The organism is Streptomyces sp. NPDC002577, assembly GCF_053594815.1.
In genome coordinates this window covers 1-55,576 of sequence record NZ_JBSFWK010000051.1, presented here as the reverse complement: position 1 = coordinate 55,576, position 55,576 = coordinate 1, and the positions used below count along the sequence as shown (strand labels likewise).

54 protein-coding genes and 3 pseudogenes (1 of these 57 cut by a window edge) are annotated in these 55,576 nt (G+C 69.3%); 26 read left to right on the top strand and 31 right to left on the bottom strand.

Annotation, left to right across the window (positions count from 1 at the left end; translation table 11 throughout):
- Positions 1-371, bottom strand: the 5' portion of a protein-coding gene (locus ACWD4J_RS37695; RefSeq protein ID WP_451400041.1) for a MarR family winged helix-turn-helix transcriptional regulator. The gene continues 79 nt to the left of window position 1, outside the view; only the first 371 of its 450 coding nucleotides appear in the window; its start codon is at positions 369-371; its stop codon lies off the left edge, out of view.
- A 239-nt stretch (positions 372-610) separates the two neighbouring features.
- On the opposite strand from ACWD4J_RS37695, the gene ACWD4J_RS37690 reads away from it, so the two are divergent.
- The 6 genes from ACWD4J_RS37690 to ACWD4J_RS37665 all read left to right on the top strand — a co-directional run bounded on the left by ACWD4J_RS37690 (position 611) and on the right by ACWD4J_RS37665 (position 6,337).
- Positions 611-1,606, top strand: coding sequence for an aminoglycoside phosphotransferase family protein (locus ACWD4J_RS37690; RefSeq protein WP_451400040.1), 996 nt, complete (start codon positions 611-613; stop codon positions 1,604-1,606).
- Between the two features lie 263 nt (positions 1,607-1,869).
- On the top strand, positions 1,870-2,808 hold the full coding sequence (locus ACWD4J_RS37685) for an NAD-dependent epimerase/dehydratase family protein (protein ID WP_451400056.1): 939 nt from the start codon (positions 1,870-1,872) through the stop codon (positions 2,806-2,808).
- Positions 2,805-3,728, top strand: coding sequence for an RNA polymerase sigma-70 factor (locus ACWD4J_RS37680; protein ID WP_451400039.1), 924 nt, complete (start codon positions 2,805-2,807; stop codon positions 3,726-3,728). The genes ACWD4J_RS37685 and ACWD4J_RS37680 overlap by 4 nt, the downstream gene beginning before the upstream one ends.
- Before the next feature lie 223 nt (positions 3,729-3,951).
- On the top strand, positions 3,952-4,470 hold the full coding sequence (locus ACWD4J_RS37675) for a hypothetical protein (RefSeq protein ID WP_451400038.1): 519 nt from the start codon (positions 3,952-3,954) through the stop codon (positions 4,468-4,470).
- A gap of 59 nt (positions 4,471-4,529) precedes the next feature.
- On the top strand, positions 4,530-5,693 hold the full coding sequence (locus ACWD4J_RS37670; protein ID WP_451400037.1) for a sensor histidine kinase: 1,164 nt from the start codon (positions 4,530-4,532) through the stop codon (positions 5,691-5,693).
- Between the two features lie 5 nt (positions 5,694-5,698).
- On the top strand, positions 5,699-6,337 hold the full coding sequence (locus ACWD4J_RS37665) for a response regulator (RefSeq protein WP_451400055.1): 639 nt from the start codon (positions 5,699-5,701) through the stop codon (positions 6,335-6,337).
- Between the two features lie 56 nt (positions 6,338-6,393).
- Here ACWD4J_RS37665 and ACWD4J_RS37660 read toward each other — a convergent pair whose 3' ends face one another.
- Positions 6,394-7,362 carry a LacI family DNA-binding transcriptional regulator gene (locus ACWD4J_RS37660; protein WP_451400036.1) on the bottom strand — a complete coding sequence of 323 codons (969 nt, stop codon included), beginning with the start codon at positions 7,360-7,362 and terminating at the stop codon, positions 6,394-6,396.
- A 975-nt stretch (positions 7,363-8,337) separates the two neighbouring features.
- Here ACWD4J_RS37660 and ACWD4J_RS37655 point away from each other — a divergent pair.
- The 7 genes and pseudogenes from ACWD4J_RS37655 to ACWD4J_RS37625 all read left to right on the top strand — a co-directional run bounded on the left by ACWD4J_RS37655 (position 8,338) and on the right by ACWD4J_RS37625 (position 14,686).
- On the top strand, positions 8,338-9,837 hold the full coding sequence (locus ACWD4J_RS37655) for a hypothetical protein (protein WP_451400035.1): 1,500 nt from the start codon (positions 8,338-8,340) through the stop codon (positions 9,835-9,837).
- Positions 9,838-9,942: 105 nt separating this feature from the next.
- Positions 9,943-10,281 (top strand): YciI family protein, encoded by a 339-nt coding sequence (locus ACWD4J_RS37650; RefSeq protein ID WP_451400034.1) that lies wholly within the window; start codon positions 9,943-9,945, stop codon positions 10,279-10,281.
- 170 nt (positions 10,282-10,451) lie between these two features.
- The gene (locus ACWD4J_RS37645; protein ID WP_451400033.1) at positions 10,452-10,772 is read left to right on the top strand and encodes a hypothetical protein; all 321 of its coding nucleotides are present in this window, start codon (positions 10,452-10,454) and stop codon (positions 10,770-10,772) included.
- Positions 10,773-11,628: 856 nt separating this feature from the next.
- Complete coding sequence (locus ACWD4J_RS37640) at positions 11,629-13,011, top strand: DUF2079 domain-containing protein (RefSeq protein ID WP_451400054.1); 1,383 nt, start codon at positions 11,629-11,631, stop codon at positions 13,009-13,011.
- Between the two features lie 270 nt (positions 13,012-13,281).
- Positions 13,282-13,461, top strand: a complete 180-nt coding sequence (locus tag ACWD4J_RS37635) for a ribbon-helix-helix domain-containing protein (protein ID WP_451400032.1) — start codon at positions 13,282-13,284, stop codon at positions 13,459-13,461.
- A 1-nt stretch (position 13,462) separates the two neighbouring features.
- Positions 13,463-13,808 (top strand): annotated as a pseudogene (locus ACWD4J_RS37630) (VOC family protein).
- A gap of 20 nt (positions 13,809-13,828) precedes the next feature.
- A complete protein-coding gene (locus ACWD4J_RS37625; protein ID WP_451400031.1) occupies positions 13,829-14,686 on the top strand; it encodes a class I SAM-dependent methyltransferase in 858 nt (285 codons plus the stop codon).
- A 123-nt stretch (positions 14,687-14,809) separates the two neighbouring features.
- Here the strand turns inward: ACWD4J_RS37625 and ACWD4J_RS37620 are convergent, their stop codons facing one another.
- A complete protein-coding gene (locus ACWD4J_RS37620) occupies positions 14,810-15,490 on the bottom strand; it encodes a hypothetical protein (RefSeq protein WP_451400030.1) in 681 nt (226 codons plus the stop codon).
- 27 nt (positions 15,491-15,517) lie between these two features.
- Entirely contained in the window at positions 15,518-16,780 is a 1,263-nt protein-coding gene (locus ACWD4J_RS37615; RefSeq protein WP_451400029.1) for an MFS transporter, read from the bottom strand.
- A gap of 70 nt (positions 16,781-16,850) precedes the next feature.
- Between ACWD4J_RS37615 and ACWD4J_RS37610 the strand changes: the two genes are divergently transcribed.
- The gene (locus ACWD4J_RS37610) at positions 16,851-17,303 is read left to right on the top strand and encodes a helix-turn-helix domain-containing protein (protein WP_451400028.1); all 453 of its coding nucleotides are present in this window, start codon (positions 16,851-16,853) and stop codon (positions 17,301-17,303) included.
- Positions 17,304-17,323: 20 nt separating this feature from the next.
- Here ACWD4J_RS37610 and ACWD4J_RS37605 read toward each other — a convergent pair whose 3' ends face one another.
- From ACWD4J_RS37605 to ACWD4J_RS37590, 4 genes are all read right to left on the bottom strand, one after another.
- Entirely contained in the window at positions 17,324-17,725 is a 402-nt protein-coding gene (locus ACWD4J_RS37605; protein ID WP_451400027.1) for an SHOCT domain-containing protein, read from the bottom strand.
- Positions 17,726-17,806: 81 nt separating this feature from the next.
- The gene (locus ACWD4J_RS37600) at positions 17,807-18,004 is read right to left on the bottom strand and encodes a hypothetical protein (protein ID WP_451400026.1); all 198 of its coding nucleotides are present in this window, start codon (positions 18,002-18,004) and stop codon (positions 17,807-17,809) included.
- An 86-nt stretch (positions 18,005-18,090) separates the two neighbouring features.
- Complete coding sequence (locus tag ACWD4J_RS37595) at positions 18,091-20,790, bottom strand: LuxR C-terminal-related transcriptional regulator (RefSeq protein WP_451400025.1); 2,700 nt, start codon at positions 20,788-20,790, stop codon at positions 18,091-18,093.
- A gap of 226 nt (positions 20,791-21,016) precedes the next feature.
- Positions 21,017-22,327 (bottom strand): hypothetical protein, encoded by a 1,311-nt coding sequence (locus ACWD4J_RS37590; protein WP_451400024.1) that lies wholly within the window; start codon positions 22,325-22,327, stop codon positions 21,017-21,019.
- Between the two features lie 578 nt (positions 22,328-22,905).
- On the opposite strand from ACWD4J_RS37590, the gene ACWD4J_RS37585 reads away from it, so the two are divergent.
- Positions 22,906-24,246, top strand: coding sequence for a diacylglycerol/lipid kinase family protein (locus tag ACWD4J_RS37585; RefSeq protein WP_451400023.1), 1,341 nt, complete (start codon positions 22,906-22,908; stop codon positions 24,244-24,246).
- Positions 24,247-24,340: 94 nt separating this feature from the next.
- On the opposite strand, the gene ACWD4J_RS37580 is transcribed toward ACWD4J_RS37585, so the two are convergent.
- Positions 24,341-24,964 (bottom strand): HdeD family acid-resistance protein, encoded by a 624-nt coding sequence (locus ACWD4J_RS37580; protein WP_451400022.1) that lies wholly within the window; start codon positions 24,962-24,964, stop codon positions 24,341-24,343.
- Positions 24,965-25,257: 293 nt separating this feature from the next.
- On the opposite strand from ACWD4J_RS37580, the gene ACWD4J_RS37575 reads away from it, so the two are divergent.
- Together ACWD4J_RS37575 and ACWD4J_RS37570 are read left to right on the top strand one after the other, a co-directional pair.
- On the top strand, positions 25,258-26,850 hold the full coding sequence (locus ACWD4J_RS37575) for an MFS transporter (protein ID WP_451400021.1): 1,593 nt from the start codon (positions 25,258-25,260) through the stop codon (positions 26,848-26,850).
- 214 nt (positions 26,851-27,064) lie between these two features.
- Complete coding sequence (locus ACWD4J_RS37570) at positions 27,065-27,526, top strand: potassium channel family protein (RefSeq protein WP_451400020.1); 462 nt, start codon at positions 27,065-27,067, stop codon at positions 27,524-27,526.
- Between the two features lie 20 nt (positions 27,527-27,546).
- Here the strand turns inward: ACWD4J_RS37570 and ACWD4J_RS37565 are convergent, their stop codons facing one another.
- Entirely contained in the window at positions 27,547-28,056 is a 510-nt protein-coding gene (locus ACWD4J_RS37565) for a hypothetical protein (RefSeq protein WP_451400019.1), read from the bottom strand.
- A 167-nt stretch (positions 28,057-28,223) separates the two neighbouring features.
- Between ACWD4J_RS37565 and ACWD4J_RS37560 the strand changes: the two genes are divergently transcribed.
- The gene (locus ACWD4J_RS37560; RefSeq protein ID WP_451400018.1) at positions 28,224-29,114 is read left to right on the top strand and encodes a ribonuclease BN; all 891 of its coding nucleotides are present in this window, start codon (positions 28,224-28,226) and stop codon (positions 29,112-29,114) included.
- A 233-nt stretch (positions 29,115-29,347) separates the two neighbouring features.
- On the opposite strand, the gene ACWD4J_RS37555 is transcribed toward ACWD4J_RS37560, so the two are convergent.
- The gene (locus ACWD4J_RS37555; RefSeq protein ID WP_451400017.1) at positions 29,348-30,250 is read right to left on the bottom strand and encodes a LysR family transcriptional regulator; all 903 of its coding nucleotides are present in this window, start codon (positions 30,248-30,250) and stop codon (positions 29,348-29,350) included.
- 227 nt (positions 30,251-30,477) lie between these two features.
- Here ACWD4J_RS37555 and ACWD4J_RS37550 point away from each other — a divergent pair, with 227 nt between their 5' ends.
- Complete coding sequence (locus ACWD4J_RS37550; protein WP_451400016.1) at positions 30,478-31,233, top strand: sulfite exporter TauE/SafE family protein; 756 nt, start codon at positions 30,478-30,480, stop codon at positions 31,231-31,233.
- Positions 31,234-31,300: 67 nt separating this feature from the next.
- A complete protein-coding gene (locus tag ACWD4J_RS37545) occupies positions 31,301-32,071 on the top strand; it encodes a GNAT family N-acetyltransferase (RefSeq protein WP_451400015.1) in 771 nt (256 codons plus the stop codon).
- Between the two features lie 156 nt (positions 32,072-32,227).
- Here the strand turns inward: ACWD4J_RS37545 and ACWD4J_RS37540 are convergent, their stop codons facing one another.
- Positions 32,228-32,773, bottom strand: a complete 546-nt coding sequence (locus ACWD4J_RS37540; protein WP_451400014.1) for a LysE family translocator — start codon at positions 32,771-32,773, stop codon at positions 32,228-32,230.
- On the opposite strand from ACWD4J_RS37540, the gene ACWD4J_RS37535 reads away from it, so the two are divergent.
- Positions 32,757-33,278, top strand: a complete 522-nt coding sequence (locus ACWD4J_RS37535) for a LysR substrate-binding domain-containing protein (protein ID WP_451400013.1) — start codon at positions 32,757-32,759, stop codon at positions 33,276-33,278. The two genes, ACWD4J_RS37540 and ACWD4J_RS37535, sit on opposite strands and share 17 nt — an antisense overlap.
- Before the next feature lie 376 nt (positions 33,279-33,654).
- Positions 33,655-33,972 carry a hypothetical protein gene (locus tag ACWD4J_RS37530; RefSeq protein ID WP_451400012.1) on the top strand — a complete coding sequence of 106 codons (318 nt, stop codon included), beginning with the start codon at positions 33,655-33,657 and terminating at the stop codon, positions 33,970-33,972.
- 23 nt (positions 33,973-33,995) lie between these two features.
- On the opposite strand, the gene ACWD4J_RS37525 is transcribed toward ACWD4J_RS37530, so the two are convergent.
- The 5 genes from ACWD4J_RS37525 to ACWD4J_RS37505 all read right to left on the bottom strand — a co-directional run bounded on the left by ACWD4J_RS37525 (position 33,996) and on the right by ACWD4J_RS37505 (position 38,609).
- Positions 33,996-34,745 (bottom strand): SDR family NAD(P)-dependent oxidoreductase, encoded by a 750-nt coding sequence (locus ACWD4J_RS37525; RefSeq protein ID WP_451400011.1) that lies wholly within the window; start codon positions 34,743-34,745, stop codon positions 33,996-33,998.
- Positions 34,746-34,823: 78 nt separating this feature from the next.
- Positions 34,824-35,660, bottom strand: a complete 837-nt coding sequence (locus tag ACWD4J_RS37520) for an undecaprenyl-diphosphate phosphatase (protein WP_451400010.1) — start codon at positions 35,658-35,660, stop codon at positions 34,824-34,826.
- Between the two features lie 252 nt (positions 35,661-35,912).
- A complete protein-coding gene (locus ACWD4J_RS37515) occupies positions 35,913-36,512 on the bottom strand; it encodes a PepSY domain-containing protein (protein ID WP_451400009.1) in 600 nt (199 codons plus the stop codon).
- Positions 36,513-36,609: 97 nt separating this feature from the next.
- Complete coding sequence (locus ACWD4J_RS37510; RefSeq protein ID WP_451400008.1) at positions 36,610-37,917, bottom strand: ATP-binding protein; 1,308 nt, start codon at positions 37,915-37,917, stop codon at positions 36,610-36,612.
- Positions 37,914-38,609, bottom strand: coding sequence for a response regulator transcription factor (locus ACWD4J_RS37505; RefSeq protein ID WP_451400007.1), 696 nt, complete (start codon positions 38,607-38,609; stop codon positions 37,914-37,916). Before ACWD4J_RS37505 ends, ACWD4J_RS37510 begins: the two co-directional genes overlap by 4 nt.
- A gap of 102 nt (positions 38,610-38,711) precedes the next feature.
- Between ACWD4J_RS37505 and ACWD4J_RS37500 the strand changes: the two genes are divergently transcribed.
- Positions 38,712-39,203 carry a hypothetical protein gene (locus ACWD4J_RS37500; RefSeq protein ID WP_451400006.1) on the top strand — a complete coding sequence of 164 codons (492 nt, stop codon included), beginning with the start codon at positions 38,712-38,714 and terminating at the stop codon, positions 39,201-39,203.
- 215 nt (positions 39,204-39,418) lie between these two features.
- On the opposite strand, the gene ACWD4J_RS37495 is transcribed toward ACWD4J_RS37500, so the two are convergent.
- The 10 genes and pseudogenes from ACWD4J_RS37495 to ACWD4J_RS37450 form a co-directional block, all read right to left on the bottom strand.
- On the bottom strand, positions 39,419-39,880 hold the full coding sequence (locus ACWD4J_RS37495) for a DUF2199 domain-containing protein (RefSeq protein ID WP_451400053.1): 462 nt from the start codon (positions 39,878-39,880) through the stop codon (positions 39,419-39,421).
- A 134-nt stretch (positions 39,881-40,014) separates the two neighbouring features.
- Positions 40,015-40,620: a DUF6461 domain-containing protein gene (locus ACWD4J_RS37490; RefSeq protein WP_451400005.1), complete on the bottom strand. Its 606-nt coding sequence runs from the start codon at positions 40,618-40,620 to the stop codon at positions 40,015-40,017.
- A gap of 15 nt (positions 40,621-40,635) precedes the next feature.
- A pseudogene (locus tag ACWD4J_RS37485) lies at positions 40,636-41,118 on the bottom strand (MFS transporter); the annotation flags it as partial.
- Between the two features lie 496 nt (positions 41,119-41,614).
- On the bottom strand, positions 41,615-42,295 hold the full coding sequence (locus ACWD4J_RS37480) for a GntR family transcriptional regulator (protein WP_451400004.1): 681 nt from the start codon (positions 42,293-42,295) through the stop codon (positions 41,615-41,617).
- A 91-nt stretch (positions 42,296-42,386) separates the two neighbouring features.
- Positions 42,387-43,325, bottom strand: coding sequence for an NAD(P)-dependent oxidoreductase (locus ACWD4J_RS37475; RefSeq protein WP_451400003.1), 939 nt, complete (start codon positions 43,323-43,325; stop codon positions 42,387-42,389).
- Positions 43,326-43,574: 249 nt separating this feature from the next.
- A complete protein-coding gene (locus ACWD4J_RS37470; protein ID WP_451400002.1) occupies positions 43,575-44,999 on the bottom strand; it encodes a GntT/GntP/DsdX family permease in 1,425 nt (474 codons plus the stop codon).
- A gap of 79 nt (positions 45,000-45,078) precedes the next feature.
- Complete coding sequence (locus ACWD4J_RS37465; protein ID WP_451400001.1) at positions 45,079-45,612, bottom strand: ribose-5-phosphate isomerase; 534 nt, start codon at positions 45,610-45,612, stop codon at positions 45,079-45,081.
- Positions 45,613-45,682: 70 nt separating this feature from the next.
- Positions 45,683-47,413, bottom strand: coding sequence for a dihydroxyacetone kinase family protein (locus ACWD4J_RS37460; protein ID WP_451400000.1), 1,731 nt, complete (start codon positions 47,411-47,413; stop codon positions 45,683-45,685).
- Positions 47,414-47,571: 158 nt separating this feature from the next.
- On the bottom strand, positions 47,572-48,510 hold the full coding sequence (locus ACWD4J_RS37455) for a sugar phosphate isomerase/epimerase family protein (protein WP_451399999.1): 939 nt from the start codon (positions 48,508-48,510) through the stop codon (positions 47,572-47,574).
- Between the two features lie 251 nt (positions 48,511-48,761).
- The gene (locus ACWD4J_RS37450; RefSeq protein ID WP_451399998.1) at positions 48,762-49,376 is read right to left on the bottom strand and encodes a TetR/AcrR family transcriptional regulator; all 615 of its coding nucleotides are present in this window, start codon (positions 49,374-49,376) and stop codon (positions 48,762-48,764) included.
- A 71-nt stretch (positions 49,377-49,447) separates the two neighbouring features.
- Between ACWD4J_RS37450 and ACWD4J_RS37445 the strand changes: the two genes are divergently transcribed.
- The 3 genes from ACWD4J_RS37445 to ACWD4J_RS37435 all read left to right on the top strand — a co-directional run bounded on the left by ACWD4J_RS37445 (position 49,448) and on the right by ACWD4J_RS37435 (position 52,457).
- Positions 49,448-50,107 (top strand): peroxiredoxin-like family protein, encoded by a 660-nt coding sequence (locus tag ACWD4J_RS37445; RefSeq protein ID WP_451399997.1) that lies wholly within the window; start codon positions 49,448-49,450, stop codon positions 50,105-50,107.
- Positions 50,108-50,161: 54 nt separating this feature from the next.
- Positions 50,162-51,184 carry a CehA/McbA family metallohydrolase gene (locus ACWD4J_RS37440; RefSeq protein WP_451399996.1) on the top strand — a complete coding sequence of 341 codons (1,023 nt, stop codon included), beginning with the start codon at positions 50,162-50,164 and terminating at the stop codon, positions 51,182-51,184.
- A gap of 349 nt (positions 51,185-51,533) precedes the next feature.
- Complete coding sequence (locus ACWD4J_RS37435; RefSeq protein ID WP_451399995.1) at positions 51,534-52,457, top strand: LAETG motif-containing sortase-dependent surface protein; 924 nt, start codon at positions 51,534-51,536, stop codon at positions 52,455-52,457.
- Between the two features lie 276 nt (positions 52,458-52,733).
- Here ACWD4J_RS37435 and ACWD4J_RS37430 read toward each other — a convergent pair whose 3' ends face one another.
- The 4 genes and pseudogenes from ACWD4J_RS37430 to ACWD4J_RS37415 all read right to left on the bottom strand — a co-directional run.
- Entirely contained in the window at positions 52,734-53,207 is a 474-nt protein-coding gene (locus ACWD4J_RS37430) for a carboxymuconolactone decarboxylase family protein (protein WP_451399994.1), read from the bottom strand.
- Between the two features lie 363 nt (positions 53,208-53,570).
- Positions 53,571-53,864, bottom strand: a complete 294-nt coding sequence (locus ACWD4J_RS37425) for a DUF1905 domain-containing protein (RefSeq protein ID WP_451399993.1) — start codon at positions 53,862-53,864, stop codon at positions 53,571-53,573.
- Positions 53,865-53,868: 4 nt separating this feature from the next.
- Entirely contained in the window at positions 53,869-54,291 is a 423-nt protein-coding gene (locus ACWD4J_RS37420) for a DinB family protein (protein ID WP_451399992.1), read from the bottom strand.
- A gap of 130 nt (positions 54,292-54,421) precedes the next feature.
- Positions 54,422-54,912, bottom strand: a pseudogene (locus ACWD4J_RS37415) (2-phosphosulfolactate phosphatase); the annotation flags it as partial.
- Positions 54,913-55,576 lie beyond the last annotated feature (664 nt).

The window sequence follows — 55,576 nt, the reverse complement described above, 5'->3', positions numbered from 1 at the left end:
AGCGCCCGCGCGAGCCAGGCCTCCCGGGCCTGCCGGTCTCCCGCACGCCGTTCCCGTCCCTGGTCGGTCACGGTGACCAACTGGCGGCGCCCGTCGTCGGGATCCGGGTGGCGCTCCACCAGACCGGCCTCCTCCAGTACGGCGACGATCTTCGCGATCGACTGCGGACGCACCCGCTCCACCACGGCCAGGTCGCTTGCCGACATCGGACCGTCCTTCGTCAGCCGCATCAGCACCGAAGCCTGCGCCGAGGACAGGCCTCCCTCCCCTTCCAGGGAGAGCAGCCGCCTACGCAGCCGGCCATAAACCACCCACACGTCCCGTGCCGCCCGGAGCGCGCTCTCGGAAATCACGTCGCCGCTGTCGTCCACACACCGCACCATAAAACGACACCCCAAGGTGTGCAACCTAGGGTGTACACCTTGGGGTGTACACCATGTAGCGACGGCCGCTCGGTGTCTCGTTCAGAGGAGATGCGGTGAGTTGGTTGCAGTAATCTCAGCAGACACGTGGTCGGCGGAGGGCCCTCTCGACAGTCGGCGGTGTGTGGCCGGGGGGCAGCAAAGTCCTTCGCAGAACTGCCGCCGTCCGCTGCGGGCGGGGGGAGACCATGGTGGCGCGCGACCCCAGCAAAAGGCTCAGTACGGCGGCCCTGGGCATGCCGGAGGCGACGGGCAGCCGAAGGATGGCCTGGGCAGCCGTGCCTCGCACGGTGAGGGCTCGGATCGAGCAGCTGCTCGGCAGCCCGGTGGCCGACGCAACCAGTCAGCCGGGCGGTTTTTCCGAAGGCCTGGCCGCACGGGTGCGCCTGGCGAACGGCAAGCGTGCGTTCGTCAAGGCAGCGAACTCCCTGACGGCCCCGGCGGAGGCAGACTTCCACCGTCGCGAGAACGCGATCTCGCAGCGGCTTCCCAAGGAAGTACCGGCGCCGCGATTGCTCGATGCCCACGACGACGGAACCTGGGTCGTGCTGGCCTTCGAGGAGATTCCAGGACATCTGCCCGCTCAGCCGTGGCAGCCTGACGATCTCACCAGGGTCCTCGCCGCAGTCACCGATATGGCGGAGGTCCTGACGCCGTCGCCTGTGGACGAGATGATCCTGGCCAAGCCGCGTCTCGGAGGATGGCTGGCGCTCGCGGACGATGCCCCGGCCAGAACGAAGGTGGAAGAGCTGTCGCCGTGGGCGGCGCACCATTTCGACGAACTCGCCGCCCTGGAGGAGAACGCTTCGCTGGCCGGCGTCACCCTTCTGCACGGAGACCTGTACCCGTTCAACATCATGCTGACCGCTGACCGCGTCTTCGTCGTCGACTGGCCACACGCCTGGATCGGTCCTCGTCACTGTGATGCGGTCACGCTCCTGTCGAGCGTGTCGCTCAGCGGCGTAGATCCACAGCCGATCGCCGAGGACCACCCGCTGACCCGTGATCTGGAACCTGTCCAAGTCGACGAAGTGCTGGCATTGCACGCCGGTTTTCTCCTCCGAACCGCCACTGCGGCTGGGCCCACCACGGATCGCAACCTCGTGGGCATGATGACCGCATTGGGCCTGGCCTCGCTGCGCTGGCTGGGAAGGCGTACGAAGTGGCGCCCGCCCCTTGATTGACCTCGTGGGCCGCTATGGCCAAGTACTCACGGCCCCGCAGCAGATGTCGCAGGGTCAGGCCCTCGGCATCCCGAGCTGCCGTGTGGCCCGGCGCCCTGCCCTGCCCTCACGTCCGCACCCCCTGCAGCTCACCCCTGCCGGGCATCCTGTTCGAGCCCACAGCACCGCAGCGCCGCTTCCCCCGATGTCTTCGCTCCCCATGTCACATTCGGCGGGGCTGTCTCGTCTCGGTCTCGCAAACAGGCTTCGGGATCGGGAAGGTGATGGTCATGCGGGTGTTCGTGGCAGGCGGGACCGGGGTTCTGGGCCGGCGGCTGGTGCCGCAGCTCGTGGCCAGGGGCCACCAGGTGACGGCTACGACGACGAGCGCGGCCAAGCTGGGCCTGCTGGAGCGGCTGGGCGCAGGCGGGGTCGTGATGGACGGGCTGGATGCGGTGTCGGTCGGTGAGGCGGTGGCGGGGGCCCGGCCGGACGCGATCGTGCATCAGATGACCGCGATTTCCGTGGCGCACGCCGGCAAGCCCGATATGAAGCACATCGACCGGTGGTTCGCCACCACCATCCGGCTGCGCACCGAGGGTACGGACCACCTGCTGGCCGCCGCAGAGGCGACCGGCGTGTCCAACGTCGTCGCGCAGAGCTATGCCGGCTGGAACGGCATCCGCACGGGCGGCTGGGTGAAGACCGAGGAGGACCCGCTGGACCCGGAAGAGGGGACGATCGCGCACGTGGGGGCGCGAGCGATCCGCCACGTCGAGGACGCGGTCGTCAAGGCGGGTGGTGCGGCCCTGCGATACGGCGGACTCTACGGGCCGGGCGCCACCGACGACCAGGTCGAGCTCGTGCGCAAGCGGCAGTTCCCGCTCGTGGCGGCCGGCACCGGCTACAGCTCCTGGGTACATCTCGATGACGCGGCGAGCGCTACCGTCCTGGCCGTGGAGCAGAAGGCGAAGGGCGTGTTCAACATCGTCGACGACGAACCGGCCCCGGCCTGCGAGTGGCTGCCCTACCTGGCCGCGTGCGCGGGAGCGAAGCGGCCGATGCGGGTCCCCAAGTGGCTGGCCCGGCTGCTGGCCGGTGAGGTGGCGGTGACGATGATGACCGAGGGGCGTGGTTTCTCCAATGCCAAGGCCAAGCGGGAGCTGGGCTGGGAGCTGCGCTATCCGTCGTGGCGCCAGGGCTTCAAGGAGGGGCTTGCGTGACGCGCACCGAGGAGTTCGAGGAGCTGCGGCCGCTGCTGTTCTCGATCGCCTACCGGATCCTGGGCAGCGTGAGCGAGGCCGAGGACGCGGTGCAGGAGACCTGGTTGCGCTACGAGGCCTCACCCACGCAACCCGCCTCGGTCAAGGCGTTCCTGTCGGCGGTGGTGACGCGGATTTCGATCGACGTGCTGCGCTCGGCCCGCGTCCGGCGGGAGGAGTACGTCGGGCCGTGGTTCCCCGAGCCGTTGCTGACCGACCCGTATGAGGATCCGGCGCGGTCGGCGGAGCTGGCCGACTCGGTGTCGATGGCGGCCCTGTTGCTGCTGGAGCGGCTGAGCCCGCTCGAGCGGGCGGTCTTCGTGCTGCGGGAGGTGTTCGGGTTCGGCTTTCCCGAGGTGGCGTCGGCGGTGGGGCGCTCGGCGGCGGCGTGCCGCCAGCTCGCGGTGCGGGCGCGCCGCCACATGGATGCGGGGCGGCCCCGGTTCGAAGCCGACCGTAAGGAGCGTGAGGAGCTCGCGGAGCGGTTCTTCGATGCCTTCCGGGAAGGGGACCTCGACGGGCTGAGGGAGCTTCTCGCCGCCGATGTGCACATGGTCGGCGACGGCGGCGGGAAGGCCCCGCTGTTCGCCAGCCAGGTCATCGGTCCCGAGAGCGTGGTCCGGTTGCTCGCCACGCTCGTCTCGCAGTTCGGCCGGATCGGAGTGCAGTTGGAGCCGCGCCAGGTGAACGGCCAGCCGGGCGCGATCTTCCGCGACCGGGACGGCAAGGTCCTCAGCACCTTGGCGCTCGACGTACTCGACGGGCAGATCCAGACGATCCGCTCGGTGATCAACCCTGACAAACTCGGGCACGTGGGTCCGGTGGCGGACGCCTGGGCGCTCAGGTACAAGGCGAACCACGGCTTGCCGGGCACCGATTGACCGTAAGAGCAGCAGCCCCGACGCCCGTGCCCGCTGGCTCACCCTGGTCCTGGCCGGGCTCACAACGCACACCCGCGCCACGAACAGCTGAACCCTGCCCGTGGCACAACTCATTGGTGAGTATCACCGCGTGCGGCTCAGGGCGATGGGTGGAGTCCAGAGTCCACCCGAAGGCCACCCGTGGGTTGACGCGGCGGCGCGGTCGCGAAGCGATCATCGAGGCATGAGTTTCACGGACTGGCTGATCGATCTCGCTCTCATCGGGCTGGTAGTGGTGCAGCTGCGCGCCCGTCGGCTGACCACGCGGATGCTGCTGCTTCCTGTGGTGCTCGTCTGTTGGGCGGGGGTGCAGTACCTGCGCGACATTCCGACGGCGGGCAATGACCTGCTGCTGATCGTGCCGACGACACTGATAGGGCTGGCACTGGGCGCAGGCGCCGGGGTACTGACGAAGGTGTACCGCGACGCCGAAGACGACATCGTCATCCGCGCGACCATCGCCACGGCCGTGCTGTGGGTCCTCGGTGCCGGATTCCGCCTGGCCTTCCAGCTGTACACGACGCACGGCGGCGGAGAGGCGATCGGCCGTTTCTCGGCAAGCCACCACATCGGCTTGGACGCCTGGGCGCCCGCGATCATCCTGATGGCCTTCGCCGAAGTCCTCGCCCGTACCGCCATCGTGTGGTGGCGCGGACGGGCCGAGCGCCGCGCACTCGGCCGGCAGCCGGTGCCGTCCGCGTGAACGACGTACCGCAGCCGCAGCGGCGCCCGGCCCGGCCGGATACGCGGCATGCTGGCCTGGTGAGGACGGATCACCACACGCCGGCACGGGACCGGCTGCCTGCTGTCCGCAAGCAGCCGGCGCTGAGCACCGCGGTGGGTCTGCTCGGCCTGGCCGGGCTGCTCTACGGGGCCGTGCAGGCGACACGTCCCGGCCTGGACAGCCGGCATCTGGCCGCCCTGATACTCACCGTGGGTATCGGACTGGGCTGGTCGGGATGGCTGGCCGGGCAGCACACGGGGCGTCCGACGCTCAGCCTGGTGGCGGTGGCGCTGCTGGGCGCCAGCGGCGGTGCGATGGCCCCCCTGTCCGTGTTCGGGGCGGTGGTAGTAGGCGTGGCCTCGATGTGCGCCGCCACACTGGTCGATCCGGTGGCGGCTGCGGCACTGAGCCTGGTCGGCGTGGCCGCAGCGGCCATCTCAGCGGCGGTTGCCGGGCAGGGGTTCGGCGGGCTGTCGGCGGCAGGCATCGGCGCGCTACTGGGGCTGCTCCTTGGCGTTGCGCGCCGTCAGCGGCAGGCCCGGGAGACGGCCGATGCCGAGCTGGCTGTGGAACGGGAGCGAAGCCTGGTCGAGCACGAGCGAGCCGAACTGCTGGCCGAGCGTAACCGCATCGCCCGGGAGGTGCATGACGTGCTGGCGCACACGCTCTCGGCGCTCTCGGTTCAGATGACCGCTCTGGACAGCCTGATGGAGGACGGTGCCGAGGCCGAGGCGCGGGCCGTGATCGGCCGGTCCCGCCGTCTGGTCGTCGAGGGTCTGGAGGAGACACGGCGTGCGGTGCGGGCGTTGCGTGACGAGCCGGTGGCGCTCGATGAGCAACTCGCCGCCCTCGCAGACGGCGCGGGTGCCGTCTTCCGGCTGCAAGGCCCTGTACGGTCGCTGCCCCCGGCGGCCGGGATGGCTCTGCTGCGGGTCGCACAGGAGGCGCTGACCAACGCGCGCAAGCACGCGCCGGGTGCGCCGGTCAGCGTCGAGCTCGACTACGGCGACACTTGCACCCGGCTGGTGGTCGTCAACACGGAAGCGGGTGGGCCCGGGGCGGATGCGGACCACGAGCTGTCCGCGACCGGGAGCGGTTACGGTCTGCACGGCATGCGGGAGCGCGTGGAACTGCTCGGCGGCACGTTCGGCGCCGACCCCGTGGGCGAAGGCTGGCGGGTTGAGGCGGAGGTCCCGGCGTGACGGTACTGAAGGTACTGATCGTCGACGACCAGACCCTCATCCGCGATGGGCTCGCCACCATCTGCGAGCGGCTGCCCGACATCGAGGTCGTGGCCACCGCCGGTGACGGGGAGCAGGCCGTGGCCGAGGTTGTGGAGCATGCCCCCGACGTGGTGCTGATGGACCTGCGCATGCCCCGCATGGACGGCATCGAGGCCACCCGCATCATCACGGCCGAGCACCCTCATACGCATGTTGTCGTCCTGACGACCTACAGCGACGACGAGTCGATCAGCGCTGCGCTGGCGGCCGGCGCGCTCGGCTATCTCACCAAGGACGCCGGACGCGACGACATCGACCGTGCGCTGCGTGCCGCCGCCCGCGGGCAGGCGCTGCTCGACCCGGCGGTCCACGCGCGTCTGGTGGCTCTCGTGGCCCGGCAGCAGGCTGCCGGGCCACCGGATCAGTTGCCCGACGGGCTGACCGCCCGCGAGGCCGAAGTCCTGGGCTGCATGGCCCAGGGCCTGTCCAACCGGGAGATCGCCCGAGCCCTGGTCGTCAGTGAGGCCACCGTCAAGACCCACGTCAATCGCATCTTCGCCAAGACCGGCAGCCGCGACCGCGGCCAGGCCATCGCCTATGCCCACCGCCACGGACTCGGCTGAGCCGCGGTCCCGCAGCCGACCGGGGCCGCTCAGGGAACAGCACTTCGCGGCACACGTCAGGTCGGTTCGGCTGTGGTGCCGCGCACGATGAGGCGCGGGGTGAGGACGACCTCGCGGGGCTCGGTGCGGCCCTGGTCAAGGCGTTCGACGGCGGCGGTCACCGCGTGCCGGGCCTGTTCCCGGGCGCTCTGGCTGACGGTGGTCAGGTTGAAGCAGCTCAGCCGGGAGAGCGTGTCGTCGTCGTAGCCGGCCACGGACACCTCGCCCGGGACGGCGACACCGGCTCGGGCGAGGGCGGCCAGGACGCCGATGGCGCACTGGTCGTTGAACGAGACGACCGCGGTGGGAAGTTGGGGACCGCCGAGGAGGTGACGGACGGCGCGTTCGCCGGCCGCTTCGGTGTTGTCTCCGGCGAGAACCCGGACGTGGTCGCCCAGGCCGTGGCGACGCATGGCGGTGCGATAGCCGCGGCGCCGGTCGGTGGCGATGACGCCCTTGCCGCCGTCCACGTAGACGATCTCGCGATGGCCGAGCCCGACCAGGTGATCGACGATCTGGCCCACGCCGTCGTCGTCCGCGGTGCGTACGACGTCCAGTGCGGCGTCGGCGATCCGGCGGCCGACGGCGATGACGGGGGCCCTGCCGTCGAGGGCGGCGAGCGCGTCGCCGCGTGCGGTCGGGCCGAGCAGGATCAGCGCCTCGCTACGGAAGGCCAGCAGGGTCTCCACCGCAGTGTGTTCGTCGCGGGTGCGGGTGAGGGTGCTCAGGACGAGGTCGTAGCCGACCTCCTCGGCCGCGGCGTACAGGTGCTCGACCAGTTCGGCGTGGAAAGGGCTGTGGATGTCGACCATGACGCCGAGCAGCCGGCTGCGCCTGCTGGCCAGCGTGCTGGCGGTGCGGTCGACCTGGTAGCCCAGGTCTGCGGCCGCTTTCAGGACGCGCTGCCGGGTCCGTTCGCTCGGGCCGGGCACGCCGCGCAGCACCAGGGACACGGATGCCGTGGACAGGCCCACTCGTGCGGCCACGTCCTCCAACCTGGGGCGTTTGTGCGTGCCGCTCTTGTGACGCACGGAACCGCTGTCGCCCACATGTGCCTCCCCTCGGCAGTTCTCCTAGAGCTTCAAATTATCCTGTTGTTCCAACGAAGCGATCCCAAGAGCGCGGCAGCCACCTCTCGGCGCCGGTGAGTGCCCAGGGCGCCAGATCGTCTCGGTGGGGGGCGGGCCCGTCGGCGGAGGCTGCGGGCAGGAAATCGAGCGGTATTTCGGTGTGCCGTTCGATGACCGCCGAGACAGTGAGGATCTGCCGTAGGGGGTGCCCGAGCGCGTCCATGAGGGAGGCCAGCTCCTCGTCGGACAGCCATGACCGATTCGGATACAGCACTTCGATCCTGAAGCGCGCGAACTCTCGGCGTCGCTCGAAGGATTCGAGCGACGCCGAGAGCTCCGGCTCACCTCGTCTCTCGAACGACCGTGAGGCAATCGCCTCACCGTCCAGGACCGTCCAGGACCGAGCGGGACCGAGGAGAGCTCGGCAAGATCGAATCGGGCGGTGATGTCCGGTTCGACAACAGAACCTCATGTGAGATAGGCCACCGAATCAGGTCCGAGTCCGACCCGCCCCACCACGGCAGAACCGTTTTGGCCTGTGGGAATGCTTTCCTCATGGCGGCGGGGGAACACCGCACGCTGCACAAACGCTGCACCGAGGCCTCGTAGGCTCCCTTGCGTGGCGTCCATCGGGATCGATCAGCGTCTGACCGGAGCCCCCCTCCCACACCGCGATGTGGCGGATCGGTGGCTCCCGGACGGGGCGGACGTGGTGCGAAACCTGTGACGAGGAAGATGCGGATTCTGGATCTTCAGAACGGGCGGCCAGGCCCACTGCGTCCCCCAGGGACGGTGCGTGACTCGAACCCGTGCGCGCGCACCAAGTTGCCCAAGGGGAATGACACCGACGATGACGAGGTGTTCCTCGAACCCACCTTGCCTGGCGCCCCCATGACGAAGAAGTCACGCCGAACGCTCGTGCTCGCCCCCAGACCTCCGGCCGCCCGGGCCGCCGCCCTCGCCGCCGGGTTCGCCATCCTGGTCGCCGCTGTGCTCGGCACGGCCGCCGGGCCCGCGGTGGCCGACGGCGGAGCGCGGGTGACGCTGCGGCTGGAGGCTCCGAGCACTTTTGCGATGTACAACGCCGACGAGGGCGCCGAGGCGCAGAACGGCGCCTTCACCCTGCCCGTCTCCGTCGCGGGCGGTGACGGCGGACCGGCCCGTAATGTCACGGTGGTGGTGAACACCTCGGGGCTGAAGGGTGTCGCCCGCGCGCAGAAGGGCGCGGGCGGGAACTGCACCGGTGAAGGCCCGGTTTTCACCTGCGCATACGGCGATGTGCAGAACGGCGACGGGGAGTCCAACGCGCCCTTCACCCTGTACGGCGTGGACGGTGTCGAGCCCGGTGACAGCGGAACCGTGACGTACACCGTCACGGCCGACAACGCGAGCCCCGTCACCGGCAGTACGCGTATGACGGTGGGCGAGCCGACCCTGTACGCGCCCGAGGAGCAGGCGTCGGTGAAGGGGCTCACTCCGGGGAAGTCCGTGTCGCTGACCCCTGCTTTCGCCAACCGCAGCCGGTTCACCGTGAAGCACGGCGTCGGCCTCCGTATCGACGCCGGCGACGGTCTGCGGCTCACCTCGCGTCCCGGCAACTGCACCTTCGAGGACGAATTCACCACCGCCTGGTGTGTGTTCGACACGAAGGCGGCGCCGCACACCGCCTACCGTACCGCCGCCCCGATCCGCTACACCGCGCAGTCGGGGAAGCTGACCGGCACCCTGACCTACAACTGGTCGGCCGAACCGCCGCAACTGGACGAGACCTCCGTACGCGGCACCGATGCCCCGCTGGCCCTGACCGAGACCTCCGCCCGCGGCCTGACCGCGACCAGCGGCAGTGTCCGCGTCGATACCGACGTGCAGACCGACTACGAACCGGTGACGGCGACCATACGGGGCCAGGTCGGCGACACCGTCACGGTGCGGCTCGGCGTGCGCGACCACGGGCCCGGACGGCCGCTCGACGACGGGTCGATGGGCGGCTTCGAGGTCGTCCCACCAGAGGGAACCACCGTCACCTCCATCCCGTACACCTTCGAGGGGGACGGCGGTGACTGGGCCTGCGTGCAGCCGAAGAAATCCGGCGGCGCCTTCCGCTGCCAGATCGGGTACGACGAATTCTCCGAGGTGCACAACGAGGGCGGCACCACCGTCATCGGCTTCCGCATCCATATCGACCGGCAGGTCCCCGGCGCCCACGGCACCATCCGCACCTTCAACCCCTACGACCGCACACCCGGCAACGACACCGCCGTCATCCCGCTCGACGCCTCGCCGGCGGCGGCCCACCGCCCCACGGCCCCGTGGGGCGCGATCGGCGCGGGGGCCGCGGTGATCCTGGCCGCCCTGACGTTCGTCCTGGTGCGGCGCCGGCGGCGCGGCTGACCGTGCGTCGAGGGCAGAGTCGCGGACATCATGCGGTTCTGAAGGGAGGCGTTCGTCGTAGGGTGAGAGGCGGCCGAAGGAGGCCAACGGTCAAGGGAGCCATGTATGACGCGGTACCTGATCTCGTTTGATGACGGCGCGATGACCTTCCCCGAGGAGGAGTTGCCCGAGGTGGCCGAGGCCTCGCTCGAGGTGGTGCGCAAGGCTCGGGACGCCGCTGTGTGGGTCTTCGGCGGTGGACTGGAAAGGCAGCAGGCGAGCGTCGTGTCCACCGACGGGACCGTCACCAACGGCCCTTACCCGGAGACCAAGGCGGTGCTCGGCGGGTTTGCGATCATTGATGTGCCCTCACGTGAGGATGCGCTGGAGTGGGCTGCCAAGATCGCTGCCGCATGCCGCTGTGCGCAAGAGGTCCGGGAGATCATGCCCGACCCGACCGTCTGATCGAAGACGACCCCCCGCGGCTGGGCCTGGCTCGGAATTGGCTTGTGACCTGCAGGATCGGCATGCTGCAAGCTGCTGGGAAGTCTCGGTCGACTCCACGATCACTCGGGCGCACCAGCATGCCGCTGGCGCCCGACGGGACAGCGCGGTGGGGAGGTGCGTTGGCGGCCTTGAGTCTGGTCGCCGACGAGGGCGTGGTCGCGGCGGCGAGTCGTTTGGCAGAGGTCCTCAACGCAATGGACGTGTTCGTGCATCGCGACGCCCCGCAGGCCGAGGGATGGCGGGAACTGCAGGCCGAGTTGACCGCGGCGCAAATGGAGTTCGTGAACACCGCGCGCCGCGGCCTGGACCGCCGGCAACCCGCAATTCGAACGAGAATCGGTGGCCCACTGATTGAGCCGATCCCGCCCGCCGAACGACGTCCAGCCGGACGAGCAGCGTCCCTGATCCTGACGGTGCTGTCCGGTGCCGGGACGCCGCGGCGACCGTGATCATCGGTCGGCACCGCAGCCGCTGAGCGAGCCCGGCACGGCCGACGAGCAGCTGCCCCCTCACCACTCGTGACGTCCAGCGGGTGTTCGCCGCGCTGTTCCAACAGGCAGCCCCTGATCTGGGCGACGCCTGCAATCGAGGCCAGCGGCGCAAGGCCATGCGCTATCGACTTTCCTTGAGCCGTTCAGACCAGCTGACCTGCAATCCATCAATGCGAGGCATACAGTGGAAATCACTTATTTTACATAGACGACAGCGTTTTGGAGGTGAATATGCGAGGGCAGCTACCCGCAAAAAGCAGTGACCTCCGAACGGAATCACCAAATGGCTCTGACTCGCCAGTGGCTTGGCAAGGGTTTCTGCGCTTCCCACCTAAAGCCATTCAGTGATCACTCAAACCCTGAGCATACCGCCGCTCCACAATCACCCCGCCCGGGAGTAGAAATACTATTCGCGGTCCACGAGGCGGGTGCCGAGTGAACCCGGAACTTTACCAGATCGGCGGCGCATTTCTCGGCTTCGGAATTTTTGCAATAATCGCATTGATATGCGGGAAGCGGCGCGATCGGTGAAATGCGGCAGGCGCGGAGGGGAGTTCCTGAGCTGACCCCTGCTGCGTTCACTGCGCCTTGGGGCAGCGCCAGCCACCGGAACCCACCGTCGAATCGGTAGCTCCAGAATCCCGCTCCACTCTTCCCTGCCCCAAAAACCGAGACCCGATATCCGTCCGAGCCGAGGAAGCAGTGAGCGACTTTGACCACGGAAATCGAAGCAAATAAGTACCGCGGAAACTCCGCCAGCGCGACCATCGACGGGAACCCCACTCAAGCCATCCGGCGTGAGCCGGAGGCGACCATAACGAACGACACCAAATCGCCCACCCGCCCGCAGCTCGCTCCCTATTGGCTGGCGATAATATTCTTCACCGCCTATGCAGCCCTATCCATCTGCCGCTTCCGGCGTGTGGCGACGATGTCCTGGGACCTGGGAATCTTCGAGCAGGCTGTCCGTGCTTACGCTCACCTGCAAGCACCGATCGTCGACATCAAGGGTCCGGGCTTCAATATCCTTGGCGATCATTTCAGCCCAATCATCGCGTTCATCGCCCCGTTGTACCGCCTCTTCCCGACCTCCATCACCCTCCTCACCGTCCAGGCAGCGCTCTTCGCCGTCTCCGTAATACCCGTCACGCGGGCCGCCAGCCAGTTGCTGGGCCGAGGACGGGGACTGGTGCTCGGTACTGCGTACGGACTGTCCTGGGGTGTCCAGCGTGCGGTGGAATTCGACTTCCATGAGATCTGCTTTGCTGTACCGCTGATCGCCTTCGCCCTCGAAGCCGTTCTGCGTCAACGCTGGCGTGCGGCGGTCTTGTGGGCCGCGCCTCTTGTCCTCGTCAAGGACGATCTAGGCCTGACGGCCGCCGCCATTGGGGTGATCGTCATCTTGCGGGCCCGCCGCACCGAGCGCCGTGCCGTGCCCTTGGCGGTCTCGCTGATGGTCTTCGGCGTGGTTGCCTGCGCAATCATCGTCGCCTTCGTCATACCGATGTTCAACACTGCCGGCCACTACGACTATGCAACCAAGCTCGGTGGGGGTGGCGGCAATCCGTTGAGCGGTCTCTTCTCATCCCCGGTCCAGAAGTTCCGCACCCTGCTGTGGATCCTGCTGCCGACCAGCGGTCTGCTCGCACTGGGTTCACCGCTGATTATCGCGGCCCTTCCCACGATCGGCTGGCGCTTCCTCTCAAGCGACCCGCACTTCTGGGGGACCGACTGGCACTACAGCGCCGTCCTCATGCCCATCGCTTTCCTCGCCCTGGCCGACGCCCTCCCCCGCTGCCGCTGGCGTTCATACGCCGACCACCTACCGGCCGCGGTCCTCGCCACAGCCGTTGCACTGAGTACAGCGCTGCCACTGGCCGACCTCACCCACAAGGCGACCTACGAGCCCGGCCCTCGAGCCGCCGCAGCGGCCCGTGTCCTGGCAAGGGTCCCCGACGGCGCGGCGGTCGAGGCGAACGAGGGTGTCAGCACCCATCTCACCAACCGAACTCAGGTCTTCTGGGTCGGCAACACTCAGGGTACGACCCCGGAATACATAGCCCTCGATGAGCCAGACAAGTCGGAGCGCGCGGTACTCGACTACGTCAACCAGCTCCACCCACAGGCGAGGTACACGACCCTCGCAGGCGAAAACGGCTACTGGCTATTGAAATTGGACGCGCAGCGCACCGGGTGACGGAGGCCGCGTGGCCATTGACTGACGCCCGCCCACTCGGATGGCCGCGGCCGTCGGCGTGGTCCGACAGCGCGGTGTGCCGGGTTCCCGGCAGCGCCTCCACCGGCTCGTCCAGGGCGCCCTGGTTGCCGCCCGCCGGCACATCAAGCGGATCCAGTCGTCTTTGACTGTGGCTCAAAGCGCCGCTCGCAGCCGACGCGACCTGGCCTGACCTGATCTGACCTGGTTCAGCTTTGCCTGGCTAGCTTACTAGGATGCTAGCCTGAGCTGGTGGGTGATGAGGAAGTCAAGCAGTTCAACGTGTACCTGCCGATCGGGCTGATCAAGCAGGTCAAGTTCCGCGCCATCGAGTCGGGCATGTCTTTGTCGGCGCTGGTCGCTGACGCGCTGCGCGCCTACCTCGACGACAACCATGGGCAAGAGCAGCAGTCGACCGAGAAGGAGACCTGAGATGGCGACTGAAGGAATCGAGGCCGTTTTCCTGGAGACCCACAACTGGGGTAAAGCGGCGCAGTTCTTCCAGGCGCTTGGCTTCGATCTGGAGTTCGCGACCGACCACAACTCCGGCCGGCTTCGCAACGGCGACGGTCCGTACGTCTTCATCGCGGAGATCCCCCGAAGACCGAAAGCCGCAGATGCAGATCGTGCTGAAGGTGCCGAACGCAGATGCGTTCCGTCCCGATCCCGCCGTCGAGGTGGTCACGCCGTTCGAGGACACGCATTACGGGACCAAGGAGATGACGGTCCGCGACCCCGACGGGCGTCTGTGGAGCCTCCAAGCTCCGGCCAAGAACTGACCACGACGAGAGGGAACACCATGACAGACGAGCAGACCGAGGCGCCGGACAGCACCGCGGTGCGGGTCGCCCTCTGGCGGGCGATGCACGTCCAGGTCGACCCGCCGCCCCACGTGGTCGAGGACGAGATCGGCCTGCAGCTGGCAGCTCCCGATGAAAACTGGCGCCACCGCCCCGACATGGACCCGCACGCCACCAGCGGGTTCCGGGCAGCCATTGTGGCCCGCGCTCGTTTCATCGAGGATCTGGTCGCCGAGCAGGCCGACCGCGGCGTCGCCCAATACGTCCTCCTGGGAGCCGGGCTCGACACCTTCGCCCAGCGCAAGCCGGACATCGCCTCCCGCCTGCGGCTCTTCGAGGTCGACCAGCCCGGACCCCAGGCCTGGAAGCGCCACCGCCTGGTCGAACTCGGCTATGGCATCCCTGACTGGCTGCACCTGGTTCCGGTCGACTTCGAGGCGAGCAAGTCCTGGGTGGAGCAGCTGGCCGCCGCCGGTTTCGACTCCGGCCAACCCGCGGTCATCGTCTCCACCGGCGTCGCCATGTACCTCACCAAAGACGCCACCGCGGCCACCCTGCGCCAGATCGCCGGGCTCGCACCCGGCTCGACGCTGGCCATGTCCTTCCTTCTGCCGACGGAACTTGTCGACGACTCCGATCGCCCCGGCCTCCGGGCGAGCGAGGAAGGCGCGCGCGCATCCGGAACGCCGTTCATGAGCTTCTACACCCCACAGGAAATGCTGACACTGGCCCGCGAAGCCGGCTTCAAAGACGTCCGACACGTGTCGGGCGGTTTGCTCGCCGAGCGCTACTTCGCCGATCGCACGGACGGCCTTCGCCCGTCAAGCGGAGAGGACCTGCTGCTGGCCAGCACCTGAACCGCCTCGTCAACGCCGGCATTCCAGGGGCAGGGGGGTCGGTTGGGCGTGGACGCCCCCCTCACGCAGCAGCCTGATCAGGCCCCACCCGGGCGATCCTTCGCAGCCCCAACGACCGGAGATCTATGACCGGGGTGCGCCGTACCAGCGCCAGGTGGTCAGACGAGGCCGCTCGGGCAGTTCGGCACGTCCTGTAGCCCACAACAACGTGGGCCAGGGGTCCGTGGTCCGCGGGGCGTCCGGGAACAGCCGGGCCAGCACCCGCGAGCAGAGATCGGCGGGCGGGGTCCAGGCGAGCCCGAGTCCCTCGGCCAGATCGTGGGTGTGCACCAGGGTCTCCACAATCCCCATCGCGGCAAAGCCTTCGGGGTCCGATACGCCGTAGGAATGGTGGGCGCGGACCTGCGACGGCGTCGTGCGCACCATGGCGACCAGCAGCGCACCGCACGCCTCCAGCACCTGCAACAGCCCCTGGGGTCCCGCTGCACGGTCGGCGTGGACAGCGTTCGCAGGGCCGCCGGGCCTGCGACTCTCCCATACAAAAGGCACCTCGCTGTCCAAGGGCGGTGTTCTGGGGCCCAGTTGAACGGCGTACGCAAACAGATCGTCGCTGAGGTGCTCGACGGTCTCCCAACAGTCCCACTCCAGCGAACCAGCCATGCCATCCCAAGCCGCAGGGGGCGCCTGGCGAAGAGCAGCCACAGCGAGCTGCACGGCAAGGTCGAGATCGTCCGCAGTGACGGGTGACCTGGGCGAGGACGGGGACGAGGACGAGGACGGTCCAGCATTGGCTGATCGAGACATGGCAGGACCGTACCGCTCCTGCCGGCGTCACTGGCCCCGCTCACGGGTTGCCGTGGAGCTCGTTGAGCGCAAGGCCCGGGCAATCCGGAGCTTCGGCACCGAGGGTGGCAGCGTAATCCAGGTGACCGGTGCTGCAAGGAGCGCGAGAGCGCTGATGGAGTTGAGTGCGGGGCTCAGTCCAAGGAGCGCGACCAGGGCCGGCGCGCTGAGAGCTCCGATGACGGTGGCGAGGGAGTCCATGGCGAAGAACAGCGCGCCGATGCGGCCGAGCATGCTGGGCGGGGCGGTGCGCTGGATGTGGGTCTCCACGGAGATGAGCAGGATGCTGCCGGGCAGACCGATCACCATGGCGGAGACGACGGCTACGGCGAGGTCCGGTGAGTTGAACAGAGCGAAGTACGCTACGCCGTTCGCGAGTTGGGTTCCGGCCAGCAGGCGCCGGATGGCGAACCTGTCGAGAAGCCGGCGGGCGGCGGCCGAGCCGAAGACGAAGCCTGCACCCAGGCCCGAGATCAGATAGCCGACGCTGTATCCGGGCGCGTGCAGGTGGTTGGTGACGAACGGGACGAGGAGCGCCGTCAGGGCTGCGTTCGCGGTGAGGAACACGCCGTTGCCGGCCAGAGGGCCGCGCAGCAACGGGGTCCGGGCGACATGCGCGAGACCGACACGGAGATCGGCCAGCGAGCTCCGCTCGCACGTGACAGGTGGGGGCGCAGGGATGCTGCGGCCCACTCTGGCAATCAGAGCGGCGGACATCAGGTAGCTGGTGATGTCGATGAGCACGACCCACGTGATGCCGGGGCCTGCCAACAGCACGGCGCCGAGGGGAGGGGCAACCAGGCGCAGCACGCTGCCGGACAGCGCGGTGAAGGCGTTTGCCGTGGCAAGGTCCGGCCCGGTGCCGAGGACGGCGGGGGTCAGCGCGCGGGCTGCCGGCCGAAAGACGGTGGTCGCCAGGTTCATGCCGAGTACGGCCAGGTAGAGCAGCCATACGCGGCCTGGCCTGTCGGCCAGCAGAATCAGGGCCACCGCTGCGGCGCTGGCGAGGTCGGCCAGCCACATGGCGTGGGCTGGTCTGCGCCGGTCGAGGAGTGCGCCGGCCCAGGGGCCGATCAGCAGCGACGGCGCGGCCTCCAACGCCAGGGTGAGGCCCGTTGCGGCAGGCGAACCGGTGAGCTGGAAAACGTAGAAGGGGAGGGCGACGACGAGCAGCCAGGAGCCGAGTCCGGAGATCGTGCTGCTGGTCCATAAGAGGCGAAAGTTGCCGTTCTTGAGGGCTGACGAGTCCATGCGAAGCAATTATTCTCAGGAGACACTCATCGGCAATAGTGTTCTGACAGAACAGTTACGAGGGTTGGGGATGGACAGGATCGAGCTTGGCCGGGTACTGCGGGCGCGACGCCAGGAGGCTGGACGCACGATTGCCTCAGTAGCGATCGATGCCGGCCTGTCGGTTCCGTACATCGCGAACCTGGAGAACGGCCGGGGCAACCCGACCATGGCCGCGCTGCAGCAACTGGCGGCCGCACTCGGCACCCGACTGGAACTCGACCTGACCAGCGACAGTCACAGCACAAAAGAGCCCGAAGTACCCGACACAGTTCAGACGCTCATGACGTCACCGCGCACGCATGCCGTGGCCCAGCGGCTGGCCAAAGAGACCAGGACGCACACGTCACTGGTGATGAAGCGGCTGCAGACCGCAGTCCTCGCGCTGAGCGCAGTGACAGGAGACGACCTCACCGCACGGGACATGGACCGGCTCTTGGACCTGCTCCTGCTGTCCCGGCCAAGCTTCAAGAACGAGGAGTGACACCGCGAACACACCAGCGGTCAGCGCAGGATGAGTTCCTTGACCTGCCGGAATTCTTCGTCGGAGATGTCTCCGCGGGCGTGGATCTCGGAGAGTTTGGCGAGCTGCTCCACCTCGCTCGCGGGGCCGGTACCCGCGGACCGGCGGATGTGAGCGTCGAAGGACTGCTTCCGGGCGCGGGCGTGCTGGTGCTCTCGTCTGCCCATGTCCTTGCCGCGGGCGATGACGTAGACGAGGACGCCGATGAAGGGCAGGACGACCACGCAGGCGAGCCAGCCGGCCTTGGCCCAGCCGTTCAGACCGTCGTCGCGGAAGATGTCCATGATGATCCTGATGACGAGGAAGATCCACAGCACCCACAGAAGGAGCCACATGGCCGTCCAGAAGAAGCCGAGGACCGGGTAGTCGTAGGCAAGGTTCATCGTTGTTCTCCTCTCCCCCACTGACACCGGCTCTCCCCCAGTGACACCGACCTGACATGCGAAGCATGTTCGGGATCGCGACTACTCATGGACGCGCCGCATTTCCTCGACGCGCAGACCGAGGTCCTGGAACCGCAGCAGCAACCCGTACAGATGCGCTTCGTCGGCGACGGTGCCGGAGAACAGGGTCTGCCGTGGGAGCGGCACCGAGTCCAGCTCCGGGAAGGCCTCGGCGAGGGGGGCGGAGACTCGGCCGGTGACACGGAACTCGTAACGCATGCGTGCACCGCTCCTTCCTGCTGGCATTCGGCTGGATTCGGATGGCATGCAGCTGCCATCGAGCGGTTCCGACGCGGTTTCCCGCATCATGCGTCACCGGCCGGAGGTGTGCCATCACCCTCACCAGGTGAGCGCGGACAGGTGTCCAGCGGTCGCAGGATGCGCAGCTGCCTTCCGCGTTCGACCGCGTCGCGGCGGCGCGAGACACAGAGCTTGTGATAAATGCTCCGCAGGTGTGTCTTGACCGTGTTGACGGACAGATGAAGTTCGGCGGCGATCTCTTCGGTGGACATCATCTGTGCGACGAGCGTGAGGACCTCGCGCTCACGTTTGCTCAGCGGTTCGACGAGGGCCGGCGGGGCGACCGAGGCGCCCTTGGGCCGGACGACCTGCTGGACGCGGCCGTCGTAGAGTTCCCGAGGCCATGGTCCGGTCTCGGTGAAGAGCTGTCGCAGTCCTTCCCGGGCGGCTTCGCTCAGGGCCTGCCGGAAGTGCTTGCGAGCGGTGGTGGCGTCATGGTGAAGCAGCGCGGCGTGGGCGTGCACCAATCGGGCTCTGACACGGTCGGCGAGGCCGGCTTGCGGCGCTTCGCTGACGGTGCGTGCGAGCTCCTGGGCCGCATCGGTGTGCCCGGCGGCGATGTGGGCGAGCGCGAGGGCCGCCGTTCGTGACGGTCCGGCGGGCTCGGCGGGACTCTCCAGAGCGTTGATCGCCGCGTCGGCATCGCCCCTCGCCATGGCCAGGGCGGAGCGGGCCATGGCAAGGCGTTCGGTGGTCCAGGGCGTGCGGTCGGTCCCATGGCTGTCCAGGACGACGGCGGCTGCTTCCATCCGTCCTTGTTCGAGTTCGACCTTGGAGCGCAGCAGGGCTCTTTCGGTGGTCAGGACCGGATCTCTGTGGACGTCGCTGCACCCTTCAGCGACGGCGAGATGGTGGCGCGCGGTGTGTGGATCACCGTGTTCGCAGGCGACCGCGGCCAGTGCGAGGTGGCCGGCTCCGGAGCGGTGAAGCGGTGGGACGCCGTGCCGGTCGGCGACCTCTGCGGAGAGCGCGGCATGTTCCGCTGCCGCAACCAGCGATCCGTGGATCGCTTCGGTCAGCGCGAGTTTACCCATGGCAGTGTGTCGCACCAGGCAGGTGGCCCTGGTGGAGCAGGCGTCGACGGTGTCGGAGTAGGCCGCGCGGGCGTCCGCCAGACGGCCTGACCGCAGAAGGGCGTCGGCCAGGCCATGCCGCCGCAGAGCTTCGATCTCAGGACGTGCTTCGATGCGGAATCCAGGCATCTGCGCCATCAGTTCCGCGACCTGCCGTGCCGTGCGCTGTGCGCCTGCGCAGCCGCCCGGCGTGGACGGCCCGCACAGCAACCGGAGCAGGGCGTGGGTCAGAAGCACGGCGGTTGCGGTCGTTCCGTCGACTGTCGCCTTCCCGCGTTGCAGGTGGGGTCCCAGTGCTGCGAGGCGTTTGCGGCACCCCGAGGCGTCGCCTCTGGCCAGCCGGCAGGCCGCGGCCACGAGGGCGGGTTCGGGGCCCAGTACGTCGTCGGGCATGCGGGACAAGAGGCCGGTGAGCCGGTCGACGTCGGGTCCGGCGAGCAGCCTGCCGACCATCAGCTGCTCGATCACCTCGGCGGACGCGAACTGCCAGTCACCGGCGGCGGTGGCGTGTCCCACGGCCTCCACGGTCTGGCCCGCACGGGCCAGCCAGTGCGCGGCGCTTCGGTGCAACCGTGGCTCGAGACCTGGATGCCGCCTGCGCAGATGGGTGTGCAGGACGTCGGCGAACAGCGGATGGAAGCGGCACCAAGGCGCCTCGGTGAGCGGTTCGAGGAAGGCGTCGTCCCGGATGAGGCGGGCCAGAACGGGTTCGGCCTCCTCACCCCCGGTCAGCGCATTGGCGAGTTCCGGGTGGACCCGGTCGAGGATGCTGGTGCGCAGCAGCAGTTCCTGGGTCGCGGGGAGCTGTGCGTCGAGGACCTCTGCCAGCAGGTAGTCGGCGACGGCCTGCTCGGAGGCCGCGAACGACCGGGCGAACTCCGCCGGGTCCCGGCGGCGTTCCATGGACAGGGCGCACAAGCGCAGCCCGGCGGCCCAGCCCTCGGTACGGCCGGTGAGCGCCTCGACAGTGACCCGGTCGGGCGTCAGCCCGTGCCGCCGGAGCAGGCGCCGGGCCTCATGCACGGTGAAGGCCAGGTCGGCCCACCGGATCTCGGTGAGCCGGTCCCCTGCCCGGTAGCGGTGCAGCGGCAGCAGCGGCTCCACCCGGCTGGTGAGCACCAGGCGCAGCCGGTCCCCTACGTGGTCGAGCACGAATCCCAGGGAGCCGGTCACCTCCGGGCAGCGCAGGGCGTCCACACCGTCGAGCACGAGTACGACGGGCTCCGGAAGCCGGTCCAGGGCACAGACGAGCCGGGCCAGCAGCGACTGGTCGACACCTCCGGCAGAGGCCGGTGCGCCGACCTCCTCGCCCAGCGGCAACGGCTTTCTGCGGAGGGCTTCGAGTACGTACGCCCAGAAGACACCGGGGGCGTCGTCCGGGGGCTCCAGGGTCAGCCAGACCACGGGTCCGGGGGCCGCGCCACGGCGTGCCCAGGAGGCGGCGAGCGTGGTCTTTCCGGCGCCTGCCGGACCGGTGATCAAGGTCAGGGGCCCGGCGACCGCGCCGCTCAGCCGGTCCACGAGCCGCTGCCGGTGGACGTACGTACGCGGCTCGGCGGGAAGGGAGAACTTCGCCGCGAGCAGCGGATCCCCGGTCGGAGCCGCCGCCGTGAGCACGCTGGTCATGGACATTTGGACCACCACCGGGACGGCGATCGGTCGGATCGTTCGCTGTGTGTGCTCAGCTCCCTGGAAATGGTCTACCCATCTTCGCGCGCATTCGGGGCTGATCGCCACGCGAGCCGGTCCGGCCGGTCGCAAGTGCCAGGCGCCAGGCCCGCTGCAGCCGGAGCGGGGACGGTCCGGGGAGCGGGGCGGCGACCGGTGCGGTCACCGGTGCGGTCGCCGGTGCTGCCGCTCAGGGAATCTTGCCGGGTCCTGCGGGTCCTCCGGGGACGCCGGGAGTTTCGGGTTCGGGGCCCTGGGAGGCGGCGGCGAGGACGCCTAGGAGCGCGAGGACGAGAACGACGATTCCCAGGACGAGCGCCACCGATCCGGGGGTCGGGTAATTCCACAGCAGCAGGGCGAGCGCCCCGGCGCCGATGACGATGCCCGTGGTCCAGCCGCGGTGGGTGTACAGCCACCTGCCGGCGGACCCGGTCCGCGCTCCGTGACGGGCCATGGCCCGGCCGGTGACGCCGGTGCCCTTGTCGGCGGCGGAGCGTACGGCGCGGGCCGCGCGCCCCGGTCCGTACAAGTACGCGGCGAGCGCCGTGATCACGGCGATCACGAGCACGGTACGCGCGGCCTGGTACAGGAAGCGGGTGAGGGTGTCGTAGATGGCAGAAGCCGCGTCTGCGGGCAGCTTCTGGGGCGGTACGGAGTCCAGGTAGACGCCGCGCATGACGGCGAGCGCGATGAGCAGCACGATCATCATCACGCCGATGCCGATCGCGGCGGTCATCAGCGCTATCCGGTGCGCGGGCGCGACCCAGATGCCCAGGGCGGCCAGAGCGATCGCGATGACCGGCAGCCAGGTGCCGACGACATTGAGCACGCGCATGAGCGTCTGGGCTTCGCTCAGCTTCTGGACCTCGAACAGCGGGATCGTCCTGTCGATGGCGGGGATGTTGGCGGCCCGTTCGTAACCGGCGCTGACGAGGCGCTGCTTGACGTCGTCGACCAGGGTGCCGATGTCCAGCACAATGGTGTCGCCCTTGGCCTGGACGGCGCTGTTTCCCTGACCTGTCAGTACTTTGACCACTGCGGCATGCGCGCGCCGGTTGGCGTTGTCCCACACCTCGGGGAAGCGGTCGCTGGTCACCACCTTGGACACCACGCCGTGCACGGCGGAGGTGAGAGCGCTCTTGAGCGGGCCGGTCAGCACAGGGACGTTGTTCACCACTGCGGGCGGGGCACCGGCGTCTTTGAGGGCCTTGGCGAGCTGGGCGGTGATCGCGGCCACGTCGACCTGGGACACCACGCGCGTGGTGAGCCGGTTGATCACTGCGTTCTGCACGGCGGGGTCGGTGGCGAGCGGGGCGACGGTCTCCACGTACCGGTCGGAGTCGGAGACCTGAGAGTCCGCCCAGGTCGCCACGACGGCGAGCGGTGACAGCAGGAAGGCCAGCACCAGCAGGACCGAAGCCCCCGCGACGCGCAGGCGGCCATGCCGCACGGCGGCCGCGTCGCGCAGTCGGTCGTACTCCTCACGCTCTGCGGCGGTCAACGGAGGACCGTCTCCGGCGCGTTCGCGTCCTTCAGGTTCGGATGCGCTGGGCGAGTCCATGGGTGCTCCCGGAGGATCGGACTGTGCGGATCGGCTCCCGCTTCTGTCGGCGGCGCGGCTTCTGATGGCCTGCTTGCTGCGAAAGTGCTCTGACGTGCGCAAGAGGTGTAACTCGGTAGAGGTGTGGCTCGGCGAAGGGGCGACTTGGCCGAACGAGGTGCGGTCCCGACTGTCGCAGCACCGAGGGCCGGCCCGCATCGCCCGTATCGGGTGAGCGGCACAGAGTTCCGGGCCCACCGTGTCGCGACGGCATTCCGGGCCCACCGCGTCGCGAAGGCTGCCGCCAGGTGCGCCCGACCATGGATGCCGCGTCTTCGTATGCTCGGAATACGCTCGGAAGAGCCGTCACACGCTCGGAGCAGCCGTCATACGCTCGGAGCAGCCGGACGGCAGCGAAATCCCGCCCATGCGGGGGCGCAGTGCTCCGGGCGCCGCGCTCCGCCCGCCTCGGGTGAGGCAGCCGGCCTGCGGCTCGTGCTGTCGTTGGTATGTTCGACGGCCCGTTTGCGGGAGGTCACATGAGTGCGGCGGCATGGGAGCGAGCAAGAGTCGGTCCTCGCGGGCTGGCACGCCTGGCCCTCGTCGCGGCGGCGACGGCGGCGCTGGTCCTGCTGCTGTTCGCCGGACTTCGGAGCCTGGTTCTGGTTGCGGTCGGGGTTGCCGGGCTGATCGTCGCGGCAGCGGGTGTGTGGTGGACGCTCGCGCACACATGGCCGGTCCGGGCCCTGTCCCTGATGCTCGCGATCGCCGCGCCCGTCGTCGTGCTCGTGCTGTTCGTGGCCGCCGGGCTGTTGTGGGTCGTGCTGGTCTCGCTCGCGTTGTGGAGCGTCGCCGTCTCCGCCGGCAGAAGTGCGCTGTCCGGACTCACCGGCCCGGCTCGCGGTCCCGGGCACCCGGTCGCCGCCCCCAGCCGTCCGTTCCTGATCATGAACCCGCGTTCGGGCGGTGGGAAGGTCGGCCGGTTCCAGCTGGCCGAGAAGGCGCGGGCGCTCGGTGCGCAGGTCGTCCTCCTGGACCCGGGCCGACCCCAGGACGTGGCCGCTCTGGCGCGACAAGCCGCAGACGAGGGAGCGGACCTTCTCGGTGTCGCGGGAGGCGACGGCACCCAGGCGCTGGTCGCCGGCGTGGCGGCCCGGCGAGGGCTGCCCTTCATGGTGATGTCCGCCGGAACTCGCAACCACTTCGCCATGGACCTCGGCCTGGACCGGGACGACCCCTCGACCGGCTTGAACGCGCTCACGGACGGCGTCGAGATCCGGGTCGACCTCGGTTACATCGGCGACCGCGTCTTCGTGAACAACGCTTCGTTCGGAGCCTACGCGTCCGTCGTCCAGAGCCCCGCGTACCGCGACGACAAGGTCCGCACCACCCTCCAGCTGCTTCCGGATCTGCTGACCCATCACGCGGGCCCGCACCTGACCGTGCGAGCCGACGACGTGGTCATCGACGAGCCCCAGGCCGTACTGGTGAGCAACAACCCCTACCGCACGGACGATCCGGCGGGGCTGGGCCGCCGCGACCGGCTCGACACCGGGACTCTCGGCGTCCTCGGCGTGACGGTGGACAACGCGGTCCAGGCGGCCGGGATGCTCCGGGGCAAGCACTCCCCCGGACTCACCTCACTCACGGCCGAAGAGGTGACCGTCGACGCGGACACCCCTTCCATACCGGTGGGTGTCGACGGTGAGGCACTGACGCTGCCGACTCCGGTCCGGTGCAGGATCCAGCCGGGCGCCCTGCGTGTACGCCTCCCGCGCGATCGCCCCGGCATTCCCCTGGCCAGACCTGCCATGGTCTGGCGGCGCGTGTGGGGGCTTGCCTGGCCGAGCGGCGCTACGGCACGTGCTGCCGCCGAGTGACCCGCCGCCGTGGGCGGCATCCCCTGACCAGCGTCCACGTGCCCGGGGTCAGTCGCCTCAAAGACTGTCGCCCCTCAAAGACGGTCGCCTCACGTCAAGTCAGGCCCGGGGCTCTGCCTGCCGCCTTGCCGTGCGTGGCGGCGCGCAGGCCGAAGGCGACGACCAGCTCGCCGACCCCCAGCAGGATGAGCCACAGCCCGAGCAGCCGCGCCAGAGCCACGGCGGACTGCACCGGATAAGCGAGGACCACGACTCCGGCCACGATCCCGAGTGCGGCAGCCGCGACGACGAATCCCCGGTGCGGCAGCCCACGGTGGGAGAGGGCGGCGAACATCGTGAGCATCCCCGAGGCGATCCACACGAGGCCGACGATCAAGGCCATTACGGCGACGGTCTGCAGCGGCTTGCGCAGCACGAGCACACCCGCCAGGACGACGACCACCGCGACGAGCACGGCGGCCACCCTGCCGCCTTCCTGGCCGCGCCCCCCGGAGAAGGCCGTCACGAAGCGCACGGCCCCTGACACCAGCAGGTACAGCCCCACGATGACCGCCAGCACGTGAAGTGTCGCGTCCGGCCACACCAGCAAGAGGATGCCCGGCACCAGCGTCGCCAGGGCGTAGCCGAGCGCCCACCACCACGAGCCGCCCAGCATGATCAGCAGCTCCTCGGGGTCGCCGTGCCCCTGGGTCGCCGTGGAGTCCTTCGGAACCGTCATGGCCTGCGCCTCCCTGTGTCTCAGCGACGAGTGCTGCACGAACGCACGTATGACCACATGCGAACCGGCGCCCGGCCGATGCCTCTGCGGCACTCGGCCGTCCTGGCCTCTGCAGCAGTCGTCCGTCCTGCTCTTGCGATCGTCCTGCTGGATGCGAGCACGCGGATCACCCCGCCCGGGTGATGCGTCCATATCCACCCCAGAAATGGCGACTCTTCCCTTTAGCCTGAATCCTGATTTCCTGGTCGCGCTCACACACAGTGAGGCCCGCCGAATCACTGGAGGTGTCTGCGGTGAGGCGTTGGCGGGCACTGGCCGTCCTGGGCACCGCGCAGTTCCTGATGGTGCTCGACACCTCCGTCATGAACGTCTCGATCAGCCAGTTGGTCGAGGACTTCGACACCGAGGTCACGGCGATCCAGGGCGTCATCACGCTGTACACGCTGGTCATGGCCGCCTTCATGATCACCGGCGGCAAGCTGGGAGACATGTTCGGACGCCGCAACGTGTTCGGCATCGGCCTGATGGTCTACGGGGTGGGTTCCGCGCTCACCGCGGTGGCCCCGTCCCTGTGGGTACTCGTCCTCGGCTGGTCCCTCATCGAAGGGCTCGGCGCGGCCCTCGTCCTGCCGGCCCTCGCCGCACTGGTGGCCGGCACCTACCGCGGCCGGGACCGGGCCGTCGCCTACGGGATCGTCGGCGGCCTGGCCGGAGCGGGCATCGCGGTCGGGCCCCTGGTGGGCGGCTGGGTCACCACCTACCTCACATGGCGGCTCGTCTTCGCCGCCGAGGTCGTGGTGGTGGTAGCCATCCTCCTGACCATGCGCTGGATCGAGGACCGGCCCCGGCCGTCCCGGGCACCCCGTCTGGACACCGTGGGAGCCGTACTGTCCGCCGTCGGCCTGGCACTCGTGGTGCTGGGCGTCCTGCAGAGCAGCACCTGGGGCTGGGTACAGCCCCGCAACTCCCCCGTGACCGTCTTCGGCTTCTCCCTCACCCTCTTCGTCATCACAGCCGGCCTCATCGTGCTGTGGCTGTTCCGGTCCTGGGAGCGACGGCAGGAAGCACGCAGGCATGACCCGTTGGTGCGGTTCTCGCTGTTCGGCATCCCACCCCTGCGGTCCGGCCTGGCCATGTTGCTCGGCCAGAACCTCATCCTGCTCGGCCTGTTCTTCGTCATCCCCCTCTATCTGCAGGTCGTGCAGGGCCTCAATGCCTTCGAGACCGGGCTGCGGCTGCTACCGGTCTCGATCACCATGCTCGTGGCCTCCATGAGCGGACCCCTTCTCGGCCGCATCGCGTCCCCACGCACAGTTGTCCGCACCGGCCTGCTGATCCTCCTCGCGGCGATTCTCTGGCTGCTGGCCACCATCAGACCCGCCCTCGACGACCTCGCCTTCGCCCTGGCGATGGCCTTGCTCGGCCTGGGCCTCGGCCTGTTCGCCTCCCAGCTCGGCAATGTCGTCCAGTCCAGCGTCGGCGAATCCGAACGCAGCGAGGTCGGGGGCCTCCAGTACACCGCCCAGAACCTCGGATCCTCTCTCGGAACCGCCCTCATCGGCTCCCTCCTCATCGGCTCCCTCGTATACGCGTTCACCACGCGCATCGAGGGCGATCCACGGATCTCCGACGCGGCACGCCGGCAGACCGGCATCGCCATCGAGGCAGGCGTCAGCTTCGTCGGCACCGACCAGGTTCGAGAGGCGGCCGAGCGTGCCGCCCTGCCGAAGCCCGAAGCCGACGCGCTCGTCGCCGACTATGCCGAGGCACAGCTCGCCGGCCTCAAAGCCGCCATCCTCGCCACCTCCGGCATCACGCTCGCCTGTTTCGCGTTCACCCGGCAGCTGCCGACGGACCGGCTCACCAGGACCGCCGACACCTCATGAACCGAGCGCCGTGAACCGAAGGCCGGAACAGCGGGACATGAACCGAGCGTCGTGAACCGAGACGCGTGAGCGGAGAGTCGCAAACCGAGAGGCGAGAGGCAAGGACATGCAAGACCCCGGCCCTCTGGGCAGGAAGGCGACCAGCCCGCCAGCAGGCGAGGGTCCCACGCCCGGGCGGCTTCCGGCCCTGCTCGCCGTCGCACGGTCGGTCCTCATGGCGACCGGGCTCGTGGTCGCGTACTACTTGCTGCCCATGACGGACAGGCTCACCAGCGGCACGGTGACAGCCCTGGTGTGCGGCCTGATCGGCGTAACGCTGCTGTTCGCCTGGCAGATCCGTACGATCAGTCGCTCCCCCAACCCACGCCTGCGGGCGGTGGAGGCCCTCGCCACCACGCTGCCCCTCCTCCTGCTGCTCTTCTCGGCGGCCTACTACCTGCTGGACCATGCCGAGCCCGGTAGCTTCAACGAACCCCTGACGAGGACCGACGCGCTGTACTTCACGCTCACGGTGTTCAGCACCGTCGGCTTCGGCGACATCGCCGCCCGCACACAGACAGCACGCGTCCTGACGATGCTGCAGATGACGGGCAATCTCCTTCTGGTCGGCGTGGCCGCCCGCATCGTGGTCAGCGCCGTGCGAGCCGGTCTCCGCCAGCGGGCAAAGGAGCCCTGAGGGACCGGACACGCACATGATCAGTGTTGGAGTGCGGCCTTGGCGGCAACGATGCCCAGTCCGAGCACCAGATTGACGGCACCGACGGACAACACGGCAGGACGAGAAGCGCCGGCCCGGATGACCGAGGCGCTGGCCCAGCCGACCTGCTGAGCCACGGCGACGCCCAGCGCCAGCCACGCTGTCCCTGCGAGTCCCAGGCCGAGAAGCGGGCTGATCGCCACGGCGCCGGCGGGAAGGAAGGCCGCCTGGACGATCGGCCACTCGCGGGCGCAGGCGCGACGCAGCTCCTGCCAGATCCGACGCCGGTGCCTCAACTGATCGCTGACGAAACCGGCGTACACATGTGCGGCCCAGAACACCACACCGGTGCAGAGCAGGAGCAGCACGAGCTCCAGCCGTGGATGAGGTCCGAGCGCGGTGGCGCCGGCCACCACCGACGCGGCCAGGAGCGAGCCGTAAACGGCGCCCGCGTAGTCGGCCCGCTCGGTGTCCGGCTCTGGCCCGGCCTCCGCCTCCTGCTCCGGCATGCGACGAGTCACCTCTCCAGGATCACGGACCGGAACGCTTTCTGCCTGGTCACCGGCGTAGCGACGGTTCTGGCCGCGACGCCCGGCCGAGAGCGGCGGGCATGTTCACTCGATTCCCCGTGCGTCCGAGTGCGACCGCATCGCCGAGCGCGGGTTCACTGCACACCATGACAGACCGCAGCAGGAAGCCCTCCGGCCCGGGCTGGTGGCGCGGGCACGAACTCCCAAGCCGGATGCCTGTGAGGCAGATGCGCGCGGCGGCAACCGAGCGCTTCAGAGAGGGCGGCGCAGGCAAGCTCTGGAGCCGGCTCAACGCGGTCGACTTCTTCGGCCACTCGTTCCAACTGGCCGCCCTCGCCATGATGTGCTTCTTCCCCTTCCTCATCGTCATCACCGCGGCGGCCGGCCGTGACACCGCGGCGGTACTCGCCGGCTGGCTGGGGTTGAACCAACAAGCGGCGCAGGCCCTGGAATCCCTGTTCACAGGCGGTACAGGCGCGGGCACGCTCACGGCGACAAGCGCGTTCCTGCTGGTCTTCGGGGCCGTGGCCACCTCCGGCGTCCTGCAGAGCTGGTACCAGGAGGTCTTCGACGTCCCGGTCGGGGAATGGCGGGACATCGCGGCGCAACTCGTCTGGCTCGCGTCACTGGTCGCCTACGGCACGTCGCAGGCCGTGCTCGGCAGAGCTCTGGGCGAGCCACTGCTCCAGAGCCTGTGCGGCCTCGCCCTGGCGACGCTCTTCTGGTGGTGGAGCATGTACGCACTGCTGGTGGGAACCGTCCGATGGCGAACCCTTTTCCCGAGCGCCCTGGCCACCGGCGTCTGCTGGACGGGCCTCGGCCTCTTCTCCGCCTACTACTTCTCCTCGGCGATCGTGACCAACGAACAGAAGTACGGCCCCATCGGCGTCGTCATGATCATCCTGTCCTGGCTGGTGGCGGTGGGCGTGGTCATCCACCTCGGAGCGGTCCTCGGCGGGCTGTACCTCGAACGGCGCCCCCGGCCGGCTCTCCCGAACGACTCCCCCGCCAAGAAGGCGGCCGAGCCCGGCGGCTGAGAAGCCGTCACCGAGCAGTACCAGGCCACCACTGTCCACGAGGCGATACCACCGTAGGCTCTCGGCGGAGGGCAGGCACAGTGGAGATCACGGTGCAGTGGATCAAGACGTCCTGGACGAAGCAGTCTAGGGGCGGGGAGGCCGCTGCCCGCAGGAACGCGGCACGGCGCAACACCCTGCCAGCGGTGAGAGCGGCCCTTCTCGCGGTGATCGGCTCCTACGGTCCATGGGTGTCAGTCGGTCACAAAGACCTTGCTGCAGCTCTCCTCCACCGTGTCGGCGAAGGCCCGCGCGAGCGGGGACAGCGCATCCCAGCGACGCACGGCCCAGCCGGTCCAGAGGGTGGGGAGTTCGGGAATGGGGATCAGACGCAGATCGGGGTGGGCCGGGCCGTGCCAGCCGGGCAGGTCGGGGACGACGGCGTGGCCCAGACCGAGTTCGACCAGCAGGATCGCGGTGTCCCAGTCAGCGACGCTGGTGTCCGATGTCGGCTCGATGCCGGACGCCGCGAGCCAGGTGTCCAGGCGGGAGCGGGAGGTGGCGTTCTCGGGCAGCCCGATCAGGCGGATGCGCGCCAAGTCGGCGATGTCGATGCGGGACCTGGCGGCCAACGGGTCATCCGCAGCGACGGCGAGGACCCAGGGCAGTTCGACGACAGGGCGTTGCTCGATGCCTCGCACTGGCTCGCCCAGGGTGATCCAGGCGATATCGAGTCCGCCCGAGAGGAGGGCGTCGAAGCAGCTGCGGCTGGAGTGCGCGGTCTGAAACTCCAGGCTCACCTTGGGGTGTCGGTGGCGGAAGGCGACAACCGCCTCGGTCATGAAGTGGCGGACGGTGGTGGCGCCGGTGGTGATGCGCACCGATCCCGCCTCGCCGTGCACCAGGTCCCGCAGCCGGCGCAGGGCGTGGTCGATGTCGCCCAGGCCGCCTGCAACCGCGTTGTGCAGGAGCTGCCCGGCCGGAGTCGGTGTCACGCCGCGCGGATGGCGCTCCAGAAGGGCGATGCCGGTCTCGCGCTCAAGACGCTTGATGTGCTGGCTCACCGCTGACTGCGTGCAGGACAGGTCGCGGGCGACGGCGCCAAGGCTGCCGGTGCGGCAGACGGCGACGAAGACGCGGAGGTCGTCGAGAGTCATGGAGGGTGAAGTTACAGCTAGGGGGGTACCAAGGAAACCCGAGGATTGACTTAGTGGTTGGGTCGGCGCGACGATCTTCGTGGGCCCACGGCGGCAACCCGGCCGGCCCCGGCGCTGTTCCGGACGGCGTCGGGGTCGGGCCGGGTGCCGACCCCCAGTCTCCACTCCTCTTCATCAGCCCCGGATCCGTCGCTTTCCGGCGGCGAGCCACGCCTGGAAGGCGACCTGTGCAAGCACTCGAAACTGCGGCCATCGCGGCCGCAGCCGTCGCAGCGGGCGGCATCAACGCCGTCGTCGGCTCCGGAACCCTGATCACCTTCCCCACACTGCTCGCCTTCGGCTACCCGCCCGTCCTGGCGAATGTCTCCAACACCATCGGGCTCGTCCCAGGCGTCCTCAGTGCGGCCTACGGCTACCGCAGAGAACTCAGGGGCCAGCGGACGAGGCTGATCAGTCTCGGCGCCGTAGCGCTCTGCGGTGGGCTCATAGGCGCGCTCCTCCTGCTGAAGCTGCCGGCCCACACCTTCCGCACCGCGGTGCCGGTGCTCATCCTGCTCGCCTGTGTCCTCGTCCTCCTCCAACCCCGACTCAACAAGTGGCTCCGGAGGCGCGGCAACCGCCACGACGCGGACGGTGTTCTGCCGGTGCGGATCGGGGTGCTCGGGACGGGGATCTACGGCGGCTACTTCGGCGCAGCCCAAGGTGTGCTGCTCATGGGCCTGCTCGGCACGTTTCTGCCCGACGACCTTCAGCGCCTGAACGCCCTCAAGAATCTGCTCGCCGCCCTGGTCAACGGCGTCGCCGCCGTCGTCTTCATCGCGGTGACAGAGGTCGACTGGGCGGCAGCGGGCGTGATCGCCCTCGGGTCCACCGCCGGCGGGCTCATCGGGGCCCGGCTGGGGCGCCGCCTGTCGCCGGGCGTCCTGCGCGGCCTCATCATCGCCGTCGGCGTGACCGCCTCCGTCGCCGTGGCCGTGCGATAGTCATCCTGTCGCGGAGGTTTCCTCAACCATGATCACTGCACGTGGCATCGATCCATAGACTGACCCCATGTCAGCCACGGATCTCCAGCGCGTCGCGGCCTTCCGCTTGTCCTTCGCCCGGAGTCAGGCCGCTGTGCTGACCGAGGTTCCCGGCGGCGTGGTGGTCCTGGATCAGGAATACGCGGCTTCCCACGAGCACAACCAGCTCGTCATCGAGGGAACATCGGCTCCCTCCGAGCTCCTCGCTCTGGCCGAGACCGCTCTTGGCCACCTGCGCCACCGCCGGATCACGATCCTCTCCGACGCCGTCGGCACCGACTGCGCACCCGCGCTCACAGCGGCCGGCTACGCCCACGAGACCGAGCTCATCATGAAGTCTTCCGGCGCCACCACCGTCCCCGAATCGCCCGCGCAGACAGTAGCTCTCGCCGACCTGCGGCCCGCTCTCGTCCGCCAGCTCCATGCCTGGATGCCCCAGGCCGAGAGCGCTACGGTCCACCAGCTCGCCGACCGAAGAACAGCCCGGCTCCGCGGTGCCGACCAGGTTCGCTTCCTTGCCGTCCGCGACGAGAACGGCACCGTCGGCTCCTGGGCCGACGTCTACCTCGACGCAGCCCAGGACATCGCCCAGATCGAGGACGTCGTCACCGCCGACACCCACGTCCGCCGCGGCTACGCGGACGTCGTCCTCGCCACCGCCCTGCAGCACGCAGCGGGCTACGGCCTGGTCTTCCTCCTTGCCGACGCCCACGACTGGCCACATGCCTGGTACACCCGCCGAGGCTTCACCCCGATCGGTCGCTCCCACACCTTCACCCGTATGCAAGCCGGAAGCTGAGCGCACCACTACTCCAACTTCGATGCAGCCCAGGACGCCGATGCAGCCGACGAAGGCGCCGGCGGCGCGGTCGATGTGCGAGACGGTCAGGACCGGGGGCCGCAGTGGGGGCGGTGCCCTCGTGGCGGCCGGGGGTGGTGCGAGGGCGTGTGCGGATCAGCCGGCTGAGGTCGCGACCACGAGACCGAAGCAGATCAGCACGATGCCCGTGGCGTGCCCGAGCGCACGGCGGATCGGCGGCTTTTCGAGGACGTGTCCGGCCTTGGACAGCAGGAGCACGTAGCTGCCCAGCCAGGCGAGGGTGAGGGTGGCATGGAGGGTGATGAGGAGCGTCATGGCCCAGGCGGCGGGCAGTTGAGGCGGGGCCAGCGTGGGGAGCAGGCCGGTGTAGAAGACGGCGATCTTCGAGTTGAGTACGTTGCTGACCAGGCCGGTCCGCCACGGGCTCCCGGCAGTGGTGCGGGTACCGGATTCGGCCGGGGCCGGGGCGGCCCGGCGGTTCTGCCACAGCGTCTGCGCGCCCAGGAACACCAGGTAGCAGGCGCCAAGGAGCTTGACGGCCAGGTAGGCCCCGGGTGAGGCGGCCAGCATGGCCGCGAGTCCGGCCACGGTCAGCGCGCCCCAGACCAGCAGGCCGGTCGCTATCCCGCTTACCGTCCACAGTGCGTCCGCGGTGCCGGCCGCGATGGTGCGCCGGGTCATCGCCGAGGAATACCCGGGCAACCCCAACCCGCGGCCCACAGAACTCGAACAGGAGGATCTGCTCGACGACCCGCTTCACCTCGCCCTGCCCCAACCGGCCCGCGGCACGGATCACGCGGACGGCCCGACGGCGGCGCTGCGCTCACTCGCGGGCCACCCCTGGGTGATGGAACCCGAAGGCACGGCCGCACGGCACTGGTCCATGACCCTGTGCCGCAACGCCGGCTTCGAACCCGACGTACGGTTCGAGACCACGGACCTCCTGCTCCACCTCCGCCTCGTCGAGCAGAAGCACGCCGCCGCCTTCCTGCCCGACCTCGTCTGGAGCGGTCAACGCCCGACCGTCCCCTTGCGGCAACTCCCCCGCGGCCGGCGCACACGCCGCATCTTCACGGTCGTACGCCGCGGCCGCAGCCGGCATCCCGCCATCCTGGCCTGCCGGGACGCCCTCCACCGGGCGGTCACCCTGCGCTCCCGTCAGAGATCGGTGAAGCGCAGGGATTGACGGCGTGGCCTGCAAAGGCGCAGTCGAGTGTTATCGCCGTTAGCTTCATCTGTGGGGGCACGGCAACTCCGTGACAGCCGTCATGCTGAGTGTTCGAGCGACGCGCGGCCCTTGCAGTGGCTTGAGGGCGGCCTCCGGCCTACATCGAGTAATGGCACGGCATGGCATTGGGAGCGGTCTCCTCCTTCCGCCAAAGCGCCAATCCAAAAGTGCGCCGCCAACGTATTGCAAGTAGGGCCGCACCCCGGGGGCACGCCCTCGGTCGGCTGATTCCCGTACAGCGGGGATCTCGCAGACCTCCCCTGCGGCTGCGGCCATCCATCTCGTCGTACCGCTGAAATCCGCGCGAGACGATGGAAAGAAAGGTGTATCCACCATGCGAACACCACGCGTGAGGCGCCTCGTAGCGGTGTCCGCGGCCGGACTTCTGATGGCCGGCGGCGCTGCGATGGGCGCAGCAGGCACAGCCGCAGCAGCAACCCCTGCCGTGCACACCGGTGTGGCCACGGACTGGTGCGGCTACCGCGCGGACTGGGGCGGATGGCGCTGCTTCGACAACCGCTTCGACAACGGGTTCGATCACCGCTTCGACAACCGGTTTGACCACCGGTTCGACAACCGCTTCGACAACCGGTTTGATCACCGCTTCGACAACCGGTTCGTCCACGGAGGTGTCGTGATCATCGTGCTCTAGAGAACCAACAACGTCATGGCTTCTCAGGTCAGATTCAGCCCGCCGTCGAGCACGATGACCTCGCCGGTGAGATAGGTGCTGGCGATCACCGATGCCACCAGGTCGGCCACGTCGGCGGGCTGGGCCGGACGGCGCATGGGCGCACGGTCCTGCCACAGTTCGTGCGCCTGCGCCCAGTCCTTCGTCATCGGCGTGTCCACCAGCCCCGGCGCCACCGCGTTGACCCGTACCTCGGGCCCGAGCGCGGCCGCGAGCAGCCGGGTCACGTGATTCAGAGCGGCCTTGCTCGCCGCGTACGGCACCGACGAGCCCTTGGGACGCACCCCGGCGTGGCTGGTGATGTTCACGATGCTGCCTCCCCCGGGGGATTGCCGCAGCGCCGGAAGTGCCGCCGTGCACAGCACCCACGGCGCGATCAGGTTGACCTCCAGCAGTTGCCGCCAGTCCGCCGGTGTCGCCGCCGCCAGGTCGTCGTGCGGGATCGGCCAGCTGATGCCCGCGTTGTTCACCAGCACATCCAGTCGCCCGTACCGGCCGAGGGCCGCCTCGACCAGCCCCCGGGCCTCCTCCTCCACCGCCAGGTCCGCCCGCACGTACGCCCCGCCCAGCTCCGCCGCCAGCGCCTCCCCGGCCTCCGCACTGCGCCGCGAGTGCACGACGACCCGCATCCCGTCCGCCGCCAGCCGCCGCGCGACGGCCTCCCCGATCCCGGACGTGGACCCGCTGATCAGGGCGACAGGCCTGTCCGCTTGTTCGATTCGTTCAATCCTCATGGGCGCGGATCCTGCCACGGCGCTCGGCGGAGGCGGTACCGGGGAGGAGAGTGACGTACAAGCGGCGGGACGCAGGTCTCATGCGGTGAGGACTCCGGTGGCCAGCAGGCCGAAGAGGAGCGTGCCGACGACGATCCGGTAGAGGACGAAGGCGTTGAAGGAGTGCCGGGCGACGAATTTCAGCAGCCAGGCGATGGAGGCGTACGCGACGACGAACGAGACGGCCGTGCCGACGACGAGCGGAGCGGCGCCGACCCCGGCGCCGACGGCATCCTTCAGCTCGAACAGTCCCGCGCCGGTCAGAGCCGGGATGCCGAGGAAGAAGGACAGCCGGGTGGCCGCCACCCGGTCCAGGTCGAGGATGAGCGCGGTGGACATGGTGGCGCCGGAGCGGGAGAAGCCCGGGAAGAGCAGCGCCAGGATCTGCGAGGAGCCGACCAGCATGGCGTCTTTGAGGCTGGTGTCGTCCTCGCCGCGCTTGTGCCGGCCCATCTGGTCTGCGGCCCACATCACGCCACTGCCGACGATCAGCGAGCCGGCGACCACCCACAGGGAGGCGAGCGGCCCCTCGATGAGCGACTTGGCGGCGAGGCCCACGGCGACGATCGGGATGGTGGCGTAGATGACCCACCAGGCGAACTTGTAGTCGTGGTGGTACCGCTCCTCCTTGTTGACCAGGCCGCGGCCCCAGGCGGAGACGATCCGCACGATGTCCTTGAAGAAGTACACGAGCACCGCGGCGATCGCTCCGACCTGGATCACGGCGGTGAAACCGACCACGGACGTGTCGTCAACCGGGATGCCCATCAGCCCCTCGGTGATCTTCAGGTGGCCCGTGGAGGAGACCGGAAGGAACTCGGTCACTCCCTCGACGATTCCGAGTACGACGGCCTGTCCGATGCTGATTGCACTCATATGTTCCATCTCTGAGGTTGAGCGGATATGACAGGGTACGCACCGGGCAGTGCGGTCGAGCTCATGGGGGACGGTTGTGCGTCGGGTCAGCGGCGAACTTTACGCAAGGACCGGCCCACGCGGCCGCACCAGCGGATCTTGACGTCCACGTCCGCGGAACCACATCCTGGCTGCCGTCGGCCCGCTTGAGCGAGCGCCGCCGACGTCTCGAAAACGTCGGCGGCATCTACCCGCTTTCACAGACCGCCGGGCTCACCCACGGTCGTCGCCGCCCGTGTCGTCCGTGCCCCCGTGGCGGCCACCGTGGTCGTCGGTACCGCTGTCATCGGTGCCCCCGCGGCGGCCACCGTGGTCATCGGCACCGCGGTCGTCGGCACCGCTGTCGTCGGCACCGCTGTCATCGGTACCGCTGTCATCGGTACCCGCGCGGCGGCCACCGTCGTCGTCCGCTCGTGTCTGCTCCGTCCTGGTGATACGGCCGGTCGCGCTGTCGACGTCCACCCTGTATCGGATGCCGTCCTTGAGGATCCGCACGCTCCACGCCGTACGCCCGTGCTCCGCCTCCTTTTCGACCTCGGTGAGCGTCCCACCGCCCACGCCCGCGAGGGCGATCTCGATGGCGCGTTCCCGGGTCACGGGCGCGCGACGCGACACGGGCGCGCTACCGGTCGCGGTCGGAGCCGTCGGGACAGGGGATGTCGCATCCTCGGTCGTGGTCGCGGCAGCCGCCGACGGCGAGGACGCACTCCGGGTGGGGGCCTCGCTTGGTCCATCGTTCGCGAGTGCGGTGCCGGCGATCGCGGCGGCGGTGACCGCAACCGCTGTGACCAGCATCAGGGATATGCGTTTCATGGTGAACCTCCGGGATGTCGCTCGGTGTTCCGAGGTTCGCCCGGGCCGGGATAGCGCCGCGCTGCGCGAGTGCTAACAGCCGGATAAGGCGGTTCCCTCACACTCGTACGGATGAGGGCGAGCCCAGTTCCAGCGTCACCCGCGCCCCGCCGGACGGGCCGGCTCCCAGGTCCAGCCGCCCGCCACTGCTTTGGGCGACGCGGCGTGCGATGTCCAGTCCGAGGCCGGTGGACCCGCCACCGCTGACGCCACGCCGAATCTGATCGGTGGACAGGCCCGGGCCGTCGTCGGCCACCGTCAGCAGGGCTCCGCCGCCCGGCCTGGGGGCGAGGGTGACGGAGAACGGGGTGCCATCGGGAGTGTGGGCGAACACGTTGCCCAGCAAGGCGTCCAGGGCGGCGGCGAGTTCGTCCGCGGGGAGGGCGACGGGCAGCGGACGATCCGCAGCGCCGCCGCTGCCTGCCCCGTCCAGGGTGACCGCCCGTGCGGTGTCCTCAGCGAGCACCGTCCAGAACGCCACCCGCTCGCGAACGACGGTGGTCGCATCGCAGGTCCCGTCGGTGTGGGCGGCACTCCGCCGCCGGGCCTGGCTGATGAGCCCGGTGACGGCTCGCTCGAGGTCGTCCACGCGGCGGGCGACACGGGCCGCGTCGTCGGGGTCGGACACCGACTCGGCCTCCAGCCGGAGCGAGGTCAGCGGAGTGCGCAGCCGGTGGGACAGGTCGGCGACCTGCTCACGCTCCTCCCGGAGCAGCTCCTGGATCCGTGCGGCGAGGTGGTTGAGCGCCCCGGCGACCTCACGTACCTCCGGCGGGCCGACAGGGTGGGCACGGGCGGTCAGTTCTGCCCGTGCCAGTCGGTGGGACACCGCGGAAAGCTCCGCGATGGGGGCCACCAGGGAGCGGCCGAGCCGGTCGGCGACGAGCAGGCCCAGTATCAGCAGCGCGACACCGAGGCCGGCGAGTACCAGCCAGGCTCGATCGACCCCGCGGGTCATTTCCTCGGCGGGCACGAAGGCGCGGATCACGGCGGTGCCGTCGGGCCGTCCCAGTACGGCGACCACGATTTCGCGACCGTCCGGCCGTTCCACGCTCCGGCTCACTCCTGCGCTGGCCGCGAGCTGCACGGCGGTGGTCCTCGGCGCGCGCGTGCCCAGCACGGACCCGTCAGGGAGGAATACCGTGATCGGGCCGCGGGACGTGGCGGCCACCTGCTCGACGCTGTCCCGCAGGGTCTCACGGTCGGCGGTCCCCACCAGCGAGATGAGACTCTGGGCGTCTGCACTGGCGGCCACGACGGCGCGGTCCTGCGCCACCGTGCGCAGCAGCAGTGCCAGCGGCACCAGGAAGGCGATGAGAGCCAGACACATGGTGACCGCGACCAGCAGAGACAGCCGGCGTCTCATCGCCGGTCCGCGGGCGCGCTCAGCCGGACTCCGACGCCCCGTACGGTGTGCAGGTAGCGAGGCTCCTGCGCAGTCTCTCCGAGCTTCCGGCGAAGCCACGACAAGTGCACGTCCACGGTCTTGTCAGCGCCGCCGTAGGGCACCCGCCAGACCTCGGTGAGCAGTTCGCGTTTGGTGACGACCTGCCCGGCGCGACTCGCGAGATGGTGCAGCAGATCGAACTCGCGCGGAGTGAGGTCGAGCGTGACGTCGGCCAGGCTCGCCTCGCGGGCGCCCGGGTCGATGCGGAGGTCACCGACGACGACCACCTCCGCCGTGCCGCGCTGCCTGCCGGCACCCCGCCGCAGCACGGCCCGGACCCGCGCCTCCAACTGGGCGGCGGTGAACGGCTTCACCACGTAGTCGTCGGCGCCGGCGTCGAGTCCCCTGACGATCTCAGCCTCGTCATCCCGTGCCGTCGCGATGATCACGGACACCGCGCTGACCGCACGCAGCATGCGCAGCAATTCGATGCCGTCCAGATCCGGCAGGCCGAGGTCGAGGACCACGAGATCCGGACGCTCCTCCAGGACGGACTGCATGCCCCCCATGGCGGTCTGTGCGGACGCAACCGCATGGCCGTGCTCACGCAGGGCACGGATCAGCGGCGTACGTATCGCCGGGTCGTCTTCGATGAGCAGCAGGCGTGCCACACCCTGCACGCTAGCCGAACTGCCGTGGATCCCAACCCCGTTAACCCTCCCTTAGGAGTCCCTGGTGCTCGTGTTAACGACGAACGAGGCATAGTCGTGCGCATGCGTCCCCGTCCGCTCATTGCCGTCGTCGGCTGGCTGGCCGCCGCGGCGGCCGCCACACTCACCGGCCTGGCCGCCGTCCATGTCATCGGCGACGGGATCACCACCTCCGCCGACGGGGACGTGCTCACCCCGCAGCAGGTCGAGCAGCAACTCGCATCGGCGACGGCGTCGCCCGCGGCCGATCCGAGCACGGGGTCACCCACGACCACGCCGGCGGTCACACCGTCCGACGGCCCCTCATCCACGCCGTCCTCCAGGGCGGCCAGAAAAGTGATCCAGACCCCTGGCGGGACGGTCGTCGCCGAGTGCAGTGGCCCGGTGGCGACGCTGGTGTCCATGGCCCCCGCGCAGGGCTACGGTGTGAAGCGCGCCGATCGAGGGCCGGACGAGCACGCCGAAGTGACCTTCGAGGCAGCCGCGAGCAAAGTCGAGCTCAGGGTGCGATGCGTAAACGGCAAGCCCATCGCCTCCTGGAAACAGGACGACTGAGCCACAGCGGCATCGTGCCCGCGGCCGACCCACCGAGGCGTCGTCGGCCGAGCCGGCGGAAGTGAGCGTCCAGCGCTGTCGCACCAGCCGAGGGTCCGACGGGAAACCGCCATGGGGCACGGCCGAAGGCCCGACCACTGACCGCCCTTGCCGTCCCGGGCGACGACCTGCGCCTGTCCGAGATCTGCTTCATGCGCCTTCCCCTCCTGTGTTCGTCAGGAGTCGCCGCTGGTGGGGTGCAGAACAGCCTCGGCGATTTCGCGCACGCGATCCAGAGTGATGCCAGTCCGCTGCTCGACAGCGAGGGGATGGTCTGTGGGTTCGAGTTCGACAAAGGGGCGCTGGCCCACGGGCCTGGTGTGGACGTTGGTCTTCAGGTTCAGAGTGCTGGGCGAGTAACAGGGCAACTCGGTGGTCAGCCAACCGAAGTACGGACCCTCCGATTCGCGGCCCGGCGTGTCCCACAGGTCGACGGCTCGCGCGAAGTTGTCCTGGCTCAGAGAGACCCAGACACCCCAGGAGAAGACGTCGTCGCTGTCGATGACCGGTATCTCGATCAGGCCCTTGACGAAGTAGTGCTGCGCTTTGATGACGCAATGATCTGAGGAGAGCAAGCAGTCGGGGGCATCAGCGAAGGTCGGGTCCCAGAAATAGGGGGCCGTTGTCGAGTAGCTCATCGCCGGCTCTGCGTGGTGCTCGCCGCAGCACGAGCAGGCGAATCCGAGATCACTGGTCATGGGCTGAGCCTAGTGAACGGCGTCGGGGCATCGGGCTGCGGATCGTCGCGGAGAGGGTGCGCCATCAATCGCCATCACCGGACCTCGACGCTGCCGCAGGTGAACGTGGTGTCCAGCAGGAGTTCCGGTGTGATGGCGACGCCGGTCAGGTGCTCGGCGAGAGCGAAGGCGGCCGGTGCGGACAGATCGGTTTCCGGGGCTTCCTCCCCGAAGTGGAAGCCTATGCGGTGCATCACGTCCAGGAGTTCGTCGGGAGTGGTGCCCCAGCGGTCGTCGGGGAACATGGGCTCGAACCAGAGACGCTTCACGGTGTCTTCGGCCCAGAGGAACGAGTCGAGTCCGTTGATGTTGACGAAGTGCGAGACCCAGCAGGTTCCTGTGGAGGCGGGAAACGCCCTGTCCTCGGTGACGCCGAGGTAGCCGTTCGGTTCGATGAGCAGGGTCCATGACCCGATGGTGGTCATGGCGATCAGCTGCCGCGTGCCGTCCGATCGGTGGGAAAGGTCGAAGGCTGCGTCGACGACCGTGTCCGTGCCGGTCAGTGAGGACTCCGCCCGGCCGTCGAGGCGGTGCAGCAAGTCCGAAGGCGTCAGCTGGTCCACCAGTGTGAAGCAGTACGCCTCCGCGAGCTCCGGGAAGCTCTCTTCGAACCATGTGTAGTCGGTAGCGGTTGCAGTCATGCCGAAGATCCTCCCTCATGCCACTGACACAGTTCGGGACTGCATGGACCGAGCGAGTTCGAGCAGCTCAGCAAGTGAGCGGCCCACCCCGTCACAGGACAGGCCGGCCCATGACCCGTATCTCTTGGCAGCAGTTCGCCCGTCGACGGGAGCGTCAGCGCTCGCGGCGAGGTGGGCGACCTCGCGGTGCGTTTCCGGAGCCGGACGGCGGGGTGACGATCCGGGTGCCCGTGGTGTGGGGGCCAGGTTCTGCATGATGCCGAGCAGGCCGCTGATCTTGCCGCGCTTGTGCTCGGGGACGTTGTCGGCGACGGCCGCGACGAAGGCGGCGAGTGCTGCGTTGGCGGACGCGGAGGCGATGACGAAGCCGATGGTGACGACGGCGACGCTGTTCGCCGTGGCAATGATCAGCAGGCCGAGAAGCAGGCCCAGCATGCCGAGGGCGAGCCGTGGCCTGCGGCGGCCGAAACGGCTGGTGGTGCGGTCGCTGAGGCGCCCGAAGAACGGGGCGGGTGAGGTGGCCGATGCCGTGTGCGAGGGCCGCGGACTCGCCCTGGCGGGCGACGAGGGCCTCCTCGATGGGGGCGACCCGGGCGTCGCCGCTGCCGACGTTGGCTTTGGCCCAGTAGCTGCCCAGTTGGGCGGTCTTCTCGGCTTGGGTCATCTCGGCCATGAGGGCCTCGACCCGCTCGTCGGCGGGGAGCGAAGTGCCGTTCCAGGGGGTCATGGGGGCTCCTGCTTCCGGCCTGTCAACCTGGGCGCCGTGTGGGGAGTCGGGGCCCGGCCAGATAAGTTCATAGCGTTGACAAAAAGGTGTGTGCAGCCTGCATGGAAGGAAAGGGTCAGGCCAAGAGGGTTCTGAGCACTATCTACAGCGATCTGGAAGCAAGAATTCTGGGCACGCTGAAGAGCGGCTGCAGGCCTGTCGAGGACAGTGCGCAGCCGCTTCAGGTCTCAGGAACGCAGAGAGATACAGCCGCGGAGAGCGGCGGTGTCAGTGGCCGAACGCCCGGTGCGCCACGCCCTCCAGATGCGCGCGCATGGCCGCCTCGCAGCGCTCCGCATCCCCCGCGTCGAACGCGCCCAGCACGGCGGCGTGTTCGGCGAGCGCCTCCTGCGCGTCGGTGACGCGGCCGCCGGTGAAACGGCGGAAGCGCTGGATGTGCGCGCCCAGTGGGTCGATCGCCGCCGAGAGGAAGCGGTTGCCGGCGGCGCGGGCGATCGTGGCGTGGAAGTCGGAGTCGGCCTGGAGGTAGGCGCGGAAGTCGTCGGCCACGTGCTGCACAGCCGCCGCTTCCATCAGCCGGTGGCTCTCGGCCAGTGCGCGGGCAGTGCCCGCCGCGTCCTGCTCGCAGGCCCGGCGGGCGCTGTACGGCTCGATCAGCAAACGGGCGTCCATGAGTTCACGGAACCCGCCGTCGTCCAGAAGCGGGGCGACTGTGTAGCCGCGGTGCGGGACGCGGACGACCAGGCCGGTGTTCTCCAGCTTGGCGAGGGCCTCGCGCAGCGGCGTCGGCGAGACGCCCCAGTCCTTGGCGATGGTGTCGATACGCAGGGGCGTGCCCGGTTCCAGGCCCTCGTCGAGGATCAGGGCGAGCAACGCGTCGTACGCCTCGTCCATGAGGACGGTCCTACCGAGCCCGGCCGGACGCACCTGCCTGCCGACTGGTCCCATCGTTGACTCTCCCTGTGACGTGCCGGACGCTTCCGACGGACCGGCCTTCAGCCTAGTCGGAGCGGATCTCCCTCCCGCAATCGGGCCGCGTTCAGCGCGCGGTACGCGGAGAGAGCAGTGTGATCAGCGCCGAGTCGTCCTCGGCGGCCAGGCCCTGGCTGATGGCGAGCTGGTAGAGCTGGTCGGCCGCGGCGGCAACGGAGGTCGCGACGCCGGCCTTCTTGGCGAGGGACACCACGATGTTCATGTCCTTGCGGATGATGTCCAGACGGGAGCGCAGCTCGGGTCCGCCGGTGCCGTCCTCCTGCACCTCGTACTGCTGGACCATGCGCGGACCACGGTCGGCCAGCATGAAGGAGGCGGCAGCGCCCTGGCCCAGGACGTCGACGGCACGGTCCAGGTCGATGCCGAGGGCGCGGGCGAGCGCCAGGGACTCGGCGGCTGCCGCGGTGTGGATACCGCACAGGAGTTGGTTGACGGTCTTCATGATCTGGCCGTCGCCGATGCGCGGTCCGACGACGTGCAGCGTGGAGGCGAGCCGGTCGAGGACCGGCCGGGCGGCGGCGAGAGCCGCGTCGTCCGCGCCGATCATGATCAGCAGATCGCCGGTCCCGGCGCGTACGGCGCCGCCGCTGACGGGGGCGTCGACCAGCCGTACACCCTGCTCGGCGAGGCGCGCCGCGACGTCCTGGACGCCGTCGACGCCTACGGTCGAGGTGACCACGACGACCGCACCCTCGCGCAGCGACTCGGCGGCGCCGTGCTCGACGACGCCGCCGCCGAAGAGGCAGGACTCCAGCTGCTCCTGGTCGCGTACGGCGATGACGACCACATCGGCACCCTGCGCGGCCTCGGCCGGAGTGGCAGCGGGCGTGGCACCGGCCTGCGCGGCGAGGGCACGGCGCTCCTCGAAGACGTCGAAGGCCTGGACCGTGAAGACACCGGCGAGGCGGGTGGCCATGGGCAGACCCATGGCGCCGAGGCCGAGGACGGCGGTGGTGGGGGCGGAGGTGGAGGTCTCAGCGGGCATCGGATGCTTCTTTCTTGCGGAACGCGGCCGTGGGGGCCGCGTGGACTGATTCTCTTACGGGTCCGCAGGGCGGCCGGGCCGGGCCCGTTGGCGTACGAGCTGTCGTACGCCAACGGGAACGCGCGCGGGCGGCAGGCATTGCGGACGCGGACATCGCAGGTGTCGCGGACATCGCAGGTGTCGCGGACATCGCAGGTGTCGCGGACGTCACAGGTGTCCGGGACGCGGACGTCGCGGGCATGACGGACGTCAGACGAAGACCGCGTACATGAGCAGGGACATGGCCAGGCCCATAACGGCGACGATCGTGGAGAGGACCGACCAGGTCTTGATGTTCTGGGAGACGCTCATCCCGAAGTATTCCTTCGCCAGCCAGAAGCCGGCGTCGTTGACGTGCGAGAAGAAGAGCGATCCCGCACCCACGGCGAGCGCGATCAGGGAGGCCTCCACCGGTGGGGTGCCCGCCACCATCGGAGCCATGATGCCTGCCGCTGCGGTGGTGGCGACGGTGGCCGAGCCGGTGGCCAGCCGGATCAGGACGGCGAGCAGCCAGCCGAGGACGAGCAGCGGTATGTTCGCCTCCGCGGCGAACTTGCCGATGGCGTCGGCGACGCCGGTGTCCACGATGAGCTGCTTGAAGCCGCCGCCCGCACCGACGATGAGCAGGATTCCGGCGACGGCGGGCAGGCCCGCGGACACGATGGTGCGCACCTCGGCGCGGTTCCGGCCGAGCCGGAAACCGAAGACGACCATGGCGACGAGCACGGCGATGAACATCGCGACGAGCGGGGTGCCGAGGAAGTCCAACAGGTGGTTGTACCAGGCGTCACCGGGGAAGGCGATGTCGACGATCGACTTGGCGAGCATCAGTACGACGGGCAGAGCGACCGCGCCGACGGAAGCGGCGAAGCCCGGCACGCGACGGGCAGCACCCGCCTCCCGCGCCTGCTCGGCCTCCTTGACGAGGGAGGCCACGAGCTCGTCCGGGGCCTCGCTGCGGACATGGCGCGCGATGAACCTGCCGTACAGCGGGCCAGCGATGATCACCGTGGGTATCGCCGCGAGCAGGCCCAGACCGAGCGTGGTGCCGACGTCGGCGTTGAGCGCGCTGACGGCGACCAGCGGGCCGGGGTGCGGCGGCACGAACGCGTGCATGGTGCCCAGGCCCGCGAGGGCCGGCACGGCGAGCAGAACCAGTGGCGTGTTCGTCCGTTTGGCCATGACCACGATGATCGGCACCAGCAGGACGAGCCCCACCTCGAAGAACATCGGCAGGCCGATGACCGCGGCGATCAGCGCCATCGACCACGGCAGCAGACGCGGTCCCGAGCGGGAGCCGATCGTGTCGACGATACGGTCGACGCCTCCCGAATCGGCGAGGAGCTTGCCGAGGATCGCGCCGAGCGCGATCAGAGCGCCGGTGGAACCGAGCGTGGAGCCCATTCCGGTGCTGAACGAGTCGACGACCTTGGACAGTTCGGTGCCCGAGCCTATGCCGAGGACGACGGAACCGCCGATGAGGGCGACGAACGGATGGAAGTCGAGGATCGCGATCAGCGAGATGATCACGCCGATGGCGAGAGCGACCATGACGATGAGCCGGGTGTCGTGCCCGGTCCAGGGCGCGGTCGCCGCAGCCAGGATGTCGGCCCGGGGCAGAACGAGCGGAGACAATGCGGGTGCATCCTTACGTCGTTGTAAGTCGTGGTAAGGGGTGTTTCGACTCGACGGGGCGAGCGGCGTCGAGGGAGTTTCAGCAGCCGGCGGCGGGCTCGCCTTCGCCGTCGGCGGCCGCAGCCGTGTCGTATGCGTCGAGGGCGGCGACCTTCTCACCCGAGGGCGAGGACTCGTCGAAGCGGTAACCGAGCCACTCACGCACCAGCCGGCGGGCGAGTTCGAGGCCGATGACGCGCTGGCCCATGGTGAGGACCTGGGCGTTGTTGCTCAGCACCGCACGCTCGACGGAGAAGCTGTCGTGGGCCGTGACGGCACGGATGCCACGCACCTTGTTGGCACTGATCGCGACGCCGAGCCCGGTGCCGCACAGCAGCAGAGCCCGGTCGGCCTCCCCCTCGGCGACCACACGAGCCGCGGCCACCCCGATGTGCGGGTAGGCGGTGTGCTCGTCCGCTGCGACACCGACGTCGATGACGGAGGCGACGCGCGGATCGGCTTCCAGATCGGCCTTGAGGGCTTCCTTGTACGCGTATCCGGCGTCGTCGCAGCCGATGACGATGCGGAGCGGGGCGAGGGGCTGGTCGTGCTGGTCGTGCTGGTTATGCGTCATATCGGGTTTCCCGGGAGGGTGATGGGGTGGTGGTCGAGGTCGTTCAGGCCGTGCACGCCATAGCCGCAGTTCAGCCGTTGCCGTCGCCGTTGCCGAGCAGAGCCGCGACCGTGCGGGCGCACAGGGCCAGGGAGAGGGCTCCGGCGTCGGGGGTGCCGAGGCTGCGTTCGGCCAGCGGGCGCGCGCGGCCCATGCGCGGGGTGAGCGCGGCGGTGGCGGCGGCGGCCTCGGTGGCCACGGACGCGGCCTCCGCCAAGGCGGAGCGTGGGTTCTCGCCGCGCGCGACGCCTGCGGTGAAGGTGTCGACGAGGGGGGCGAGGGCGTCGACAAGGGTCTTGTCGCCGGGCTTCGCGCCGCCGAGCGAGGTGACGGCATCGAGAGCGGCGCGGGCACCCGCGGCGGCGCGTACGCCGTCGGCCCGGCCCGTGTCGCCGAGCTCCTGTGCCAAGGCGCGCAGGGCGACGCCCCACAGCACTCCGGAGGTGCCGCCGGCCTCGTCGGCCCAGGCGTCGGCGGCGGCGCTCAGAAGCGAACGGGCACCCGCCTGACGCGAGTGGGCTTCCTCGGCAGCCCGTGCGGCCGCGTCGATGCCCTTGGTCATGCCGCGCCCGTGGTCGCCGTCGCCGGCGACCGCGTCGATGCGGCCGAGCTCCGTGGCGGCCTCGTGCAGCGCGGCGCGCAACGCGTGCAGGACGGCGAGGGTGTCGGCCGCGGCCGCGCGCGAGGCGGCGTCCCCCTGGGTGATCAGGGCCTTGGGCGTCGCTTCAGGCACGGCACAACGCCGGTCCGAGGCCTTCGGCAGAGGCAGCGGCAGCCGGCTGAAGCCCGGGGTGTCGGCGGCCGCGCACCACCAACGCTCCAGGTCTTCATCGAGCCACATCAGAGTGAGGGAGCAGGCGGCCATGTCGAGGCTGGTGACGAGCTCGCCGACCTCGGGCCGCACCACGGTGAGCCCGGCATCGGCCAGCCGGTCGGCGACGTGGCCCCACAGCAGGAACAGTTCCTCGTACTTGGTGGCGCCCAGTCCGTTGAGGATCGCTGCGACGCGCGTTCCCGCCCCTTCCGGGCGCTCGGCGAGGAGCCGCTCGACGAGGATGCGGGCGATCGCCGGGGCGTCGGCCATGTCGGCGTCGTGCACGCCGGGTTCGCCGTGGATGCCGAGGCCGATGGCCATCTTCCCCTCGGCGACCGTGAACAGCGGAGTGTCGGCACCGGGCATGGTGCAGCCGTCGAAGGCGATGCCGAAGGAGTACGTACGGTCGTTGGCGTGACGGGCCGCGGCTTCGACGTCGTCCAGGTCGTGGCCTTCCTCGGCGGCCGCGCCGGCGACCTTGAAGACGGTGAAGTCGCCTGCGATGCCCCGGCGTTCGTGGCGCTGCTCGGCGGGAGCGCTGGCCACGTCGTCGGTGACCAGGACGGTGCGGGTGTCGATGCCGGCGTGGCGCAGCCGGGCCTGGGCCATGCCGAAGTTCATGCGGTCGCCCGCGTAGTTGCCGAAGGAGAAGAGGACTCCGCCGCCGGTGTCGGCGGCCCGCGCCACGGATTCGGCCTGCCGGGCGGAGGGCGAGGTGAAGATGTTGCCGACCACGGCGCCCGCCGCGAGCCCCTCCCCCACCAGTCCGCTGAATGCGGGGTAGTGCCCAGAACCGCCGCCGATGATGACGGCGACCCGGCCCGCGCCCTGCGGCCGGGTGCGGACGACACCGCCGGGCACCACGGTGACGTGCTCAGGATAGGCCGCGGCGAAGCCTCGCAGCTGGTCCTCGCTGAAGCGGTCGGGATCGTCGAAGAGCCGGGTCATGGCGGGTGAGCTCCTTCTCGGAGAAGTACTGACGGGTGCGGGCACGGGTGCGAGGTTTCGTCGCCCACCGAGGGCACTTGTGGGGTAAGGGCAGTACGGCGCCGGGCTGCATCACCGTGCCGCCCCCCTACTTGCATCGTTGCGGCGCAGAGCGCTGCTCAGCCCCCGTTGCGGCGCGGCAGGATGCGCCTGAGGTACTCGCGGTTGGAGGCAGCCACGCTCAGGCCGTCGCCACCGTAGTGCTCGACGCAGAACGCGCCGGTGTAGCCGTGTGCAAGGGCGATGCGGACGGCCTGGCGGTAACTGACGAAGCCGGACTCCATGGGGGCCGGGGAGGTCAGAACGGTTCCCGTGGCGGGGTCCTCGACGCGGTAGTAGCTCTTCACATGCCAGTAGTTGGCGTGCGGCAGCGTCTTGGTGACCATCGACTCCCAGGACTCGATGGGGCGTTGCATCCGGATGAGGTTGCCGAGATCCGGATTGAGGCCGACGTTGTCGCGGTCGATGTCGGTGAGCAGGGCGACGGCGGAGTCGGCGGTGCCGAGGTAGGTGTCCTCGTACATCTCCAGGGACAGCTCCACGCCCACCGAGGCGGCGTGGTCGGCGAGTTCGCGCAGGCGGGTGACGGCCTTGTTCCAGGTATCGCGATCGCCGACCGGGTCCTTGGGGCCCGGCACCGTCCAGAACCAGAGCACGGCCTGCTGCTCGGGGGTGAGCGGGCGATGCAGGCCGACCGAGACGAGCGGGACACCGAGAGCGGCGGCTGCCTCGATGGTGCGGTGCGAGTAGGCGAGGTTGGCGTCGCCGTCGACGGGGTCGATGACGCTGCGGCGGATCGCTGAGATGGCCGGGGCGGTGAGGCCGACCTTGGCCAGCGTGTCCCGCAGCTCCTCGAGGCGGGCGGGGGCGAGGTCGCCGGGGCGCAGCCAGCCGTCGGTCAGATCGACCTCGGTGAACCCTGCGTCCACGACCTCCTGCAAGGTTTCGGCCCACTGCTGGGCGGTTTGATCCTGGGTGGAGACACCATCGGGCCCAACGTTCGGGAACTGCAGGAGGGCTGCGGCGATCGGCCAGGTGTCTGCGGTGTGAGTCGTCATCGGCTCCCTTTCTCTATTTCCTATAGGATCTAGAAAATAGAAACCTGTCAAGGTGGTCTCATCTCACGAACCGCTTCCCGGCAAGACCGAGCTCAACTGACCCTGGACGGGCAGCCCCGATGGCGATGTCGAGGCCGCACGGCACCCCAGCAGAGTCGCTCGAGGGGCGAACACCGCCGAACCGCACTGTGTGAGCAGCTCTCAGGCAGCCTCATGCCCAACCGGCGACAGCACCCCTATTACCCCGCAAGTCACGGCTGCAGGCCGCGCAGCAGCACGGCGAGCCCCCCGAGGAACTCCTGGTCGGCGCTGACGTTCCGCGCATGCCGCGCGGTCTCGGTCATGTACGGGAACTCGTCCGGCGGCAGGGCGGAGACGGCGAGTGTGCCCTCGCCGGACAGGGGCCCAAGGTGTTCCAGCTGGATCGCCCCGATGACATAACCGAGAAGAGTGCGCAGTGCGATGACCCGCTGCTCGCCTTCGAAGCCCGCCTCGGTGAGGATGGCGAGCACCGCCTCAGACCAGCGCAGCACGCCGGGTGACCGGTGCCGGTGGGTGAGCGTCAGCGGGACGACCGACGGATGGGCGCCCACCGTGTCACGCAGACGCCGCACCAAGATCTCGATGCGCTCGCGCCATGACGCGCCCGGAGGCGGCGGCTCGGTGTCGACGGCGCCGAGCACCAGCTCGACGACGAGCCGTTCGAGTTCCTCGCGGTCGTTCACGTACCGGTAGAGCGCCATCGTGCTCAACCCGAGTTCCTTGGCGACCACGCGCATCGACAGCCCGGCGAGCCCGTCGCGGTCGATGACCGACAGCGCGGCGGCGGCGATCTGCCCGGAAGCGAGGGAACGAGGTCGTGGCATGAGGGTTGACAGCGTAGGGCATACGCCTACCCTCGTAGGTGTACGGCATACGCCTACCGAGGGGGAACCATATGTCCAACTCCCGCACCACCTGGGAACGCACAATCCTGCGTCCCGGCGACCGAGTCACCACACGCGAGCTGAGCCCCGTCACCGGACCCCCGCTCGCCCTCCCCGCACCCGACGGACGCCTCACCCATGTGCAGTTCCGCCGGTTCGCGGGATGCCCCGTCTGCAATCTGCACCTGCGATCCATGACGGTCCGTCATCCGGAGATCGAGGCCGCGGGCATCCGCGAAGTCGCCGTCTTCCACTCCCCCGCCGGCGAACTGCGGCAGTATGCCGACACGCTCCCGTTCGCCCTTGTCGCCGATCCCGGCAAGCGCCTGTACGCCGAATTCGGCGTCGAGTCGGCGCCCCGAGCCCTGCTGGATCCCCGAGTGTGGCTCCACGTGCTGCGGGCACTTCTGCGCAGTACGGCGATGCTGGTGCGCGGACGCGAAAGCCTCCCGTCCCGGCGTCAGCCGCACGGCCGCCTCGGCCTCCCCGCGGACTTCCTCCTCGCCCCCGACGGCACCGTCCTGGCCGCGAAGTACGGCAACCACGCGTACGACCAGTGGACCGTGGACGAGCTGCTGAAGCTGGCATCCCAGGCGCCGCAGTCGCCTCCTTTTGAGGCAGCTCCACAGGGTGCGACCCCGCGCAGCCAGCACGCCACCACCGAGGAATGACCGGATCTGGCTCGCACGGCCGAGCGGAGAAGCCTCGCCCTCTACGCTGCTGGGATGACTACGGGCGACGAAGCGGGAAGGCGTCCGCCGCTATCGGGGTTTCCGCCGACGCGGGTCGCCGATCGAGGGCGTGGCTGGTACCGGGGTGACTGCCACGTGCATTCGGCGTCCTCGAACGGCGGCGAGCTGACACCGGATCAGCTTGCGGCGGGTGCCCGTGCGGTAGGGCTCGATTTCCTCGCGACCACCGAGCACAACACCGCCGCCACGCATGGCGCCTGGAGCCGGCACGCCGACGACGATCTGCTGGTGATCCTTGGCCAAGAGGTCACAAGCCGGACCGGACACTGGCTCGCGCTGGGGGTCCTCCCGGGACAGGTCGTCGACTGGCGCTATGGAGTACGGGACAACGTGCTCGACCGGCATCTGGACGAGATCCACCGAGCCGGAGGGCTCTGCGTAGCGGCCCACCCCCACGCGCCCTATCCGTCGGGCACCTTCATGTACCCGTATCAAGGCTTCGACGTGGTCGAGGTGTGGAACGGGCAGTGGAGTTCGGACGTACCGTGGCAGGCGGACAACGAGGCGGCCCTGGCCGACTGGAGGCGCAGCCTGGCCGCGGATGTCCACCAGGGGCGATGGCGGCCGGCGATGGGTAACAGCGACACCCATCTGGAGGGCCAGATCGGCATTCCGCACACCGTCGTGCTGGCCGACGAGCTGAGTGCCGACGCGATCCTCGCCGGCATCCGCGCGGGCCGCAGCTGGATCGCCGGGTCGTCCGCCGTCGAGCTGTCGTTCACAGTCTCCACTGACCACGGCAGCGCCGGGATCGGTGAGCGGTTGAAGACCGGTGCTGAGCCAGCCGTGGCGCGAGTTGGCGTAAATGGCGTGCCCTCAGGCAGGGTCAGCTTCCACACCCCGAGGGGAGAGGCGTACCGCGCATCACTGCCCGATACGGGATCAGGCACAGTCGAGTGGCACACCAGCGCGGAGGAGTCGGCGTTCATCCGCATCGAGGTCCGCGACCCGGAGGGTCACATGGCGGCGCTCAGCAACCCGATCATCCTGATCTGAAGGAAGCCGACAGCTGGGCGTGGCCGAGCGTGGAGAACAGCGTTTGAGGCGGCTGAAGCGGCGCTCGACCAGATTGCACTTCCAGCTGCGGCCTTTGCGGTGGGCGGACCGGTCCTCGGCTTGCCCGATCACAGCGCAGATGGCCGAAATCGCCTTCTCCGGCAGGCGGTTGAGTCGTCTGGCGGTGATTGCGGTCAGGACGGGGACGGCGGTGTGAGAGCCGTGCGGGCGCTGTTCGAACTCCCGTTGAACGCGAAACGAACACCCCGTACCGCCTACAACGCTGCCCCGGTCACTGACGTCACACAGATGCATCTACTCTTCTCCGATTACGCCAAAAGGACCACACATGAAGCTACGTCGTACGTTGTCGGCTGCTGCCGCGACCGCCGCTCTCGTCCCGGCAGCGGTCCTGACGGCAACCGCCGCCCGAGCCGACGGCGGTTCGTCGGCCTCCCCCTCCGCGTCTGCGTCCAGCCCTGCAGCCAGCGCCAGCGCGGCCCCTTCGAGCTCCGCGATACCGTCGTCCCCCGCCGCGACGTCCGCCCCGAGCTCGCCGAGCGCCTCGCCCACCGCATCGCCGACCCCGTGCCACAACGGCCCCTCCTCCAAGGTTCACTTCAAGATCGAGGGACTGCCCAGCAAGATCGCTGCCGGCAGCGGCTGGCACACCTTCACCATGAACGTGGCCAACACCAGCAGCACACCCGTCGGCGCGGTCGAAGCGTCGGTCAGCGTGAACAACGGCAACGCCAGTGAGAACGCGGACCTGTGGGCCCACGCCTACCTCGAGTACTGGGACGCCGGCAGCAGCAAATGGCTGACCCTGAAGGACGAGGGCAAAAACCAGGACCGCGACACCGGCATCATCTTCGGCTACACCAACCTGGACGCCAATGAGTCCGCCGACCTGAAATTCCGCCTGGAGATCGACGCCGACGCCACACCCGGCGACAGCTACGCCACCGGCGGCGGCACCTATGTGGAGCCGGAGAAGAACTGCACCGACGGCACCACAACGGAGGTCCATTTCGACGTGCTCGCCCCCGGCGAGCAGGGCGGCGGTTCCGGCACGGGCAGCGCGGAGCCGACGCCGAGCGCCAGCACGTCGCAGGGCGGCACGTCGAGCCCTTCGGCCACCGGGAACCTCGCCGAGACGGGTTCTTCCTCCGCACTCCCGGCGATCGCCGCAGTCGGCGGCTTGGCCGTGGTGGCCGGCGCGGGCGCGGTGTTCATGATGCGGCGCCGGAGGAACGGCTCCGCCCCGGTGTGACCTCGACCTGGGCCAGGAAGTTCCGCCGTCAGCCGGGCCCCGCACGTCCGTGTGACGTCGCGGGGTCGGACGGCAGTGATCGGCTGCGCGTCCACTCCGGGTAATGGGCGGTTGCTCGGCCGACCCGGACTCCACCTCGCAGGCATCCTCCTGTGCCCAACCGGACGATCAGTGGCCAGAGAATCGCCCCAGGCCCGGCGAACGGTGCCCCAAGCCCGGGGCTGGGGCTGGGGCTGGTGCAGGACAGCATCAGCCCTCCAGGCCACGCACTCCCCGCTATCCGAACTGGCCGGGCTGGTAGTCGCCGGCAGGCTGCCGGAGGATGACGTTCATCCGGTTGAAGGCGTTGATGAGGGCGATCAACGACACCAGTGCGATGAGCTGCTCCTCGTCGTAGTGCTTGGCGGCATTCGCCCACGCCTCGTCCGTGACCCCACCGGCCGCATCCGCGATGCGAGTGCCCTGCTCCGCCAGCTCCAGCGCAGCACGCTCGGCCTCTGTGAAGACCGTGGCCTCCCGCCACACCGCGACCAGGTTGAGGCGCACCGACGACTCACCGGCGGCGGCAGCGTCCTTGGTGTGCATGTCGGTGCAGAAACCGCACCCGTTGATCTGACTCGCGCGGATTTTCACCAGCTCCTGCGTCGCGGGAGGCAGCGTCGAGTCGGAAACGACCTGGCCTGCCGAGACGATGTGCTTCACGAACTTGCCTGCGGTCGGGTTACCGAAGACGTTCAAACGGGCATCCATCGTGGACTCCTCTGCCGTTGTCGGTGGCTACACACCTATGACGGAACGGCTCGGAGCGATGTGACATGGACGAATGTGACGTGCGTCTCCCACCCTGCGCTTGCGGGAGCGACCTTGAACATGCGAGCGCCCAGTGGCCTGCCAGACGTGACTCCGCGGCCGCTGTGGCTCGGGCACACTTGATGAAGACCGCCCGCGCAGTATCGTCGGGGGGAGGCGCTCGCCTCGGCGATCAGCTCCCCGTCGGCGGATCAGATGCCCGAACGACCGGACGTGTGTCCAGGAGGCCCTCGATCAGCCCCTGTCGGGCAAGTTCTGACGCCGAGACCAACAAGGAGGGTCGACTCCGGCAGCGCTCACCGCCTAGGGCTGCAGGCGGACGGTCATCTTCACAGTCACGTCGTCCCCTGCCGAGAGGCCCTGCGGCTTGCGTACGGCGTTCTTGAGCGGCAGCAGGTAGCCGCCGTCCTTGGGGAAGAGCGATGTGGTGAAGGCGACCTCGCCGATCCGTGCCTCGACCGGGATCACACCCCAGCCGTACGTGGCCATCGCGGCCACCTCGCTGATGTCGGCGGACTCTTCATCCGGAACGGGGACGAAGTAGTACGGCGACGGCCCGCGCCATTCGATCACCCGGCCGGCGAAGAAGAGTTCCATGAGGTCAGTCTCGATTCTCGAGTACGGTCAGGTCACGCTCGGCGAACATGCGGTGCCACCACTCCTCGTTGAGGACGACCGGCAGGCACTCGCGGACGAGGAAGGTCTCGCCCTCGTCCGGCCAGCCGGGACCCACGAGCGGCTGCGTCAGGCTGTCGAGTTGCTCGTCACTCAGGCCGTCGGCCACCCGCCGCATCATCGCCATCGCCTCCAGCTTCAAGGCGAGCGCCTCGTCGAGCGACGGGCGCGCGTCACGGTAGTGCGGCACTCCCGGCCGGGGACCCATCTGGCCCCACGGCAGGGACAGCGGGTGCCAAGGGCTGGGATCGCCCAAAATGCAGCGGCCGACCCACGACTCGATCGCGAACGCGAGGTGGCGCAGGGTCTGGATGAACGACCACTCGCCGTCGACCGAATCGTGCAGCATCTCCGGGGACAGCCGGCGCGCCCGCGCGACGGTCGACTGCCACAGCCGCTCGTTGAGGTTCCAGGCATCCCGGAATCCCTCGGAGGTGGTCGGCCGGAACAAAGGGCGGTCGGGGTGTCGGCGGTCCAGCCCCGGCCTCGGCGGCCATCCGAGCGATGTATTGAGCGCACGCCAGATCTTCATCGGCCTGTCCATCGTCGCCAGTGACCACGAACGTGACACTGTCACTCTTGCGTGTCCGCAAGAGCCGAGCCGTCGCCTCCGCCACCACGAAGCTGGCGCACAGCACCAGCGACGCCTCCTTGACCGCAAGGGCGCCGACCGTCCCTGCCGTGGTTTTCTGCACAACGGTCCGTCCGCCAACGTCAATAGACCGCAGCAGGCCCGGCGAGTTGACGGTGTCGAACCCGGGCGCGGGCGGACCGTCTTTGAGCGCCACCCAATCCGGGTGGCGAGCCTTGAGCACCAAGGCTTCGTCCAGCGACTCAGCAAGAACGATCTTCTCCGCCCCTCCTGGGCAAAGGCCCAGGCAGCCACGGTGAAAGCACGCATGACGTCGACTACGACCGCCACGGACGGGGCCTCGACCAGATCAGCGATACCAAGGAAACGAGCGTCCATTCCGGTCATGATCGCGCACGCCCGGCATCTGCCCCGGCACCTTCCGCCACATCCACCAGGGCCAGTAGCGGTTCCGTGAAGGCCAGGTGGCGGGTGCGGCCGATGCTAGTCGAAGCGCTTCGACCGTGATGTCCGCAGGTGAAAGAAATGTATATTCCTGCGCAGAGCCTTGAGCCTTGCTGTTCAGACGCCCCATCATTACTGTCCGCAGACGCAAGCGCTTCGACAATTCGTACCTGCGTCTGGCGAGCCCGGTGCTTGAAAGTAAGGGGACCGAGCACCGTTCCCGCAGTTCTTGAGCGCGCCACCTCGACGACACGAGCCACCCACCATCGCGAGCAGCACCGCATGCGAACGGAGCGAAGGTGTCAACATGTCAGCTGATCGACCGTCTCGGCCGCCTCGCTTTCGGCGGGGACTCCAACTGCGAGCAGTGGAAGGAACCACTTCGCCCAGGGCCGGCCATCAAGCCGATCAGTCGGCCTGGGCCCTGTCGTCAAATTCCCGTCGTCCGCCCGGAGGGCGGGCCTCGCGGCGTCTGGTGCGTGCGATCGCAAGGCGCCGGAGCGCCCTCGTGGCGGAGCCACGTGGGCGTTTCGGCAACGCGGCGAGCGTGCGTGCCAGACACCGCGAGGCAGGCGGGAATTTGACGACAGGGCCTAGC

Coding starts and splice junctions, on each gene's coding strand:
- ACWD4J_RS37690 (WP_451400040.1), top strand. CDS start 611: ATGGTGGCGCGCGACCCCAGCAAAAGGCTCAGTACGGCGGCCCTGGGC.
- ACWD4J_RS37685 (WP_451400056.1), top strand. CDS start 1,870: ATGGTCATGCGGGTGTTCGTGGCAGGCGGGACCGGGGTTCTGGGCCGG.
- ACWD4J_RS37675 (WP_451400038.1), top strand. CDS start 3,952: ATGAGTTTCACGGACTGGCTGATCGATCTCGCTCTCATCGGGCTGGTA.
- ACWD4J_RS37655 (WP_451400035.1), top strand. CDS start 8,338: ATGACGAAGAAGTCACGCCGAACGCTCGTGCTCGCCCCCAGACCTCCG.
- ACWD4J_RS37650 (WP_451400034.1), top strand. CDS start 9,943: ATGACGCGGTACCTGATCTCGTTTGATGACGGCGCGATGACCTTCCCC.
- ACWD4J_RS37625 (WP_451400031.1), top strand. CDS start 13,829: ATGACAGACGAGCAGACCGAGGCGCCGGACAGCACCGCGGTGCGGGTC.
- ACWD4J_RS37620 (WP_451400030.1), bottom strand. CDS start 15,490: ATGTCTCGATCAGCCAATGCTGGACCGTCCTCGTCCTCGTCCCCGTCC.
- ACWD4J_RS37615 (WP_451400029.1), bottom strand. CDS start 16,780: ATGGACTCGTCAGCCCTCAAGAACGGCAACTTTCGCCTCTTATGGACC.
- ACWD4J_RS37610 (WP_451400028.1), top strand. CDS start 16,851: ATGGACAGGATCGAGCTTGGCCGGGTACTGCGGGCGCGACGCCAGGAG.
- ACWD4J_RS37605 (WP_451400027.1), bottom strand. CDS start 17,725: ATGAACCTTGCCTACGACTACCCGGTCCTCGGCTTCTTCTGGACGGCC.
- ACWD4J_RS37600 (WP_451400026.1), bottom strand. CDS start 18,004: ATGCGTTACGAGTTCCGTGTCACCGGCCGAGTCTCCGCCCCCCTCGCC.
- ACWD4J_RS37595 (WP_451400025.1), bottom strand. CDS start 20,790: ATGTCCATGACCAGCGTGCTCACGGCGGCGGCTCCGACCGGGGATCCG.
- ACWD4J_RS37585 (WP_451400023.1), top strand. CDS start 22,906: ATGAGTGCGGCGGCATGGGAGCGAGCAAGAGTCGGTCCTCGCGGGCTG.
- ACWD4J_RS37580 (WP_451400022.1), bottom strand. CDS start 24,964: ATGACGGTTCCGAAGGACTCCACGGCGACCCAGGGGCACGGCGACCCC.
- ACWD4J_RS37570 (WP_451400020.1), top strand. CDS start 27,065: ATGGCGACCGGGCTCGTGGTCGCGTACTACTTGCTGCCCATGACGGAC.
- ACWD4J_RS37565 (WP_451400019.1), bottom strand. CDS start 28,056: ATGCCGGAGCAGGAGGCGGAGGCCGGGCCAGAGCCGGACACCGAGCGG.
- ACWD4J_RS37560 (WP_451400018.1), top strand. CDS start 28,224: ATGACAGACCGCAGCAGGAAGCCCTCCGGCCCGGGCTGGTGGCGCGGG.
- ACWD4J_RS37555 (WP_451400017.1), bottom strand. CDS start 30,250: ATGACTCTCGACGACCTCCGCGTCTTCGTCGCCGTCTGCCGCACCGGC.
- ACWD4J_RS37545 (WP_451400015.1), top strand. CDS start 31,301: ATGTCAGCCACGGATCTCCAGCGCGTCGCGGCCTTCCGCTTGTCCTTC.
- ACWD4J_RS37535 (WP_451400013.1), top strand. CDS start 32,757: ATGGTGCGCCGGGTCATCGCCGAGGAATACCCGGGCAACCCCAACCCG.
- ACWD4J_RS37540 (WP_451400014.1), bottom strand. CDS start 32,773: ATGACCCGGCGCACCATCGCGGCCGGCACCGCGGACGCACTGTGGACG.
- ACWD4J_RS37530 (WP_451400012.1), top strand. CDS start 33,655: ATGCGAACACCACGCGTGAGGCGCCTCGTAGCGGTGTCCGCGGCCGGA.
- ACWD4J_RS37525 (WP_451400011.1), bottom strand. CDS start 34,745: ATGAGGATTGAACGAATCGAACAAGCGGACAGGCCTGTCGCCCTGATC.
- ACWD4J_RS37520 (WP_451400010.1), bottom strand. CDS start 35,660: ATGAGTGCAATCAGCATCGGACAGGCCGTCGTACTCGGAATCGTCGAG.
- ACWD4J_RS37515 (WP_451400009.1), bottom strand. CDS start 36,512: ATGAAACGCATATCCCTGATGCTGGTCACAGCGGTTGCGGTCACCGCC.
- ACWD4J_RS37510 (WP_451400008.1), bottom strand. CDS start 37,917: ATGAGACGCCGGCTGTCTCTGCTGGTCGCGGTCACCATGTGTCTGGCT.
- ACWD4J_RS37500 (WP_451400006.1), top strand. CDS start 38,712: ATGCGTCCCCGTCCGCTCATTGCCGTCGTCGGCTGGCTGGCCGCCGCG.
- ACWD4J_RS37495 (WP_451400053.1), bottom strand. CDS start 39,880: ATGAGCTACTCGACAACGGCCCCCTATTTCTGGGACCCGACCTTCGCT.
- ACWD4J_RS37490 (WP_451400005.1), bottom strand. CDS start 40,620: ATGACTGCAACCGCTACCGACTACACATGGTTCGAAGAGAGCTTCCCG.
- ACWD4J_RS37480 (WP_451400004.1), bottom strand. CDS start 42,295: ATGGGACCAGTCGGCAGGCAGGTGCGTCCGGCCGGGCTCGGTAGGACC.
- ACWD4J_RS37475 (WP_451400003.1), bottom strand. CDS start 43,325: ATGCCCGCTGAGACCTCCACCTCCGCCCCCACCACCGCCGTCCTCGGC.
- ACWD4J_RS37465 (WP_451400001.1), bottom strand. CDS start 45,612: ATGACGCATAACCAGCACGACCAGCACGACCAGCCCCTCGCCCCGCTC.
- ACWD4J_RS37460 (WP_451400000.1), bottom strand. CDS start 47,413: ATGACCCGGCTCTTCGACGATCCCGACCGCTTCAGCGAGGACCAGCTG.
- ACWD4J_RS37455 (WP_451399999.1), bottom strand. CDS start 48,510: ATGACGACTCACACCGCAGACACCTGGCCGATCGCCGCAGCCCTCCTG.
- ACWD4J_RS37450 (WP_451399998.1), bottom strand. CDS start 49,376: ATGCCACGACCTCGTTCCCTCGCTTCCGGGCAGATCGCCGCCGCCGCG.
- ACWD4J_RS37445 (WP_451399997.1), top strand. CDS start 49,448: ATGTCCAACTCCCGCACCACCTGGGAACGCACAATCCTGCGTCCCGGC.
- ACWD4J_RS37440 (WP_451399996.1), top strand. CDS start 50,162: ATGACTACGGGCGACGAAGCGGGAAGGCGTCCGCCGCTATCGGGGTTT.
- ACWD4J_RS37435 (WP_451399995.1), top strand. CDS start 51,534: ATGAAGCTACGTCGTACGTTGTCGGCTGCTGCCGCGACCGCCGCTCTC.
- ACWD4J_RS37430 (WP_451399994.1), bottom strand. CDS start 53,207: ATGGATGCCCGTTTGAACGTCTTCGGTAACCCGACCGCAGGCAAGTTC.
- ACWD4J_RS37425 (WP_451399993.1), bottom strand. CDS start 53,864: ATGGAACTCTTCTTCGCCGGCCGGGTGATCGAATGGCGCGGGCCGTCG.
- ACWD4J_RS37420 (WP_451399992.1), bottom strand. CDS start 54,291: ATGCTGCACGATTCGGTCGACGGCGAGTGGTCGTTCATCCAGACCCTG.